This window comes from Sphingomonas colocasiae, assembly GCF_019880585.1.
Lineage (GTDB): Bacteria > Pseudomonadota > Alphaproteobacteria > Sphingomonadales > Sphingomonadaceae > Sphingobium_A > Sphingobium_A colocasiae.
The window spans coordinates 229,267-283,033 of sequence record NZ_JAINVV010000006.1; the positions used below are offsets into that span (position 1 = coordinate 229,267).

59 protein-coding genes and 1 pseudogene (2 of these 60 running past the window's edge) are annotated in these 53,767 nt (G+C 65.6%); 28 read left to right on the top strand and 32 right to left on the bottom strand.

Translation table 11 applies throughout. The features are described 5' to 3' along the window. Positions 1-112 carry the beginning of a hypothetical protein gene (locus K7G82_RS14325; RefSeq protein ID WP_222990580.1) on the bottom strand. The gene continues 467 nt to the left of window position 1, outside the view, so only the first 112 of its 579 coding nucleotides appear in the window; its start codon is at positions 110-112; its stop codon lies beyond the left edge, outside the window. Between the two features lie 14 nt (positions 113-126). Next, positions 127-456 carry a hypothetical protein gene (locus K7G82_RS14330; RefSeq protein WP_222990720.1) on the bottom strand — a complete coding sequence of 110 codons (330 nt, stop codon included), beginning with the start codon at positions 454-456 and terminating at the stop codon, positions 127-129. 196 nt (positions 457-652) lie between these two features. Here K7G82_RS14330 and K7G82_RS14335 point away from each other — a divergent pair, with 196 nt between their 5' ends. The 4 genes from K7G82_RS14335 (at position 653) to K7G82_RS14350 (ending at position 2,608) form a co-directional block, all read left to right on the top strand. Further along, positions 653-937, top strand: coding sequence for a hypothetical protein (locus tag K7G82_RS14335; RefSeq protein ID WP_222990581.1), 285 nt, complete (start codon positions 653-655; stop codon positions 935-937). A gap of 70 nt (positions 938-1,007) precedes the next feature. Next, the gene (locus K7G82_RS14340) at positions 1,008-1,574 is read left to right on the top strand and encodes an ATP-dependent Clp protease proteolytic subunit (protein WP_222990582.1); all 567 of its coding nucleotides are present in this window, start codon (positions 1,008-1,010) and stop codon (positions 1,572-1,574) included. A 60-nt stretch (positions 1,575-1,634) separates the two neighbouring features. Further along, a complete protein-coding gene (locus tag K7G82_RS14345) occupies positions 1,635-1,886 on the top strand; it encodes a DUF6894 family protein (protein WP_222990583.1) in 252 nt (83 codons plus the stop codon). Positions 1,887-1,888: 2 nt separating this feature from the next. Continuing rightward, a complete protein-coding gene (locus tag K7G82_RS14350) occupies positions 1,889-2,608 on the top strand; it encodes a Crp/Fnr family transcriptional regulator (protein WP_222990584.1) in 720 nt (239 codons plus the stop codon). Positions 2,609-2,668: 60 nt separating this feature from the next. Here K7G82_RS14350 and K7G82_RS14355 read toward each other — a convergent pair whose 3' ends face one another. Further along, positions 2,669-2,875, bottom strand: a complete 207-nt coding sequence (locus K7G82_RS14355) for a hypothetical protein (protein WP_222990585.1) — start codon at positions 2,873-2,875, stop codon at positions 2,669-2,671. Between the two features lie 346 nt (positions 2,876-3,221). Here K7G82_RS14355 and K7G82_RS14360 point away from each other — a divergent pair, with 346 nt between their 5' ends. Beyond that, positions 3,222-3,401, top strand: a complete 180-nt coding sequence (locus K7G82_RS14360; RefSeq protein WP_222990586.1) for a hypothetical protein — start codon at positions 3,222-3,224, stop codon at positions 3,399-3,401. A 12-nt stretch (positions 3,402-3,413) separates the two neighbouring features. Continuing rightward, on the top strand, positions 3,414-4,076 hold the full coding sequence (locus tag K7G82_RS14365) for a DUF6766 family protein (protein WP_222990587.1): 663 nt from the start codon (positions 3,414-3,416) through the stop codon (positions 4,074-4,076). A 20-nt stretch (positions 4,077-4,096) separates the two neighbouring features. Here K7G82_RS14365 and K7G82_RS14370 read toward each other — a convergent pair whose 3' ends face one another. After that, positions 4,097-4,507: a DUF3597 domain-containing protein gene (locus K7G82_RS14370; RefSeq protein ID WP_222990588.1), complete on the bottom strand. Its 411-nt coding sequence runs from the start codon at positions 4,505-4,507 to the stop codon at positions 4,097-4,099. Between the two features lie 178 nt (positions 4,508-4,685). On the opposite strand from K7G82_RS14370, the gene K7G82_RS14375 reads away from it, so the two are divergent. From K7G82_RS14375 to K7G82_RS14390, 4 genes are read left to right on the top strand one after another with little or no spacing between them, the layout of a single operon-like run. Continuing rightward, a complete protein-coding gene (locus K7G82_RS14375) occupies positions 4,686-5,252 on the top strand; it encodes a DUF4142 domain-containing protein (RefSeq protein WP_222990589.1) in 567 nt (188 codons plus the stop codon). Further along, a complete protein-coding gene (locus K7G82_RS14380; RefSeq protein ID WP_222990590.1) occupies positions 5,249-5,431 on the top strand; it encodes a hypothetical protein in 183 nt (60 codons plus the stop codon). Before K7G82_RS14375 ends, K7G82_RS14380 begins: the two co-directional genes overlap by 4 nt. 15 nt (positions 5,432-5,446) lie before the next feature. Next, complete coding sequence (locus tag K7G82_RS14385; RefSeq protein WP_222990591.1) at positions 5,447-6,025, top strand: CinA family protein; 579 nt, start codon at positions 5,447-5,449, stop codon at positions 6,023-6,025. A 2-nt stretch (positions 6,026-6,027) separates the two neighbouring features. Further along, positions 6,028-6,540, top strand: coding sequence for a hemerythrin domain-containing protein (locus tag K7G82_RS14390; protein WP_222990592.1), 513 nt, complete (start codon positions 6,028-6,030; stop codon positions 6,538-6,540). A 54-nt stretch (positions 6,541-6,594) separates the two neighbouring features. On the opposite strand, the gene K7G82_RS14395 is transcribed toward K7G82_RS14390, so the two are convergent. Next, a complete protein-coding gene (locus K7G82_RS14395) occupies positions 6,595-6,786 on the bottom strand; it encodes a hypothetical protein (protein ID WP_222990593.1) in 192 nt (63 codons plus the stop codon). Between the two features lie 22 nt (positions 6,787-6,808). Continuing rightward, positions 6,809-7,399, bottom strand: a complete 591-nt coding sequence (locus K7G82_RS14400; RefSeq protein ID WP_222990594.1) for a hemerythrin domain-containing protein — start codon at positions 7,397-7,399, stop codon at positions 6,809-6,811. Between the two features lie 144 nt (positions 7,400-7,543). On the opposite strand from K7G82_RS14400, the gene K7G82_RS14405 reads away from it, so the two are divergent. Next, positions 7,544-8,299, top strand: a complete 756-nt coding sequence (locus tag K7G82_RS14405) for an SDR family oxidoreductase (protein WP_222990595.1) — start codon at positions 7,544-7,546, stop codon at positions 8,297-8,299. Continuing rightward, the gene (locus K7G82_RS14410; protein ID WP_222990596.1) at positions 8,296-9,420 is read left to right on the top strand and encodes a glycoside hydrolase family 130 protein; all 1,125 of its coding nucleotides are present in this window, start codon (positions 8,296-8,298) and stop codon (positions 9,418-9,420) included. Before K7G82_RS14405 ends, K7G82_RS14410 begins: the two co-directional genes overlap by 4 nt. Here K7G82_RS14410 and K7G82_RS14415 read toward each other — a convergent pair. The 6 genes from K7G82_RS14415 to K7G82_RS14440 all read right to left on the bottom strand — a co-directional run bounded on the left by K7G82_RS14415 (position 9,383) and on the right by K7G82_RS14440 (position 14,039). Continuing rightward, complete coding sequence (locus K7G82_RS14415) at positions 9,383-9,631, bottom strand: CsbD family protein (protein WP_222990597.1); 249 nt, start codon at positions 9,629-9,631, stop codon at positions 9,383-9,385. The two genes, K7G82_RS14410 and K7G82_RS14415, sit on opposite strands and share 38 nt — an antisense overlap. Positions 9,632-9,703: 72 nt before the next feature. After that, entirely contained in the window at positions 9,704-10,288 is a 585-nt protein-coding gene (locus K7G82_RS14420) for a 3'-5' exonuclease family protein (RefSeq protein WP_222990714.1), read from the bottom strand. A gap of 241 nt (positions 10,289-10,529) precedes the next feature. Beyond that, positions 10,530-11,090: a CC0125/CC1285 family lipoprotein gene (locus tag K7G82_RS14425; protein WP_222990598.1), complete on the bottom strand. Its 561-nt coding sequence runs from the start codon at positions 11,088-11,090 to the stop codon at positions 10,530-10,532. A gap of 92 nt (positions 11,091-11,182) precedes the next feature. After that, entirely contained in the window at positions 11,183-12,148 is a 966-nt protein-coding gene (locus K7G82_RS14430) for a cation diffusion facilitator family transporter (protein WP_222990715.1), read from the bottom strand. An 86-nt stretch (positions 12,149-12,234) separates the two neighbouring features. Further along, positions 12,235-13,434 (bottom strand): App1 family protein phosphatidate phosphatase, encoded by a 1,200-nt coding sequence (locus tag K7G82_RS14435; protein WP_222990599.1) that lies wholly within the window; start codon positions 13,432-13,434, stop codon positions 12,235-12,237. Further along, a complete protein-coding gene (locus K7G82_RS14440; protein WP_222990600.1) occupies positions 13,431-14,039 on the bottom strand; it encodes a DedA family protein in 609 nt (202 codons plus the stop codon). Before K7G82_RS14440 ends, K7G82_RS14435 begins: the two co-directional genes overlap by 4 nt. Positions 14,040-14,181: 142 nt before the next feature. Here K7G82_RS14440 and K7G82_RS14445 point away from each other — a divergent pair, with 142 nt between their 5' ends. The 4 genes from K7G82_RS14445 to K7G82_RS14460 are packed head-to-tail and all read left to right on the top strand — an operon-like array spanning position 14,182 to position 17,322. Next, positions 14,182-14,613, top strand: a complete 432-nt coding sequence (locus tag K7G82_RS14445) for a DUF2231 domain-containing protein (RefSeq protein ID WP_222990601.1) — start codon at positions 14,182-14,184, stop codon at positions 14,611-14,613. Next, positions 14,613-15,953: a PQQ-dependent sugar dehydrogenase gene (locus K7G82_RS14450; RefSeq protein WP_222990602.1), complete on the top strand. Its 1,341-nt coding sequence runs from the start codon at positions 14,613-14,615 to the stop codon at positions 15,951-15,953. The genes K7G82_RS14445 and K7G82_RS14450 overlap by 1 nt, the downstream gene beginning before the upstream one ends. Further along, a complete protein-coding gene (locus tag K7G82_RS14455; RefSeq protein ID WP_222990603.1) occupies positions 15,950-16,657 on the top strand; it encodes a cytochrome c oxidase assembly protein in 708 nt (235 codons plus the stop codon). Before K7G82_RS14450 ends, K7G82_RS14455 begins: the two co-directional genes overlap by 4 nt. Continuing rightward, a complete protein-coding gene (locus tag K7G82_RS14460) occupies positions 16,654-17,322 on the top strand; it encodes a cytochrome b (RefSeq protein WP_222990604.1) in 669 nt (222 codons plus the stop codon). The genes K7G82_RS14455 and K7G82_RS14460 overlap by 4 nt, the downstream gene beginning before the upstream one ends. Before the next feature lie 13 nt (positions 17,323-17,335). Here the strand turns inward: K7G82_RS14460 and K7G82_RS30310 are convergent. Further along, positions 17,336-18,019 (bottom strand): annotated as a pseudogene (locus tag K7G82_RS30310) (c-type cytochrome); the annotation flags it as partial. 14 nt (positions 18,020-18,033) lie between these two features. Here K7G82_RS30310 and coxB point away from each other — a divergent pair. From coxB to K7G82_RS14485, 5 genes are all read left to right on the top strand, one after another. Continuing rightward, the gene (gene coxB / locus K7G82_RS14465; RefSeq protein WP_222990605.1) at positions 18,034-18,990 is read left to right on the top strand and encodes a cytochrome c oxidase subunit II; all 957 of its coding nucleotides are present in this window, start codon (positions 18,034-18,036) and stop codon (positions 18,988-18,990) included. Next, on the top strand, positions 18,987-21,506 hold the full coding sequence (locus tag K7G82_RS14470; RefSeq protein WP_222990606.1) for a cbb3-type cytochrome c oxidase subunit I: 2,520 nt from the start codon (positions 18,987-18,989) through the stop codon (positions 21,504-21,506). The genes coxB and K7G82_RS14470 overlap by 4 nt, the downstream gene beginning before the upstream one ends. Beyond that, positions 21,503-21,787 carry a hypothetical protein gene (locus K7G82_RS14475; RefSeq protein ID WP_222990607.1) on the top strand — a complete coding sequence of 95 codons (285 nt, stop codon included), beginning with the start codon at positions 21,503-21,505 and terminating at the stop codon, positions 21,785-21,787. Before K7G82_RS14470 ends, K7G82_RS14475 begins: the two co-directional genes overlap by 4 nt. Before the next feature lie 204 nt (positions 21,788-21,991). Beyond that, positions 21,992-22,942, top strand: coding sequence for a PAS domain-containing protein (locus K7G82_RS30035; RefSeq protein WP_222990608.1), 951 nt, complete (start codon positions 21,992-21,994; stop codon positions 22,940-22,942). Next, positions 22,867-24,624: an ATP-binding protein gene (locus tag K7G82_RS14485; protein WP_222990609.1), complete on the top strand. Its 1,758-nt coding sequence runs from the start codon at positions 22,867-22,869 to the stop codon at positions 24,622-24,624. Before K7G82_RS30035 ends, K7G82_RS14485 begins: the two co-directional genes overlap by 76 nt. Before the next feature lie 61 nt (positions 24,625-24,685). Here the strand turns inward: K7G82_RS14485 and K7G82_RS14490 are convergent, their stop codons facing one another. Beyond that, positions 24,686-25,207, bottom strand: coding sequence for a TetR/AcrR family transcriptional regulator (locus K7G82_RS14490; RefSeq protein WP_222990610.1), 522 nt, complete (start codon positions 25,205-25,207; stop codon positions 24,686-24,688). Positions 25,208-25,341: 134 nt separating this feature from the next. On the opposite strand from K7G82_RS14490, the gene K7G82_RS14495 reads away from it, so the two are divergent. From K7G82_RS14495 to K7G82_RS14505, 3 genes are read left to right on the top strand one after another with little or no spacing between them, the layout of a single operon-like run. After that, a complete protein-coding gene (locus K7G82_RS14495; protein WP_222990611.1) occupies positions 25,342-26,601 on the top strand; it encodes a cytochrome P450 in 1,260 nt (419 codons plus the stop codon). A gap of 60 nt (positions 26,602-26,661) precedes the next feature. After that, complete coding sequence (locus K7G82_RS14500) at positions 26,662-29,040, top strand: membrane-bound PQQ-dependent dehydrogenase, glucose/quinate/shikimate family (RefSeq protein ID WP_222990612.1); 2,379 nt, start codon at positions 26,662-26,664, stop codon at positions 29,038-29,040. Beyond that, on the top strand, positions 29,037-30,254 hold the full coding sequence (locus K7G82_RS14505; RefSeq protein WP_222990613.1) for an aminotransferase-like domain-containing protein: 1,218 nt from the start codon (positions 29,037-29,039) through the stop codon (positions 30,252-30,254). Before K7G82_RS14500 ends, K7G82_RS14505 begins: the two co-directional genes overlap by 4 nt. Before the next feature lie 175 nt (positions 30,255-30,429). Here K7G82_RS14505 and K7G82_RS14510 read toward each other — a convergent pair whose 3' ends face one another. From K7G82_RS14510 to K7G82_RS14555, 10 genes are all read right to left on the bottom strand, one after another. Next, positions 30,430-30,786 carry a RidA family protein gene (locus K7G82_RS14510; RefSeq protein ID WP_222990614.1) on the bottom strand — a complete coding sequence of 119 codons (357 nt, stop codon included), beginning with the start codon at positions 30,784-30,786 and terminating at the stop codon, positions 30,430-30,432. Positions 30,787-30,801: 15 nt separating this feature from the next. Continuing rightward, complete coding sequence (locus K7G82_RS14515) at positions 30,802-33,204, bottom strand: TonB-dependent receptor (protein ID WP_222990615.1); 2,403 nt, start codon at positions 33,202-33,204, stop codon at positions 30,802-30,804. A gap of 63 nt (positions 33,205-33,267) precedes the next feature. Further along, positions 33,268-34,029 carry an SDR family NAD(P)-dependent oxidoreductase gene (locus K7G82_RS14520; protein WP_222990616.1) on the bottom strand — a complete coding sequence of 254 codons (762 nt, stop codon included), beginning with the start codon at positions 34,027-34,029 and terminating at the stop codon, positions 33,268-33,270. Next, on the bottom strand, positions 34,026-34,607 hold the full coding sequence (locus tag K7G82_RS14525) for a nuclear transport factor 2 family protein (protein WP_222990617.1): 582 nt from the start codon (positions 34,605-34,607) through the stop codon (positions 34,026-34,028). The genes K7G82_RS14520 and K7G82_RS14525 overlap by 4 nt, the downstream gene beginning before the upstream one ends. A gap of 23 nt (positions 34,608-34,630) precedes the next feature. Further along, on the bottom strand, positions 34,631-35,374 hold the full coding sequence (locus K7G82_RS14530; RefSeq protein ID WP_222990618.1) for an SDR family NAD(P)-dependent oxidoreductase: 744 nt from the start codon (positions 35,372-35,374) through the stop codon (positions 34,631-34,633). A gap of 158 nt (positions 35,375-35,532) precedes the next feature. Beyond that, positions 35,533-36,726 (bottom strand): MFS transporter, encoded by a 1,194-nt coding sequence (locus tag K7G82_RS14535; RefSeq protein WP_222990619.1) that lies wholly within the window; start codon positions 36,724-36,726, stop codon positions 35,533-35,535. Positions 36,727-36,795: 69 nt separating this feature from the next. Further along, positions 36,796-38,025 carry an acyl-CoA dehydrogenase family protein gene (locus K7G82_RS14540; protein ID WP_222990620.1) on the bottom strand — a complete coding sequence of 410 codons (1,230 nt, stop codon included), beginning with the start codon at positions 38,023-38,025 and terminating at the stop codon, positions 36,796-36,798. A 3-nt stretch (positions 38,026-38,028) separates the two neighbouring features. Continuing rightward, complete coding sequence (locus K7G82_RS14545) at positions 38,029-39,075, bottom strand: phosphotransferase (protein ID WP_222990621.1); 1,047 nt, start codon at positions 39,073-39,075, stop codon at positions 38,029-38,031. Further along, positions 39,068-39,991: an SDR family NAD(P)-dependent oxidoreductase gene (locus K7G82_RS14550; RefSeq protein ID WP_222990622.1), complete on the bottom strand. Its 924-nt coding sequence runs from the start codon at positions 39,989-39,991 to the stop codon at positions 39,068-39,070. Before K7G82_RS14550 ends, K7G82_RS14545 begins: the two co-directional genes overlap by 8 nt. A 20-nt stretch (positions 39,992-40,011) precedes the next feature. Further along, the gene (locus K7G82_RS14555; RefSeq protein WP_222990623.1) at positions 40,012-41,763 is read right to left on the bottom strand and encodes an acyl-CoA dehydrogenase family protein; all 1,752 of its coding nucleotides are present in this window, start codon (positions 41,761-41,763) and stop codon (positions 40,012-40,014) included. A gap of 146 nt (positions 41,764-41,909) precedes the next feature. Between K7G82_RS14555 and K7G82_RS14560 the strand changes: the two genes are divergently transcribed. Next, complete coding sequence (locus K7G82_RS14560; RefSeq protein WP_222990624.1) at positions 41,910-42,824, top strand: alpha/beta hydrolase; 915 nt, start codon at positions 41,910-41,912, stop codon at positions 42,822-42,824. Positions 42,825-42,865: 41 nt separating this feature from the next. Here the strand turns inward: K7G82_RS14560 and K7G82_RS14565 are convergent, their stop codons facing one another. Beyond that, positions 42,866-43,822, bottom strand: coding sequence for a LysR family transcriptional regulator (locus tag K7G82_RS14565; RefSeq protein ID WP_222990625.1), 957 nt, complete (start codon positions 43,820-43,822; stop codon positions 42,866-42,868). A 67-nt stretch (positions 43,823-43,889) separates the two neighbouring features. Then, on the bottom strand, positions 43,890-44,192 hold the full coding sequence (locus tag K7G82_RS14570; protein ID WP_222990626.1) for a hypothetical protein: 303 nt from the start codon (positions 44,190-44,192) through the stop codon (positions 43,890-43,892). A gap of 253 nt (positions 44,193-44,445) precedes the next feature. Between K7G82_RS14570 and K7G82_RS14575 the strand changes: the two genes are divergently transcribed. Further along, the gene (locus tag K7G82_RS14575) at positions 44,446-45,033 is read left to right on the top strand and encodes a nitroreductase family protein (RefSeq protein WP_222990627.1); all 588 of its coding nucleotides are present in this window, start codon (positions 44,446-44,448) and stop codon (positions 45,031-45,033) included. Positions 45,034-45,039: 6 nt separating this feature from the next. On the opposite strand, the gene K7G82_RS14580 is transcribed toward K7G82_RS14575, so the two are convergent. Continuing rightward, positions 45,040-45,780 (bottom strand): FadR/GntR family transcriptional regulator, encoded by a 741-nt coding sequence (locus K7G82_RS14580; RefSeq protein ID WP_222990628.1) that lies wholly within the window; start codon positions 45,778-45,780, stop codon positions 45,040-45,042. 160 nt (positions 45,781-45,940) lie between these two features. Here K7G82_RS14580 and K7G82_RS14585 point away from each other — a divergent pair, with 160 nt between their 5' ends. Then, on the top strand, positions 45,941-46,858 hold the full coding sequence (locus K7G82_RS14585; RefSeq protein WP_222990629.1) for a dihydrodipicolinate synthase family protein: 918 nt from the start codon (positions 45,941-45,943) through the stop codon (positions 46,856-46,858). A 97-nt stretch (positions 46,859-46,955) separates the two neighbouring features. Here the strand turns inward: K7G82_RS14585 and K7G82_RS14590 are convergent, their stop codons facing one another. The 5 genes from K7G82_RS14590 to K7G82_RS14610 all read right to left on the bottom strand — a co-directional run bounded on the left by K7G82_RS14590 (position 46,956) and on the right by K7G82_RS14610 (position 52,685). Further along, complete coding sequence (locus K7G82_RS14590) at positions 46,956-47,825, bottom strand: Coq4 family protein (RefSeq protein ID WP_222990630.1); 870 nt, start codon at positions 47,823-47,825, stop codon at positions 46,956-46,958. A gap of 34 nt (positions 47,826-47,859) precedes the next feature. Beyond that, positions 47,860-49,596, bottom strand: a complete 1,737-nt coding sequence (locus K7G82_RS14595) for an N-acyl-D-amino-acid deacylase family protein (protein WP_222990631.1) — start codon at positions 49,594-49,596, stop codon at positions 47,860-47,862. Positions 49,597-49,655: 59 nt separating this feature from the next. Next, entirely contained in the window at positions 49,656-50,798 is a 1,143-nt protein-coding gene (gene ribB / locus K7G82_RS14600; RefSeq protein WP_222990632.1) for a 3,4-dihydroxy-2-butanone-4-phosphate synthase, read from the bottom strand. After that, positions 50,798-52,000 carry an acetyl-CoA C-acyltransferase gene (locus K7G82_RS14605; RefSeq protein ID WP_222990633.1) on the bottom strand — a complete coding sequence of 401 codons (1,203 nt, stop codon included), beginning with the start codon at positions 51,998-52,000 and terminating at the stop codon, positions 50,798-50,800. The genes ribB and K7G82_RS14605 overlap by 1 nt, the downstream gene beginning before the upstream one ends. A 103-nt stretch (positions 52,001-52,103) precedes the next feature. Then, positions 52,104-52,685, bottom strand: coding sequence for an NADPH-dependent FMN reductase (locus K7G82_RS14610; RefSeq protein WP_222990634.1), 582 nt, complete (start codon positions 52,683-52,685; stop codon positions 52,104-52,106). Positions 52,686-52,892: 207 nt separating this feature from the next. On the opposite strand from K7G82_RS14610, the gene K7G82_RS14615 reads away from it, so the two are divergent. Beyond that, positions 52,893-53,767 carry the 5' portion of an LLM class flavin-dependent oxidoreductase gene (locus tag K7G82_RS14615; protein ID WP_222990635.1) on the top strand. It continues 256 nt past the right edge of the window, so 875 of the gene's 1,131 nt are visible here — the first part of the coding sequence; it begins with the start codon at positions 52,893-52,895; its stop codon lies off the right edge, out of view.

Genomic DNA, 53,767 nt, shown 5'->3' on the forward strand with positions numbered 1-53,767 from the left:
CGAACAAATCCGCGTCCGCGCCCCAGGCGGCCAGCGCTGCCTTTTGGCTGGGTGCGGCGACATAGGCATCATGAAATCCGATGGGCGTACGGAAGACTTTCAATTTCACCATATGACCGACCGGCCTCAGCTTGGTATGTCGCGATCCAGCGTATCGCGCGGCCGCATCGCATCACCCGGCGCCTGATGCCTGGTGGAGATATTCTCCTTCGGCGGCTCGCTGTCCCGGGCAGACGGCGGCGATGGTGCGGGATCGGGATCAGGCCGTGGCTGGGCCGCCCCCTCATTGGCCTTGTCGATCCGGTCCTGCTCTTCATAAAGGCGCGCCGTGGCGCGCTCGGTACGCTCCTCCTCGGCGGGGGAACGTCGATTGTTGAGGATCGCCCAGATCAGCACCACGCCCAGAAGAATGGGTCCGCCGATCGTCACGAGACTCCAGATCCAGCCAGTGTCCATCTTGTGTCTCCGTCTGCGTCGAAACAAGACGCGGCGGACGTGCCGGATGTTCCATGCCGTCTGCGATCCGGCGATCATTCACGATGCGCTGCAACTAACCCAAGTTAAATAAAGGATATTTTTGAAGCTGCTGGGAACTTCGAGGCAGGTCTGCCGCTTCTTCGCGCCGCTGGGTGGCACAAGTGAGGAGATCATCATGAGCGACAATCGCAACGATCCCATTATCGGGCGCGACGAGCGCGACCGCGAGGCCGAATTCGGCAATGCCGAGGACAGTCAGCGCAAGGATACGCAAAACACGCGTGAGGATACCGAGCTTGGCGGCAAGCAAGGCAGCCAGTCCGAAGGAGAAGGCGGCGCGACCAATGTAGAGGATGACGGCGAAGGTGCGTTCGGCGACGAGGGCGAAGAGGATGACGACGCGCTCATCCCGAATACTGAAAGCGGAAACAACACCGGCTTCGCGCGCAACGGCGACTGACGGAGACGACTGGCGCCGGAGTGCTCCGGTACATGCGGAGCACTCCGGCGTCTCGACCAGGGGACGTTGCATGACCGAAAAATTGGAGCCATCGGCCTTTCGCGCGCCCGCCATTCTGCTTTCCGGGGCGATCGACGACGCCATGTATGGCCGGTTCAGGGATCAACTCACTGCGGCACCGGCGGAAGGACTGGTCGTCGTCGAGCTTTCCACCCTTGGCGGCGATCCTGAAATCGCGCGCATGATGGGTGAGGACGTCCGCTTCCACAGTGATCTCGAGCCCGAACGCCGGTTCGTCTTCCTGGGCAAGGCGGCGATCTATTCGGCGGGTTCGACCTTCATGGGTTTTTTCACCCGCGAGAATCGTTACCTCACGCGCGGGACGAGGCTGATGATTCACGAGCGGCGGCTGTGCAAGACGCTCTCGCTCGACGGTCCGTTGACCAGCTGCCGTGCACCCGTGCAGGCGGCACTCGCCGAGATCGAAAGTTCGATCGCCATCCAGCGCGAGGGGTTCGAGAATCTCGCGCGCGGTTCGCGCGTCACGATCGACGAAGTCGTCAGGCGCGCCGCGTCCGACTGGTATCTGGAAGCCGCGGAAGCCGAGGCGCTCGGGCTGATCGCAGGCGTGATCTAGCAAGGATCGGAACGATGGCGCCGAGGGCCGCGTTGATCCATCAAAGTCAGAGAGGTGACGATGCCGCGCTTCTTTCTTCATATTCATAATGGCCATGGGCTGGTGCACGATGAGGAAGGCTCCGACGCGCCGGATCAGGCGGGCGCGCGGGTCCTGGCTCTCGACAGTATCCGGTCGATCGTCGCGGAAGAAGCGCGTGAAGGCCTGATCGACCTGACGGGGCGCATCGCTATCGAGGATGAGGACGGTAATCCGCTGAGCGACGTCTGCTTTCCGGACGCCTTCGAGCTGCGAATGCCGGCGAACGGCTGATCATGGTCGAGGCACTTCTCCTCGCCCTCCGCGCGCGTGACGCGATCGATCCGGATGAAGTCGCGATCGTCGCCGGGCTGGTGGATGAAGTCGCGATGGTGCCCGCGAAACGGACGGTGTTGAAGCGCGGCGTCCCGCTGTCGCATTCGATCCTGCTGATCGAGGGCATGATGTGCCGCTACAAGGATATGCGCAACGGCAGCCGCCAGATTTCCGCAATTCATGTTCCCGGCGATTTCCTGGACTTGCACGGCTTCACGCTGAAGCATCTCGACCATGACGTGATGGCCCTGACGGCCGCGAAGGTGGCCTATGTGCCCCACGACCGGTTGACGCGCATGACCGAACAATACCCCCATCTTACCCGGCTGTTCTGGTTTCTCACCAATCTCGACGCCGCGATGCACCGGGAATGGGAAGTTTCTCTCGGCCAGCGCTCCGGCGCGGCGCGAACCGCCCATCTGTTTTGCGAGCTGTATACGCGGCTCGCACTGGTCGGGAAGGCGGAACCCGATGGTTTCGCATTTCCGATCAACCAGACCGAACTCGGCGAATGCCTGGGCATGACCTCCGTCCACACCAATCGCGTATTGCGCGACCTGCGCGAACGCGGTTTGCTTGATTTCCGACGGGGCGTGGCGAAGCTGCTGGATCCCGAGGGCCTGAAACGCGTCGCCGAATTCGATCCCGCCTATCTCTATCTCGACAGCCGCCCGCGTTAAGAATCTCCGATGAACGGATGCCCATCCCCGACGAGCGGGGATGGCAGGGTGTGGATCAAATCAAACCGGGTTCGGCTCACGGGGTTTGGCGCCCTCTTCGACGTCCGCCCTTGGTTTGCGCGCTGCCAGCCTCAACCAGGTTTCGGCTGCCTGGATGTGGATGCGGGCGCGGTTGGGCACGGTCTCGGCTTTCGCCAGCCGTATCGCTTCCCTGGCGCGCTCCAGCAGGACTTCACGGGTTTCTCGGACGGGTGTCGAAACACTCATTCCACCACTCTCCGGAGTTCGCTTGTCTCCGCACGCACGACGAGCTGCTCATATCCGACCGCGATGCACGCATGCGCGCGGCGGGCACAGGCGTCAGCGGCGGCTCCGGCCCGGTCTCGTTCCTCGCGGGCACGTTTCTGAAAATATCTCATGTCGTCTTGCACCATGGTGCGACTCCATTTCCGACGCCCCCCGGCTGCGGTGCGCGCCTATTAGGACGTGCCGCCCCCATGATCATTGATCGACATCAGCATCGCGACGAAAGGCTGCCGCGTCGCGATCATCTCGAGAGTTGTTCCAAGAACCTTGGCCGCGCCCGTGCGTTGGATCGCGCAGGAGGTCGCCCATGAACAGCAAAATTCCCAACGAAGAGATGATCGTCGGCCGCGACGGCGTGGAGATTGATCCACCGGCAAAACCAGAAAGGCCGGGCACTGGCGGGCATCCCCTGCCGGCCGACGGCAAGGCCCGGCACGGATCGATCCCCGAAAGCCTGGAAAAGAAGAAGGGCCATGGCGCCAACTGAAGGGGCACAGCCATGCGACGCATCTGGCGCGACAATGGATTGACGATCGTGCTGCTGGCGATGTTCGCCGTCAGCTTTGTCGGACACTGGCTGGCGGGCTGGCATTTCGAGAATGAGGAACTCGCCCGCCAGGGCGAAGCCGCGATCTCGCTGGGCCGATACACGACCGATCCGCAATTCCTCTCCAGCGTGTTCGAGAACTGGGAAAGCGAATTCCTGCAGATGTCGGCCTATGTCGTGCTGACCGCATTCCTGTTCCAGAAGGGATCGTCGGAGTCCAAGGATCCCGACGCCCCGCCACGCGACGCCGATCTCGCCGCCCAGTCAAGGAAACCCGGCGCACCCGCGATCCTGAAAGCGGGCGCGGCGATGCGCTGGCTCTACGCACATTCGCTCGGCACGGTTTTGCTGGTCCTCTTTCTTCTCTCCTTCGCGCTGCACTGGACCTTCAGCGCACACGAAGCGGCGGCGGAAGCGCTGCGCAACGGTGAGACACCGCTTTCGACGATCAATTATCTCGGCAGCGCGCAGCTCTGGTTCGAATCCTTCCAGAACTGGCAAAGCGAGTTCCTGTCGACCGCGGTCCTCGTCGTGCTCAGCATCTTCCTGCGGCAACGCGAGTCACCCGAATCGAAGCCCGTTGCGGCACCGCACGACAAAACCGGCGGCGATTGACCAGGCCCGTGTTCGAACGATCAGTCGCGCAAGTCGTCAGGCACGACGCCGCCATTTTCGGCGAGCTTGCGCATCACCGCCTTGTGGAGCGCGACATTCTGTTCGGCGCTGCCGTTCGGTCCGGCATGAATGCCAAGCTCGTCGGCGAGGTTCGCGCGGGCCGACAGGCTGGAATCGAGATCGAGCAGCTTCAGCAGATCGACGATCGAGGTCCGCCAGTTCCCGCCCGGCCTCAGGGTCGCCATCTCGGTCAGAACCGCATCGACATCGACCTGCGGCGCGGCCGGGGTGACTGTGGGTTGCGCGGGCGCGACCGGAGGCGCGGACGGGCTCGGCGGCGCCTCGGGAGCCGGCGTCGCGGGCGCGGACGGTGCGCCGGTTGCGGGCTTGTGTCCGAAGATCTTGTTCATGATCGAACCGAAAATGCTCATGGCCGGGCCTTTCACCGCTCAGTTGATACCGTCGGTCAAACGCGGTCCGCCCGCCAAAGGTCCACGCGATCTATCTGTCACGAAACTCGTCGAAACACATCGATAGCGCCGGAACATCGGGGTTCGGGCAGCCGTTGACACGCCCGCAGGCACCGGCCTGTCAAACGGGAGACTGTTCATGATCCGCAGCCCATTCGCGCTGATATCGGTATCCGTCCTGGCCCTTGCTGCCTGCGGCCCCAAGGATGACGCCACAACCGCAAACCTCCAGAACGTGGCTTCGGCCGAGATACCCGGCGCGCAGGGCGCGCCCGCCCTGAGCCCCGGCCAGGATTTCGCGAACAAGGCGGCGGCCAGCGACGCGTTCGAGATCGCGATCTCCAAACTGGCGGCCGACAAGGCGCAATCAGCCGCGATCAAGACCTTCGCGCGCAAGATGATCGACGCGCATACTCAATCCACCGCCAAGCTGAAGACCGCCGCCGCGACGGCGACGCCGCCCATCATTCCCGATCCGGTGCTGACGGCGGACCAGCAGGCAAAGCTGGCCGACCTTCAGTCAAAGTCCGGCGCCGCGTTCGACGCCGCATTCGCGGCCGAACAGGTCTCCGCACATGAGGCCGCGCTCGACGTCCTGCGCGGCTATGCGGCCAATGGCGATGTCGCAACGCTCAAGACCTTCGCGACCGAAACGACGCCCATTGTCACCGCGCATCTCAACATGGCGAAATCGCTCAAGCCATGAGCGGATACGACAGAGCATGGTGGACCGCCCGCGCTTCCGCGTGCCGCCGGACCGCCGCCGAGACCGACAATGCCGCGGTGCGCAGGCGTTTCCTCGTCTTCGCCGAAAGGTATGACGAACTCGCCGCCGGTCACACCACAAGCGGTGAAGCGGCGGCGATGGCTGACGGCGGCGGCTGACGTCCGGATCCCGTGATGACGGCCGAAACCCTGTCCCCAGCGCTGCCCGAAGATGTCGAGCGCTTGGCCCAGACCCTGCTCACGCGCGCCTGTGCGGAGTCGCTGACACTGGCCACGGCGGAAAGCTGTACCGGTGGACTGATCGCATCGATCCTCACCGATGTGGAGGGCATGGGGCACGCGTTCGAGCGCGGCTTCATCGTCTATACCGGCAGGGCGAAGGCCGACATGCTCGCCCTCGACCCCGGCCTCATCGCGCGTTGCGGCGCGGTGAGCGCGGGTGTGGCGATCGCGATGGCACAGGGCGCGCTCGCCGCATCGCACGCCGATATCGCCGTGGCGGTGACCGGTTTTGCCGGTCCGGCGGGACCGGACGACGAGCCCGGCCTTGTCCATTTCGCGAGCGCGCGCCGGGGCCAAGCGGCCACGCATCATGTCGCGCATTTCGGTGATATCGGGCGCGGCGGCGTGCGCGTGGCGGCCACGCGCGTGGCGCTGGAAATGATGCTCGGCGAAATCGATCGCACCGCCCCGGAAGCAGGGAACTTCGGACTTTTGCCCGTGGTTGGAAGCGAGTCCAATCAAGGAGACTGATCATGGCGGACCAGCAATTCACCGATGCCATCGCCCTGCTGAAGGCGGATCACCGCAAGGTGGAGGATCTGTTCGAGCAATTCGAGAATGCGCGCGATTCCAGCCGCAAGCAGGCGATCGCCAACAAGATCTGCACCGAACTCAAGGTGCATATGATGATCGAGGAGGAAATCTTCTATCCGGCCTTCCGGGGGAAGATCGAGGACGACACGCTCGACGAGGCCTATGTCGAGCATGACGGCGCGAAGATGCTGATCAACGACATCATGAACTCGACGGCCGATGCCGATTTCTACGACGCGAAGGTCACCGTGCTGTCGGAGGAGATCAAGCATCACGTCCATGAGGAGGAAATGCCCTCCGAGGGCATGTTCGCACAGTGCCGCAAGACCGATGTCGACCTTGTCGCGCTGCGAGACGAGATGGCAGCGCGCAAACAGGAACTGCTCGATACAGCGGAAAACGGCGGACTGCCGCCCGCGAAACCCAGAACCGTCAGCCTTCAGCCGGCGTGACGCCGACGCGCAGCGCAAGCGCCACCCAACCAAGGCTGACGCTTGCGCCTTCGCTTACGCGCTGCCGCCCGGTGCCTTGTGCGGTTTTGGGCTCGTTCCGGTCGATGGCGTTCCCCCTCCCCCCACGGGATCGTCGTCATAATCCTCACCCGGATTGCCGCCCCCGGCACCGGCGCCACTGCCGTGGACGGTTCCGTCCTTGTCGATATGCGGCCGCTTGCCGCGTTCACTCTCGGTCGCGTCCATGCGCGTCTCCCTCGTCTTCGGGTCAGGCGATCTTGAAGCCTTCCTTGTTCATCGCCAGCGTCACATGCCTGTTGCCGGCCTCGCCAAGGGCGGTGTGGAGCATGGGAAAGAGCTCGTCCTCCTCCTCGCGCACATGCTTTTCCAGATCCACGCGGAACGCGCGCAGCTTGACGATCCAGGCCGGACTGTCCCTGTCGAGCTCGGTCAGCTCGAACAGATATTGCTTCACATAGCCGTGATCGCGGTTGAGTCCGTCGGCCGCCTCGATCTGACCATGCTGGCGCATCGCCGGGTAGACGACATTCTCTTCCTGGAAGGCATGTTTGGCCAGCGCGTGCTTGAGTTGGGTCAGCAGCATGCCGCGCCTGCGAACATGGCTGTCTTCCGTCCGTTCCAGCGCCTCGAAAATGGCGAGCGTGGCGCGATGCTCGGCCTTCAGCCCCTCCATCCAGTCGCCGGCCGCCACCGTCGCGCCCTGCACGATCGCCTTGCGTCCCAGATTGGCCGCCAGCCCTGCCGCGACGCCGATCGCCGCCGCGCCGATGAACGCGCTGGTGCCCTTGGTGTTGCCGCCGCTGCCCGCCGATTTCTTCGCTTTCGCTGTCGTCGCCATGATCTGTCCCTCTTCATGGTTTCGCCCCCGCGCCGTCGGGCAACGCGCGCGCCGCGGCGAAAGTTGCGGGGACCGCGCAAGCGCAACAGCGGGAACCCAGGGCATGCTCGCTGCTTTCTCCAGGCAGACAGAGGAGCTTCGATCATGACATCGGAACGCGACGCTCATACCGAACAGCCATCGCTCGACGGCCGCAACGCCATCGTCACCGGGGGCACCACCGGCATCGGGCGCGCCATTGCGACCCTGCTCGCCAGCAAGGGCGTACGCGTCTTCATCTGTGGGCGGAACGCCGATCATCTGGAGGACGCGCTCGCCCGTATCCGCGAAGTCGGCGATGGCGACGGCATCGCGGTCGATCTGGCGGAGGCGGAAGGTGTGGACCGCTTCTTCGCCGCCGCCGACGCCTGGCTGGGTGGCCTCGACATCGCCATCATAAACGCTGCGGTTCCCGCCGAAGCGCTCGCGGAGACGGACGAGGACGATACCCGCTATCAGATCGAAACCGATTTCACCGCCTATCTGATCGCCACGCAAAAAGCGGCCGAACGCATGCGCGAGGGCAGTGACATCGTGCTCATCGGCTCGATGTCCGCGGTTTCGCGCAAGGGCGGATCGTCGATCTACGTCGCTGCCAAATCGGGGATCCAGGGTTTCGCCAAATCGCTGCGCGAGGAACTGGCGGAGCGCGACATCAAGGTCGGGCTCATCGAACCCGGCTTCACCGGCGCCGATTTCCAATATCCCGATTTCCCGCCCGACAAACAGGTGGAACTGATCAATGAACACAAGATGCTGCGCGCCGAGGATATCGCGGTCGCCGCACATTACATGCTGACCCAGCCGAGGCGGACTGCGGTCTCGCTGATGCACGTCGAGACCCGGCTGGATCATCCATGAGCAGCCATGCCGTCGACCGGCTCGTCCTGATTCCCGACGAGATCGATCTGGCGCGATCGCCGCTCGCCGGCCATCTCGATGCCGAAACCTATGTGCTCGGCGCGTTCAATCCGGCGCTGACGATGCTGCCGAACGGTAATCTGCTGATGATGGTACGGATCGCCGAGGCGCTGCGTACGCCGATCCGCGACGGTCATGTCCATGCGATTCGATGGAACGCGGGCGGCTACCGTCTCGACGCCTGGCCGCTCGAAACCGTCAACACCGCCGATCCGCGCAAGTTCAGCATCCCGGGCGGCGGCTGGGACATCATGGCGCTCACATCGCTGTCATGGCTGCTGCCCGTCGAACTGACGCCGGACGGGCTCGAGGTGGTCGCGATCCATTACGACCGCGCGATCGCACCCGGTCACAGCGTGCAATGTTACGGCGTGGAGGATGCGCGGATCAGCCGTGTCGATGGGCGCTACCTTATGACCACATGTTCCGTCAGCCCCGAGCGCCATTCGACCACGCTTTATACGTCGGACGACGCCGTCGACTGGCAGTTCGAAGGAATCGTGCTCGATCACCAGAACAAGGACATGCTGATCTTCGAAGGACTGATCGACGACCGATACTGGGCGCAGACCCGCCCGCTCGGCGCGCTCTATTTCGCCTATCCGCCGGGCAGCCAATGGCGCGCCGGCCCGTCGATCAACCTGGCGACCTCACCCGATGCCTTGCACTGGAAACCGCATCTTTCACCGGGCATCCGCCCGCATGCAGGCACCGTCGCCACCGCGCGCATGGGCGGCGGCGCGCCCCCGATCCTCACGCCCGATGGCTGGCTGACATTGTGGCACGGGGTCGAGCCGAAAGAGATCGTCGGCATCTATCGCACCTATTGGTCGCTGCTCGACCGCGACGATCCGACGCGTATCCTTCGTACGGATCATCAGCCATTGCTTGAGCCCGCTCCTGCACTCACCGCGCCGATCGAGCATCAGATGTACGTGCGGGATGTCGTCTTCACCACCGGCATAGTCGATGCCGGCGATCATTATGTCGTGGCGTCGGGCGAAGCCGATCTGGCGTGCCGGATCACGCATATTCCGAAAACGGCTTTTCGTTCGGACTGAATGCGAAAGGGGCGCCCGCAGGGGCCCCGGACGGTCGGCGTTTGAGGTCGGCTTCGGCACGCGCGTGCGCCTTTTCGGCATCACCCTTCGCTTCCTGTGCATCGCCTTCGACCACCAGGTCGGGACAATCGGCCGCCTCGCCGATTGCGCGCTTCGCCTTGCCGACGGTTTCGCCAACGACGCCCTTGGCGCGATCCTTGATCTCACCCATGATAAAGCTCCTGAGTGCCTGATTGCACGAAAGGACAATGTCGGCTCAAAGGCCGATGTTCCGAGCCGTTCGTCACGCGTGGAGATTTGCGGGCAGGGTCCGGTCGTGCTGCAGCACGGCTACCTCCTCGGCCGCTGTTCGGACCGCGCGCCAATGGGCGTAGTCGTCTTCCGCATCGGCCAGCGCCCGATGGGCGGGCTGCTTCTCGAAAACGCGAACTGCGCATTGCTCCAGAAGCGCCTCGACGTTTTCCGACAATCGCTCCGCTGAAATGACGGGCCGAAGGATCGCAGAAGCACATTCGCGACGTGCCGCATCGCTACCGCGCAGCCGCAGGCTGTGCCGCGGCAATCCGGCGCCTCGCAACAAGGTGCTCAACCATTTGCCATCCCAGGATGGAGCGCTGGCCAGAAGATCATGGCCGGACAATGTCTCGACCATTCGCGTTGCCACGAGATTGTGATCGGTGCCGTCTCGCATCAGCGCGCTTCTGCTCAGCTTGTGTATCGCCTCGGCATCCTCATCCCAATCCGTCCAGGCCGGTGCGGGACGGATGAGATGCGCCTCGGATCGGCCATCCTCGAACACCCACGCCACTTCGATGGGGTAGCTGCGCTTGCCGAGCGACGAGGCTTCGAAATCTAGAAATACCAGCATCACGCTCCAACATATTGGCTCCCCCCCCGAATAAACGAAGGGCCGCCCCCTGAGGGACGGCCCTTCCATTGTCCTGCCTGTTTGACGGCTCAGGCGAGCCGGCCCTCCAGTGCGGAGGCCATGCTCATGAGCGCCGCCATTCGCGGCATGTGACAATGAGACATTCGACCACCTCCTTTCCGTTGTTGAACAATGACATGCATATGGGTTGCGGCTTCGTGAATTCAATCTGCGAGGGTGGTCAACTCGGTGGCGTCAACCGGGACTGCAGATTGCCGACCACATCGCGCGCCTCGAAGGCACGCGTGTCGCTGCCGGGCTTCCGGCCCCGTCCCATGACGATCTCGGCTGTCGCCTCGTAGCGATCGACCGTGCGGATATCGATCTGCCGATCCCAGAAGGGATCGCCCCAGAAGGGATCCCAGGTGCGCCAGCCGAATCCGCGACCATAATAGCGCCAGCTCGGCTCCCAATATCCCCAGGGCCCCGAGGAGAACGGTCGGTCGACATAGGTCCGGCTGCGCCGCTCGGTGTCGCGGTCGGCCATCACGAACCAGTCATAGCCGCGATCGAGCGTGAGTTCCGCCGCGCGGTAGAGCAGATAAGTCTCGACCGTCTCGCGCGAGGTCATGCTGTTGCCGGCGAAGCTGACCCGGTACCGATTGGCCTCGATACGCTGGTCGCTATAGCCGCCGCTGGTCCGTGAGCCGCGTTCGAGCGGCTGATAGGGAGTCGGCGTCGCGCAACCGGACAGGAGCGCGACGGTTCCGAGCGCGGTCAGCAATGAGCGAATATTGGTCATGCGGGTTCTCCATGAATCAGGCGTCGCCCCGCCCACGAACCCATGCCGGCGCACTGAAATCCTTGCTGCTTTGGCGAATGCGCACCTGATGCTCAAAGTTCCGTTCGAACAGGAGCATCCTGTCCGGCGGCAACAGGCGGACGTGCCTGAAGAACCGCGTCGGCGCGTTTTTCAGGACGGATATAGACCGAACTGATCTGGGGCATCCTGCTCTTGAGATCCGCCTCGATCGCCTCGATCAGCGTCTCCCCATCGCCCATAGTCACGCTATCCTCGAAATCCGCGCTGATCGCGACGAACACGGCGTTCGGGGCGGTGTGAATGGTTCGAACGTGATTGACCGCGCTGATCCCGGGACGCCGTTCCACACTATGCCAGATCGTGGCGACAAGCGCCTGATCGGCACTTTCACCGATCAACAGCCCTTTCGCCTCGCGTGCCAGTAATATCGCGACGCTCGCCAGTATCGCGCCGATCGCGATCGATGCGACTCCGTCCAGCCGCGCATCGCCGGTCGCATGGCTCATCCAGACCCCTGCGGCGGCCAGGATCAGCCCCAGAAGCGCGGCGCTGTCCTCGAAAAGCACGATGAAGCCGGCCGGATCCTTGGAGCGGCGGACGGCCCTCCACCAGCCCGTATCTCCGCGTCCGGCATTGAATTCGCGGACGGCGATCGTCCAGGACGCCCCCTCCAGCAGGAAAGCGACGGCAAGCACGATATAGTTGATCATGGGATCCCGAAGCGGTTCGGGTTCGATGATATGTGTCCAGCCTTCATAGATCGATACGCCGGCTCCCACCGAGAAGATCAGGATCGCGACGACGAAGGCCCAGAAATAAAGCTCCCGGCCATAGCCGAAAGGATGCTCGGCATCGGCCGGTCGCCGGGCCTTCGCCTGACCATAGAGCAGCAGCAACTGGTTGCCGCTGTCGACGAGCGAATGCACGCCTTCGGACAACATCGACGATGATCCGCTGATTGCCGCGGCGACGAACTTGGCGATGGCGATACCGAGATTTGCGGTCAGCGCGCCGTAGAGGACGATGTTGGACTTGATATGAGCGACAACATCCCGCCCATCGGCGGCAGCCGGACCCGGTTGATCAGATGCCTGCCGCACCACGGCGATCCCTGTCCTGCCGATCACGCATCGGATGATGATGCGGGGATTTCGCCCGCCGCCTTGGCCGCCTCTGCCGGCCTGGCGAGGCCGAGCTTTTCCAGGATATCGACGGCATCGGCGAAACCGCTCGCGCAATAGGTCGCGACGCCGGCGCGCGCGATCTCGGCAAGCGCCTCCGCCTTCGGGCCTTGCGCGCAGTCGCCGGCGACGTCGCGGATGAACACGGCGGCGACCCGCTGCCCGAACCGTCGCACGGCGCGCGCGTAGATATCGACATCCATCTGGCCATTGTCACCCATCAGCAGGAAACGATGATCGGGATAAAAGGCCAGGATCGTTTCGATCGAGGCCAGCTTGTGCGTGTCATGCCCGGTCTTGATGAACTTGGTCGGATCGATGCCGATATCCTTCAGGAACATCGGACCGTGCGGAATCCGGTTGAGCTCCATGAACTCCGTCAGGAAGCCGTAGAGATTCCACGGACTCGATGAAACATAGAAGAATGGCCGGGTCGGCGCGGCGTGATTGCCCGCGATCACGCCATAAAGGCTGGCCGCTCCAGGCACGGCCAGCCTGTCTCCGGGGCGCTCGGCGAAGACGCGTCGCCAGTTCTTGAGGAAGTTGGTCGGGCCGGTCTCGATCACGGTGTCGTCGATGTCCGAGATAATGCCCCAGCGGTCATCGACACCCGGTGCGAGGATCGGAACCGCCACCGATGCCGCCTGCATCTCGCGTCGCGGCGTCGAAAGCGTGGCAGCCTCCCACCTTGTGGCCGAGGGCAAGGGACGGTCGACGGGGAGGGCGAAATGGAAATATCCCTCCTCGTCGCTGACGGCATCGTGCTGCACGCCACCGAACGCGCAGCGCACATCCACGCCCGCGACCTCGTGGCTGTTGTAGATCGCCATCATGGCGCGCGCCTTCGACCAGGTCGAACGGCCGGTCTTCAACGGCTCGGCATATCGGACGATACGCCCGCTCACCCGCATCTCCGCGCCGTTGCGATAACCCGCATAAGCGAGCATTCGAACACGCTCGCCATGCGCGTCTCCGGCAAGGAAATTCTGGAGCCGGTCGATATCCGCCTCGAGTTCGAGCGCGGTCGCATGGAGGAATTGTCGGAATCGATCCGCGACTGTCATTCCTGCTGAAACCGGAGCAGCACCATCGGGTTCCCCGGCGATCCGCGTCGCACCGGGAAAGGTGGATCGCTCGGTCATGTGCGTTCGCGCGCGCCCGGAAATGTCGCGACGCGATAAAGATACCAAAGCAGGATCACCGCCATGATCGCGCTGCTGGCCGGTCCCAGATAGCGCTCGACCTCTTCATAGCGGCTGCCAAGCGCACAGCCTGCCAGGCCGAGGGCGCTCGTCCAGGCACCTGCGCCGGCCAGGGTCAGCAGCATGAAACGCGGCAGCCCCATGCCGAAGATACCCGCCGGGATCGAAATCAAGGTTCGGATGCCGGGAACCAGATGGCCAACCGGCACCGCCCAGCGGCTGTGCGCCGCGAACCAGTGGTCGAGCGCGTCGATATCCTTGGGCGACAGCGTGATCCAGCGGCCATGACGGCCCGCCCAGCGCTTCAGCCGCTTCTCGCCGAGCCAGCGCGCGACGCCGTACCAGAAGAGCGCGCCGGACAGCGTTCCAGCCGTGCCCGCGACCAACACACCCGCCAGGCTCAACTCTCCGCCGCTCGCGGTGAAGCCGGCCATCGGCATGATCACTTCGGATGGAAGCGGTGGGAACAGGTTCTCGAGGAACATCAGCAATGCGATGCCGAGATACCCCATATCCTCGATCAGGCCGGTGATCCATTCGGTCATGCGCGCGCTCGCCTCCTCAGGTCGATGGCGCATCAACGCGCAAGGCGGGCAACAGGTTCTGCGTCGCCCATGAAACCATTGGCTGATCTCGGGGATTGTTTCGCGATGGCGCCGGCCCTTCGCCGCGCTACGGGAGATGGCAATGATCACCGAGATGCAATCGAGAATCGGTCCGCATCCGCTTCATGCGATATTGCTGGCCTTTCCTGTCGCGTTGTTCCCGGCCGGGCTCGCAACCGACATCACCTATCTCAACACCGCGGAAATCCAGTGGACGAACTTCTCCAGCTGGCTGAACGCGGGTGCGCTGCTGTTCGGCGGCCCGGTCCTGCTCTGGGCGCTGATCAACAGCGTGCGGCTGCGGCGCTCGCCCCTCCACTCCCGCGCGCTCGTCTATCTCGTGGCCGTCGCAGCGATGTGGATCCTGGGGCTGATCAATGCCTTCAAGCATAGCGGGGACGGATGGAGTTCGGTTGGCACGGGCGGACTGATCCTGTCGCTGCTGTCGGCGCTCCTCGCGCTCGCCGCCGGATGGATCGCCTTTTCGACGCGCGGCGTCGGGAGGAACGCTTGATGACCATCCGTCCCACCCTGTCGATTGCGCTTCTGCTCACACTCGCCGCGTGTGGCGGCAGCGGCCCGGCGCTCGACCAGACCGGCCCCGATCCGCGCCTGCCGGAACGCGACCAGACGCTCGTCCCGCCGATGAAGATCGCGCGCCAGACACCTTGGAACGGCGCGACCCCGACCGTTCCCAAGGGGTTTGCGATCACCGCGCTGGCGACCGACCTGAAGATTCCACGCCAGATGCTCGTCCTGCCCAATGGCGACGTTCTGGTCGCCGAAGGATCGGGCGGCAATGCACCCAAGCTGCGCCCCAAGGACGTGATCGCGGGCTATATCAAGAGCCTGGGCAAGACGAGCGTGAAGGGCGGCAATCGCATCACGCTGCTGCGCGACGCCGATGGCGACGGACGCGCCGAGACGAAGACTGTATTCATCGACAAGCTCGATGCGCCCTATGGCCTGGCGCTGGTCGACGGCACGCTCTACGTCGCCAATCAGGACGCTTTGCTCGCCTTCCCCTATGCCGATGGCCAGACCAGCATCACCGCGCCCGGCCGCGAAGTCACAAAATTGCCGTCGCGCGTCAACCATCACTGGACCAAGGCGCTGACCACCAGTGCCGACGGCACGAAACTCTATGTCGGCATCGGATCGAACAGCAATGTCGGCGAACGCGGCATGGCGATCGAGGAGGATCGCGCGGTCATCTGGGAGATCGACCGGGCGACCGGCGCGCGCAGCGTCTATGCATCGGGCATCCGCAATCCCACCGCGCTGGCGATCGACCCCTGGCAGGGCGCGGTCTGGGCAGTGGTGAACGAGCGCGACGAACTGGGGCCGCAGCTCGTGCCGGATTATCTGACAGCGGTGCGGCCGGGCGGATTCTATGGCTGGCCATACAGCTATTGGGGTCACAACGTCGATCCACGCGTACATCCCCAGAAGCCCGACATGGTCGCACGCGCGTTGACGCCCGATTATGCACTGGGATCGCATGTCGCCGCCCTCGGACTCAGCTTCATGCCGCAGGGCAATTTCCCGGGCTTCGGCGACGGCGCTTTCGTCGGACAGCATGGCAGCTGGAACCGGCAGGACCTGGCGGGATACAAGGTGGTGTGGGTGCCCTTCGCCGGCGGCCGGCCGTCAGGCAAGCCTGCCGATTTCGTGACCGGCTTTATCGAGGGCGGCAAGGCGCGCGGTCGCCCGGTCGGCGTGACATTCGATTCCCGTAGCCGCGCGCTGCTGATCGCCGACGACCTGTCCAACACCGTCTGGCGGGTCGTGCCGCTCGGACAGGCCGCGCCGCCGACGCCGGCGGCGACACCTGCTCCATCGGGAGCATCATGAGCTGGACGCCCTATTGCGGCGGCGCCCCCGATCCCGAAGGGTGGCTGACGCAATGGAACGGCGATCCGGTGCTGATCTCGGCGATGCTGCTGGCCGCCCTGCTCGGCTGGCGGCGTGAACCGGACCGTCCGGCCTTCGCGGCCGGATGGATGCTGCTCGCCTTGCTGTTCGTCTCGCCGCTCTGCGCGCTGACCAGCGCATTGTTCTCAGCCCGCGTCGCGCATCACGTCGTCATGGTCGGCGTGGCGGCGCCGCTGCTGGTCCGCGCATTCGATCTGCGGGCCGGCGCGCTCATTCCGGCGACCGCGGTTTCGATCCTGATCTTCTACGGTTGGCACTGGCCCGCAGTTTATGCGGCGGCGCTGTCCGACGACGCCGTCTTCTGGATATTGCAGATCGCGCTGCTCGCAAGCGCGACCTGGTTCTGGGCCGCGATCCACACCGCCGGCGCACCGGCCGCGGTCGCGACCCTGCTCGTGACGATGGTGGCGATGGGCCTGCTCGGCGCACTGCTGACTTTCGCCGGAAACGCGCTGTATGCGCCGCACTTGCTGACCACCTACGCCTGGGGGCTGGATCCGATCGAGGACCAGCAGCTCGCCGGCCTGATCATGTGGGCTCCGGCTGCGGGGCTCTATCTCGCGGCGGCGCTCGGCATCGCCTGGCGTACGCTCGCGCCCCGATCGGAAGAAGCGGCCGCATGATCAAGGTGATCCGCGCATGGGCACTGCGCCACACCGCCGAGCGGCGCTATTCGCCGGTCGGTCAGGGGTTCCACTGGACGATGGCCGCGCTGATCAGTTTCCAGCTCTATTGGGGCTGGTCGATGAGCCGGATGCCGGTAGGGAACGACAAGCTCGACGCCTATCGCGTCCATGCCGAGCTCGGCCTGCTGATGTTCGTACTGGCGGCTTTGCGCGCGATCTGGCGGCTGATCGTCCCCGGTCCGATCAACGATGCGGACCGGCTGGGCTGGCAGACATGGGCGGCGCATATCACCCATGTCCTTTTCTATATCTGCTTCTTCGGCCTGCCCTTGAGCGGCTGGGCGATGTGGTCGGCGCTGGGCGATGGATCGCCGCTCAGCATCGCGGGCCTCATCCCCTGGCCGCAAATGCCCTTCCATTCACTCGCCAAATCGCTGCAATGGCTGGTCCTCGACTGGTCGGAGGCCATCCATGTCGCGCTGATCCTGTTGCTGGTCGTCATGATCCCGATCCACGTCGGTGCGGCGCTGAAGCATCATTTCTGGGATCGCCACGATGTGCTGCTGGGGATGCTGCCCGAACTGCCCGAGGACGAAGCCCGGGAAGGCCCGCCGCGTAGCGCGATACCGCGCGGATCTCGGCCGCGGACAGCCGGCGGCTGATCTCGCGCATCTCGCCGAGCGGATCATTGTGCCGACGCCCCGTCCGCCAGGCGTCGAGCTGTCCGGCCAGGTAGGCGGCGGGCTGACGTCCGAGCGGCGGATTGCCCGGACCGACACCTTCCCCGGCAACGCCATGACACTGTGCACAGGGCCGAAGCCCGCGCGAGGGATCGCCCCGCAGATAAAGCGCGGCGCCTTCCGGGTTCTCCGAGTCCTCCATCTCCGTCCCCTTGAAATCCAGCCCGGCATAATAGGCCGAGACGCGCGCCCGCGCCTCGCCATCCAGCCGCCGCACGATCGCGCGCATCAGGGCATGGTCGCGCCGGCCGTTCGCATAATCGTCGAGCTGGCGGTGGAGATAGCCAGGATCGAGCCCCGCGAGCCGCGGGGTCGCGCCGCCATCACCCTCGCCGCTCAGGCCATGGCACCGCATGCAGGCCGCGGCCGGGCCGGCATCGCCGCCACCGAACGCGATCACCTCGCCGGAGGCGGAAAACAGGTCTTCCTCAGGTGCCTGCGGTGCACAGGCCATGACAGCCATGGCGGCAAGCAAAGGAAAAACCAGGGTGCGCAGCATCGCATCACGGAACCGTTCGCGCTCCGCACCGGTTCCCCCTGCGTAACGATTACCGAAAGGGTGGCATTGAGGCGTGGGGCAATCTTGACGGGGCTGATGGCGCGCGAAAGAGCCCCCCATATGCGCGCCGTTCGATGAACGCCGACCGCCTTGCCCGCGCGCTGTCCGGCTGGCCGCCGCCGGTACTCGATCCCGCAGGTCCGTATTCCGAACCGGTGACGCGGCTCGCCTGGGCGCTACTGCTCGGCGGGTTCGGGGTGCTCGCGGTCGTGATCGCCGCACTTGCGATCGCCATCTGGGGCGGCCCGGCGCTCAAACGCCGGCTGGGCGGCGATCGCGCGATCTGGATCGGCGGTTTCGCCTTTCCTGTGATCGTTCTGACCGCCCTGCTGATCTGGGGACTGACATTGACCAGCCGGCTTTCGGCAACCGATCCGATCGCGGGCGAAATGCGCGTGCAGGTGACGGGCGAGATGTGGTGGTGGCGCGTCGCCTATCTCGATGAGAGCGGGCGCGAACGCATCCGCGACGCCAACGAACTGCATATCCCGGTCGGTCGGCCCGTAATGATCGAGCTGGCATCGGCGGATGTCGTCCACAGCTTCTGGATCCCGCGCCTCGGCGGCAAGATGGATATGATCCCCGGCCGCACCAACCGGTTGCGCATCCAGGCCGATGCGCCGGGCGTTTATGCCGGCCAATGCGCCGAATATTGCGGCGGCCCGCATGCGCTGATGGGCTTTGTGGTGATCGCGCATACGCCCGCGGATTTCGTGCGCTGGCAAGCTGGACGAACCGCGCCCGCTCGTCCGCCGGAAAGCGCCGGCCGGCGGTTGTTCGAGCAACGCGGCTGCGCCGCATGCCATACGGTCGGCGGCACCGCCGCCAACGGCCTTGCCGGGCCCGATCTCAGCCATATCGCGTCACGTCGTTCGCTGGGCGCGGGCATCCTGCCTAATGACCGCCCAACGCTCAGCCGCTGGATCGCCGACAGCCAGGCGTTGAAGCCCGGCAATCGCATGCCCGCCTATCGACAGCTACCCGCCGACGAACTTCGCGCAATCACCGATTATATGGGCAGCCTGAAGTGAAGTCGGAAACCGGCTTCGACCACGCGCTCTACGATCGCTTCCCCACGAAGGAGGCGCGTCCGAACGGCGAGGTGGAGGAACTGGAGCGGATCTGGTGCGCGCCCAGGGGCTGGCAATATCTGACCGTCGTCAACAACAATTATGTCGGCGTCTATTATCTCGGCACCGCATTCCTGTTCTTCCTGCTGGCGGGCGCGCTTGCGCTGCTGATGCGCGTCCAGCTCGCCGCGCCCTTGCTCGAGATACTGCCGCAGGGCACGTACAACCAGGTCTTCACCATGCACGGCACGGTGATGATGTTCCTGTTCGCGGTGCCGGCCGTCGAGGCCGCCGGCGTGCTGCTGCTGCCGCAGATGCTTGCCGCGCGCGACCTGCCTTTCCCCCGCCTCTCCGCCTATGCCTTCTGGGCCTATGCCGTGGGCGGGCTCTGCTTCTTCGCCTCGCTCTTTATCGGGCTGGCCCCGGACGGGGGGTGGTTCATGTATCCGCCGCTGACGTCCAAGGCCTATTCGCCCGGGATCAACACCGATTTCTGGCTGCTTGGCATCGGTTTCATCGAGATTTCCGCTATCGCCGGCGCCATCGAGATCATCGTCGGCGTGCTGCGCACGCGCGCGCCGAACATGAGCCTCGACCGGATGCCGATCTTCGCCTGGGCGATGCTGGTGTTCGCGGGGATGATCATCATCGCATTTCCCAGCGTGATCCTCGCCACATTGCTGCTCGAGATCGAGCGTGCATTCAATTGGCCCTTCTTCGACGCGACGCGCGGCGGAGACCCGGTGTTGTGGCAGCATCTCTTCTGGTTCTTCGGTCACCCGGAGGTCTACATCATCTTCCTGCCCGCGGCCGGGATGCTCTCGATGATCGTCGCATCCGTCTCGCGCGCCGAGCTGGTCGGCTATCGCCTGATCGTGCTCGCCATGCTGGCGACGGGCTTCATCAGCTTCGGCGTCTGGGCGCATCACATGTTCGCGATCGGCATGCCCCCGATGTCGAACGGCTTCTTTTCCGCCGCGTCGATGGCGGTGAGCGTGCCCGCCGGCATCCAGGTCTTCTCGTGGATCGCGACGATCGCGGTCGGCCGGCGCAGTTTCTCCACGCCCGCGCTGTTCGTGATCGGTTCATTGCTGGTGTTCGTGACCGGCGGCCTCACCGGCGTGATGGTCGCGATGGTGCCTTTCGACTGGCAGGCGCATGACAGCTATTTCATCGTCGCCCATCTCCATTACGTGCTGATCGGCGGCATGGTCTTCCCGCTTTTCGCCGCCTTTTATTACTGGATCCCCATGGTCTCGAAGCGGGCACTGTCCGAGCGGCTCGGCCGCTGGATCTTCGCGCTGATGTTCATCGGCATGAACATCGCCTTCATGCCGATGCACCTGGCCGGGCTGATGGGCATGCCGCGCCGGGTCTATACCTATCTTCCCGATCGCGGCTGGGATCTGCCGAACCTGATCTCCACTTTCGGTGCCTTCGTGCTTGCGGCCGGCGTGCTGCTGTTCGTGATCGACCTGATCCGCAATTTCCGACCCGCCCCGGCAGAGGGCAATGCCGGCAACGTCTATGGCGGTGGAACGCTCGAATGGCTGCCGAGCGCGCTCTATTCGACGCGCTCGATCCCCGTCATCCACAGCCGCGAGCCGCTCTGGGACCAGCCGGGCATTTGCGACGATGTCGCGGCAGGCCGCTATTTCCTGCCGCGATCCGCGACCGGCAAGCGCGAGACGATCGTGACCAGCCCGTTGCTGGCCGAGCCGCAATATCTGCAGATCATGCCGGGGCCATCCGTCTGGCCGTTCGCGGCCGCCATATTCACCGCCGGATTCTTCCTGGCGCTCACCGTACAGGCCTATGTCTTCGGCGTCGCCAGCGGCGTATTCGCCACGCTCGCCACCTTGCGCTGGCTTTGGGAGACCGATCGGCCGGTTAAGGAGAAGAGCGTCGATATCGGCGCAGGCATCCGCGTGCCCACCTATGTCACAGGACCGAGCAGCCATGGCTGGTGGGCGATGATCGTGCTGATCGTGGTGATGGGCATGATCTTCCTGATGGCGATTTTCTCGTTGCTCTACCTGATGGGCAATCAGCGCGACTATTGGGTGGAACCGCCCGATGTCGCCGATGGCGTGGCGGTTTACGCGCTCCACGTCACCGCCATTGCCTCCGCGATGCTCTCGCGACCGGTGCTCGGGCGATCCGCAGCGGGGGCGGCACTGCTACTGGGTGCGGCAGTGGTGTCCACCGGCTGGGCGAGCTGGACCGACTGGGGCGGCTGGCGCGCGATCCTGGCGCCGCAGGACAGCGGGCAGGCCGCGACGGTCCACGCACTGCTGGCGCTCCACGCCGCCCTTGTCGCGATCGGGCTTTTGATGGCGGGCTTTGTCGGTGCCAAGGCGGCGGCGGGCGCGCTTGCCCGGCCGCGCAGCAACACCGTCGACCTCGCCGCGCTCTTCATCAGCTATGCGGCATTACAAGGGTTTGCCGGCAGCCTGATCGCACGGCTGGCTGGATGAAGGGCGGCTGGTTCCTGCTGCTCGGCGGCCTCATCATATGGGCCGCGCATTTTCTGGCGCTTTACGTGATCGGTGAGGCGCTGGGTTTAATCGGACCGGCCCGACTGGCGATCGTCGCTCTCACCCTGATCGCGCTGGCCGCCAATATCCTCATTGTCCGGTCGGCCCTGCGCATCACACTCGATACCGATTTCGATCGCTGGCGGCGATCGACCATCTTGACGCAGGCGTTCCTGTCCGCGGTCGCAATCGTCTGGCAGTCATTGCCGGCTCTCTTGTGAAGCCATTGACGGCCGATTGCGTCGGGCCCTGACGCCGGTTGGGGCCACGCGCTTATAAAATAGGCGATTTTCGAATTTCCTCGGGACTTTTTGCGGTCATGGAACGTTTGCGCGGATTACACGCGCAAAACGGGGGAGGCCGCACTGTCGGATATCGCATTGGAGCCGGTCGAACGACCGGATTTCCTCGACACACCCGGGGAGATGGCAGGGCGGATCGCGACATTCGACTGGGGCATGACCGGTCTTGGCGCGCCCATGGCCTGGCCGCAAAGCCTCAAGACGATCACGAGCTTTCTGCTGCGTTCGCCGATCCCGATCGTCCTGCTCTGGGGCGAGGACGGCATCATGATCTACAACGACGCCTATTCGATATTCGCCGGAACCCGACACCCCCGGTTGCTCGGCAGCAGGGTGCGCGAGGGGTGGCCCGAAGTCGCCGATTTCAACGACAATGTCATGAAGGTCGGTCTTGCTGGCGGGACGCTTTCCTATCGCGACCAGGAACTGACGCTCGACCGTCACGGCAAGCCCGCTCGGGCGTGGATGAACCTCGATTATTCACCCGTCATCGATGAAAGCGGCAAGCCCGGCGGCGTGATCGCGATTGTCGTCGATACGACCGACCGGGTGCTTGCGGAACGCAGCCGTGAAGCGAGTGCCAGACGCCAGCGCCAGCAATTCGAGCAGGCCCCCGGCTTCATCATCGTGATGGAAGGCCCGGCTCATGTCGTCGAGTTCGTCAACGACGCGCATCGCGAAGTATTCGGGAGCCACGACTGGGTCGGCAAATCGATCCGCCACGCCTTTCCCAGCATCGAGGGCCAGGGATTCTTCGAGCAGCTCGACACAGTCTACGCATCCGGTCAGCAGGCGGAGTTCACCGCGTCGCCGGTCACCTACAGCCGCACCCCCGGCGAACCGCCCGAGACACGCTATCTCACCTTCATCTATGCGCCGATCTTCGACGATGATGGCGCGGTGTCCGGCATCTTCTGCGACGGCTTCGACGTTACCGAACAGCAGCGCGCGGTCGCGGCCTTCGAGAGCAGACCCGCCGGCTCGAGACGCTCAACCGGATGGGCGAAGCGGTCGGCACCGGGCTCGAAACCCAGCGCATCGTGCAGCTGGTCACCGATGCGGGCGTCGAGCTGAGCGGAGCCCAGTTCGGCGCATTTTTCTACAATGTGATCGACGCCAGCGGCGAGAGCTACATGCTCTTCACCATTTCGGGCGTCGATCGTTCCGAATTCGAGAAATTCCCGATGCCGCGCAACACCGCGGTGTTTGCGCCGACCTTCGGCGGTGAAGGCGTCGTGCGCTCCGACGATATCACCCAGGATCCCCGCTACGGCCACAACACGCCGCGAAAGGGCATGCCGGAGGGGCATCTTCCGGTCAGATCCTATCTCGCCGTCCCCGTGATCTCGCGTTCGGGAGAGGTGATCGGCGGGCTGTTCTTCGGCCATACAGAGCCCGCCCGGTTCAACGCGCGGCATGAAGATCTGCTCGTCGGTATCGCCGGGCAGGCGGCGATCGCGCTCGACAATGCCCGGCTGTTCGAGGCCGCCCAGCGAGAAATAGGGGACCGCGAACAGGCCGAAGCGGCACTGCGCGAACTCAACCAGTCGCTCGAGGAGCGCGTGTCCCAGGCGATCAGCGAGCGCGAGGACGCGCAGGAGGCGCTGCGCCAGGCGCAGAAAATGGAATCGATCGGCCAGCTGACCGGCGGCATCGCGCACGATTTCAACAATCTCCTGACCATCATCCTGGGCAATATCGATGCGGCGCGCCGGCATGTCGGCGAGAGCGGCGAGGCACGGATCAAGCGGGCGCTCACAAATGCCCAGACGGGCGCGGAACGCGCGGCGACGCTCACCCAGAGGCTGCTCGCCTTCTCCCGCCGCCAGCCGCTCAAACCCAGTCCGATCGAACCCAATCGACTTGTGGGTGGAATGTCCGACCTGCTTCACCGCACACTCGGCGAAACGGTCGAACTCGAGACCGTGCTTGCAGCCGGGGTCTGGCGGGTCGAGGCCGACCCCAACCAGCTTGAAAGCGCTATCCTCAACCTGGCAGTGAACGCGCGCGACGCCATGCCGGGTGGGGGCAAGGTCACCATCGAGACCTCCAATGCGCATCTCGATGCCGATTATGCGGCTCGCAACGCCGGGTCGGTCCCCGGCCAATATGTCGCCTTTTGCGTGTCGGACACCGGCACCGGCATGGATGAGGCGACGCTCGAGCGCGTGTTCGAGCCTTTCTTCACCACCAAGGAAGTCGGTCGCGGGACCGGCCTGGGCCTGTCGATGGTCTATGGTTTCGTCAAACAGTCGGGCGGACATATCAAGATCTATTCCGAACCCGGCCATGGCACGACAGTGCGCATCTATCTGCCGCGCTACCTCGGCATCATCGAACCCGAACATGAGCAGGCCGGAGCAGAAGCCCCCGAAGGATCACCCGACGAAACGGTGCTGGTGTGCGAGGACGATGACGATGTCCGGGCGTATACCGTCGAGGTCCTGCGCGAACTCGGCTACCGCGTGCTCGAAGCGCATGACGGCGCGTCGGCGCTTCGGCTGCTCGAACGGCAGGAGGGCAAGGTCGACCTGCTGTTCACCGACGTCGTGCTTCCCGGCGGGATGACGGGCGCGGTTGTGGCTGCGGAAGCCGTCAAGATACGGCCCGGGCTGAAGGTGCTGTTCACGACCGGCTATGCGCGCAACGCCATCGTCCATCACGGACGCCTCGATCCCGGCGTCGAACTGATCACCAAGCCGTTCTCTCTCACCGATCTGGCGGCGCGAATTCGCGACATGCTTGATCACGGATAAATGCGTTGGAACGATCGACGATGCCGTTGTCATCAGGGAATCCCCTTCATCCGCCGGCCTTTCAGGCGAGGAGGACCGCCCGAACGATCTGACGATATCGGCTCTGCTCCCCCGGGTCCGGCATTCGGCGGGCGAGATGGCCGAGAAGCGTCAGGGCGGCCTCCACGTGAACCTTCGCCTGCTGCAGCGTCAGTTCCGGCCGCGCCCGGCAAAGCTGGGTGGCCCAGCGCAGCACCAGTCCCCGCCGGATCTCCTCGAGTCGCGCCTGATCGGTCTCGTCCATTTCATGGATCGTTCCCTGGAGCAGGCCGATGACTGTCCCCTCCCGCAGCGCATGATCGGCCATCAGATCGGCCATGGCCGCCACCGCGTCGCCGTCTTCAATCGACGCCATCATGGTCTTCAGCGCTTCGTTCGCGTCGGCCACCGCCGCCTCCAGCAGAGCGACGAGCAATTCGGTCTTGCGCTTGAAATAACGGTAGATGCCCGGTCCGCTGATGCCCGACGCCATGGCGATCGCATCGATGCTCGCCGCGGCATAGCCGCGTTCCCGGAACATCTGGGCGGCGGCTGACAGGATCATCGCCCGCCGCGCCTCAGGCGCCAGCCGCGTCCTTCGCCTGCCCGTATCCGAATCCGTCTCAGCGTCCACCAGAGCCCTCTAGCATCGCATGCCGAAAAACGCTAGTGAACGATCGTTAATTAGGAGACGATCCCATGACCGCGCCCCTCGCCCGCCCGCTGGCAGACCCCGCATGTTTCGATCCGGACCGGTTCGCCAGCCACGGCTACCCGCATGATATCTGGACGAAGATGCGCGCCGACCGGCCGGTGGCCTGGCATGACGACGGGGTGCGCGAGCCGTTCTGGGCGATCACCCGCTATGCGGAGATCACCGCGATCGGGAAGGACAGCGACAATTTCATCAGCAGCCCCGGCGTCACGATCCTGCGCAAGGATCAGATGGTTGCGGACAACACCCCGCGGGTACCGCTGATGCTGACGATGGACCCGCCCGAGCATCACAAGAACCGGATGATCCTGCGCGAACGCTTCAAGCCCAGCGTGATGCGCGCGCTGGAGGAACATATCATCGCACGCTGCGGCGAGATCGCCGACGATGTCGCCGCAGCGCGCGTCGCGGCGGCACAGGGCGACGACGTGATCGACTTTGTCGACGCGATCGCGATGCGCCTGCCGCTCGACGTCATCCTGGAACTGCTCGGCGTTCCCACCGACGATCGCGACCAGATGTATCTGTGGAGCAATGCGGTGATCGGCAGCGAGGATCCCGAATATGGCAGCGTGGACCTGCCGCGCGAGGCGATCGTCGCCGCGCAGCAGGCGATGTTCGGCTATTTCGCGCGCTTCATCGCGGAGCGGCGCAAGGCGCCGCGCGAGGATCTGGTGAGCCTGCTGGTCGAGGCGCGGATCGATGGCACGCCGCTCAACGACATGGAGATACTCGGCTTCTGCTTCCTGCTCGCGATCGCCGGCAACGAGACGACACGCAACGCGACCAGCGGCGCGATGCTGGCGCTGATCGAGCATCCCGAAGCGCGGCGCACATTGACGCAGGATCCGTCGATCATGACGCCCGCGGTCGAGGAACTGCTGCGCTGGGTGACCCCGATCGTCTATATGGCGCGCACCGCGACGCGCGACATCGAGATCGGCGGCCAGACCGTCCTGGCGGGCGAGAAGGTCGTGCTGTTCTATCCTTCCGCCAATCGCGACGAGACCGTCTTCGAAAACCCCTTCTCGCTCGATTTCGCGCGGCGCCCGAACCGTCACCTGACCTTCGGCTTCGGCCGGCATAGCTGCCTCGGCAACGATCTCGCCCGCATCGAGTTGCGCGCGGTGCTCAACGAGATCCTGACGAGATTCCCGGGAATCGAACTCGCCGGACCGGTCAGCCGGCTCCGCTCCAACTTCGTCGGCGGCATCAAGCACATGCCGATCCGCCTGGAGCCCTGAGGGCTCGACAAACCCCTCCGCATCCTATTACATTAAAGATTACAAGGATAGGAGGGGCTCATGCGGCGGATCGTCGCATATCTGGCGTGCGCGCTCGCGGGATTGCTGCTTGCGGGTATCGGCGCGGTGCTGGGCTGGTGGGGCGTGCGCCTCGCCGCGCTCGGCGGTTCGCCCTATTATGCGGTGGCGGGACCGGCGCTGCTGATCGCCGGCATCGCAGTCCTGTTGCGGCGACGCTGGGGCTATTGGCTCTATCTCACGACAACCCTAGCGACACTGATCTGGGCGGTATGGGAAGTCGGCCTCGACCGCTGGGGGCTGATGGCCCGCCTGCTCGCCCCTACCCTGCTGTTGATCATACTGACATTGCTCGCACCTTTGCTCAGGCCGGCACGCTTCGAGAAGTGCCGGATCGGCAGCCGCGCGCTGTTGGGCTTCGCGCTCGTCCAGCTCGTCATCCTAGGCGGTGCATGGTTCGCCGTCCGCGACCTGCCCCCGTCGGCCAGGGGCGATGCGGCCGAGGTCGCGGGCGTCACCGACGGCATCTGGCCCAGCTATGGCGGCGACTGGAAAGGCGATCATTTCAGCCCGCTGGGTCAGATCACGCCGGCCAATGCGGCGCGGATGGAACATGCCTGGACCTATCGGGTCGGCGGGCTCGACGATCTCGGCACCAACAGCCGCTTCACCGCCACGCCGCTCGCGGTCGACGACACGCTTTATCTCTGCGATCCGCGCAACATCATCGTCGCGCTCGATGCGACGACCGGCAAACAGCGCTGGCGGCACGATCCGAAGGTCGTCGCGTCCAAGGCGTTTTCGGTGGTGTGCCGCGGTGTCGCGCATCATCGCTCTCCGGATGCGGGCCGGTGCGCCTCGCGCATCCTCGAAGCGACGCTCGACGCGCGGCTGATCGCGGTCGACGCGCGCGATGGAACGCCCTGCCCCGGCTTCGGCGAAGCGGGTGCCGTCGATCTGCGCCAGGGCGTGCAGCCTCGCTTCGACGGCTATTATTACGTCACCTCGCCGCCGACGATCATCGGCGACCTCGCGGTGCTCGGCGGCTATGTCATCGACAATCAGCGAGTCGATGCGCCGCACAGCGTGATCCGCGCCTATGACGTGCGCAGCGGCGCGCTGCGCTGGGTGTGGGATGCCGGCGCCCCGCCGGGCAAGCCGCCCGCGCAACCGGGCGAGATGTTCTCCGCGGGCAATCCCAATGCCTGGACGGCGTTCAGCGCGGACCCGGCGCTCGGGCTGGTCTATGTGCCGACGGGCAACAGTTCGCCCGACTTCTTCGGCGGCCTGCGAACGCCCGCCGCCGAGCGCTACGGCACTTCGATCGTCGCGCTCGACGCGGCGAGCGGTACGGTGCGCTGGTCGTTCCAGACCGTCCATCACGATCTGTGGGATTACGACATGCCGGCACAGCCAGCGCTGGTCGATCTCGGCGGCGGCGGCGCCGCGGTGCCGGCGCTGGTGGCGACCGGCAAGACCGGCGAGGTCTTCCTGCTCGATCGCCGCGACGGGCGCCCGATCGCGCCGGTCGAGGAACGCACCGTACCGCGCTCCACCACGCCCGGCGAACGCAGCGCGCCGACCCAGCCCTATTCGGTCGGCATGCCCAGCTTCGCGCCGCCCCTCATCGAGGAGCGCGCGCTCTGGGGGGCGACACCGATCGACATGCTGTTGTGCCGGCTGCGCTTCCGCGAGCTTCATTATGAAGGCGCCTATACACCGCCATCGGTGAAGCCCTGGCTGCTCTCGCCCGGCACCTTCGGCACGATCAACTGGGGCGGCGTTGCGATCGACCGGATGCGCGGGCTAATGATCGTCAACAGCTCGTCCATGCCGTTCGTCGGCCAGCTCGTCCCGCGCGCCGAAGCCGATGCCGAGGGCGCCGCGCCTTTCGACCCGGAGTCGAAACGGCCGATGCGTCCGGCAAAAGGCCAGCCCATGCCGCCCATGGCGATGCAGGGCACGCCGTTCGGACTGCGGCTGATGCCGTTCCTGTCGCCGATCGGCTTCCCCTGCGCCGCGCCGCCCTGGGGCGAGATCGCCGCGATCGACCTGAACAGTCGCAAACTCACCTGGCGCCGCCCCTTCGGCACCACCAGGGGGCTGGACCCGTTCGGCCTGGCGCTGCCCACCGGCATCTTCAATCTTGGCGGGGCCGTGACCACCGCAGGCGGCGTCACCTTCATCGGCGCCGCGACAGACGGCTATCTCCGCGCGATCGAAACCGCCACCGGCCGGGAATTGTGGCGCGCGCTGCTACCCGCCGGCGGGCAGGCGACGCCGATCAGCTATTCCGCGCGCGACGGCCGCCAGATGGTCGCGATCGTCGCCGGCGGCCACGGATCGCTCAGAACCCCGCGCGGCGATTATGTCGTCGCCTATTCGCTTCCCCGCAACCAGATCAGAAGGACGACGCCGTGACCGATTGGAACAGCCTGTACGCATCGCGCATGGACGGCGTCGTCGCATCCGACATACGTGAGCGGATGAAGCTGCTCGCGGCGCGCGAGATCATCCATCTCGGCGGTGGCCTGCCCGATCCCGAGATCTTCCCCTATGACGCGCTGTCGGCTGCCTCGCAGGCGATCTGGGCCGACCGGGCGCTGGCGCGCACCGCGCTGCAATATGCGCCGAGCGAAGGCCATGGCCCGCTGCGCACCTGGATCGCGGAGTATCTGACGCGCACCGGATCGCCATGCGGCGTCGACAACATCCTCATCACCAACGGGTCGCAGCAGGGCCTGGATTTCATCGCCAAGCTGCTATTGTCGCCGGGCGACACAGCGATGGTCGAGATCCCCAGCTTCATCGGCGCGCTACGTGCCTTCGACGCCTATCAGCCCCGCTATCTCGGCCTGCCGGAAGATGCGGACGACTGGCGGGCGGAGACGCTTTCCGGCGCCAAATTCTGCTATGTCGGCCCCGATTTCCGTAACCCGACCGGCACCACCATGACGCTGGACGAGCGCAACGCGCTGCTCGACCTTGCGGATACGACCGGCATGGCGCTGGTCGAGGACGGTTGCTACGAGCAGCTCCGCTACGATGGCGCGCCGATCCCCTCGCTCCTGTCGCTCGCCATCGCGCGCCACGGTGATATCGAGAAGATCCCCGTCCTCCAGACCGGCACTTTCTCGAAGACCATCGCGCCATCCTTGCGGGTGGGCTGGATCGCCGGACCGGCCGACGCGATCCGCAAACTCGTCCTGATCAAGCAGGCCAGCGATCTCGCGACAAGCGCACTCAACCAGATGCTGCTGCTCGAGGTGGTGAAGACGCACCTCGATGCGTCCATCGCCGAAGCCTGCACCGTCTACCGCGCACGCCGGGATTCCATGCTGAAGGCGCTGGCGGACAATATGCCCGAAGCCGTGCGCTGGACGATGCCGGAAGGGGGACTGTACGTCTGGGTCGAACTGCCAGACCATATGGACGCGACCGTGTTCGCGCAGCGCGCATTGGCCGAACATTCGGTATCGATCATCTCGGGCGCGGCCTTCTACCCGGCCGGCGCAAGCAACGTCGCGGTCAGGCGCAACACCTTCCGCCTGAGCTTCTCGATGATCGGCGCGGATCCCGCGCGGACGGGCGTGGAGAGACTGGGCGTTCTGGTGCGGGAGATGGCGGTGGTATAACCGTCATTGCGCGCCCTTCGGCTGCCCTCCAGGGCGGGTACTCAGGATGAACTTCGATCCTGCGGATCGAAGCGCGGCAATCCAGGGGCGCATCAACCGCCGGATTGGCCGGCCTGTGGCCGCCTCCGGCCCGCCGCTATGCTTCTCGCAACGACGAAAACAGAGACGAGGATCCTCAATCCACCGCCGCGGTCACCGCGATCTCCAGCGCGTAGAGCGGCGAGGCCAACCCGACCTGCAGCGTGGTGCGGGTCGGTGCGCAGCCGGGAACGATCCACGGGTCCCAGGCCGTATTGAGTTCGGGCAAAACCGCCATGTCTGGCAGATATATCGTCGCGGTCAGCAGGCGCGACCGGTCGCTCCCCGCCTCGATCAGCAACGCGTCGATGCGTTCGAGCACCTCGCGCACCTGGTCGGCGACGGCGCCGCCGCGATGATCGATCGCGACCTGGCCCGAGAGATAGGCGACGCCGCCGTGCACGACGGCGCCACTCATCCGGGGATTGGCCGCCAGACGTTTGATTTCAGCCATTCCCGATAGTCTCCCTTAAAACGAGTAGCGCAGCGATGCGCCGTACATGCGCGGCTCGTTATAGATGCGCTGGTTGATGCCGAGGCTGGAATTGATCAGCGACGCGCCGCCGATCTTGTACGTCGTGTTGGCCAGGTTGGTGACGAAAACCGCCAGGTCGAACCGGCTGCCCCCGACCTTGCTCCAGTCGACATGCAGGTCGATCGTGTCGGTCGCCGACTGGCGGCTCTCGCCGTCATAGACGTTCGCGCCGCTCGGCAGGGTGATGAACGGCACCAGGCCCAGGATCACCGAGCTCTTGTGTGCCCAGTTGGCCGACAGCTCGACCTGTCCGATCGTGTCGGGCAACGGCAGGGTGTAGCGCGCATTGACGTTCAGCTTGTGCTTCGGCGTGAACGGGAAGATGCGGCCGCCCTGCTCCGTCGGCGCGTTGGTGACCGGATCGCGTCGCGAATAGTCGAGGAACGCACCGTATTTCGCCTTTGTATAGGCATAGGCGACCATGACGTTGAACGCGCTGCTCGGCGCGATCGTCACCTCGGCCTCCATGCCCTTGATCTTGGCCGACGCGGCATTGACCAGCGCGCTGACATTCGCGGTGCCGACGCCGAAGGTCTGGTTGAGCTGCGCGTCGTCGAGCCATTGATGATAGGCCGCCACATTGGTGCGGACGCGCCAGTCGCCCAGCCGGAAGTCCGACTTGAGCCCGACTTCGACGTCGCGGATCGTCTCGGGCTGGTACGAGAAAAGCGAGATGGCGTTGGGGATCGGCGGATTGGCCAGCAGCACTGGCGCGGCGAGCGGATTGGTGCCGCCCGCGCGATAGCTCTGCCGATGCGCGACATAGATCATCGTGTCGTCGGAGACCTTGTAGTCGAGCCCGATCGTATAGGCGTCGCTGCTCGCCTTCGCCTCGAACGACGCGCGGCAGGGATCGGCCTGAGCGGGATTGGCGATCACGGTCCCGGTCTGCCCCGTCACGCAGCGGCCGCTGGTCACCTGGTACAGCGTCAGCGCGCGCTTGTCCTGGGTCCAGCGATAGCCGGCCGATGCGGTGAGCCCTTCGAGCCCGCCGCCGAACGCATAGCTGACATTGCCGAACACCGCGCGCGAGGTATCGTCGATATACTGGTTCGCGTCGGTCACCGACCCGAAGACCGAGGTCTGGTGCGAATAGTTGGCGGCGGGCGTATCGAGATCGGCGGCGAAGAAACCGACGATGTATTTCAGCCGGTCGTCCAATGCCTGGCCCTGGAACTGCACCTCGTCGGAGATCTGGCGGATATTGAGGCCCCAGGGCTGGTCGGCGTCGCGGGCGTTGCACGACGCGGCGGTCGCGCAGGTATCGAAGTGTAGGATGGTCAGCGCCGAGCCGTCATAGTCGAAGCGGTTGAGCTGCTTGAACCGGCGATAGCCGAAGATGTTCTTGAAGGTCAGCCCGTCGGCGATCTCGATCGTGGTGATGTTCGAGATGCCGAACGACCGTTTCCGGTCGATACCGTCGACATTGCTGTAGGTGACGCGCGGGCCCGCCGCATTCTGCTGCGCCAGCGCCGCCTGTACGGTCCCGGCGAACAATGTCGGGATCAGCGCGGACGGATTGACCGCCGCCAGGATGTTCGAGCTGCCATTGGTCGTCGAGCGGAAGATGTCCGCGACCAGGATGTTCGAGACGCCGTCGACCGGTTCCCAGAGCAGCGAGGTCCGGCCGCTGAAGAAGCTGCGATCGTCCTGATATTTGCGCGTGGTGGCGTTGTAGGTGAAGCCGTCGCGCTTCAGCGCCTTTGCGGAGAAACGGACGCTCAGCGTGCCCGTGATCGGGATGTTGATCGCGCCCTCGATCCCGCGATTGTCATGATTGCCATATTCGACGCTGAGATAGCCGTTGAAATCGCTGCTCGGGCGGCGCGGCTCGAACAGCACGGCGCCACCCGTCGAGTTGCGCCCGAACAACGTGCCCTGCGGTCCTTTAAGCACCTGCACATTCTGCAGGTCGTAATAATAGCCGGGCCCGCCGCCATCGCCGATCGGCAGCGGCACCTGCGCAAAATAGGCGGGCACCGTCACCTGCTGGCCGGAGATCGAGGCGCCCGATCCGGACTGGCCGCGAATGACGTAATTCTCTTCGTCTCGGCTGCTCTGCGCGGACGTCAGCGCCGGCACGATCTTGGACAGGTCGACGGCATTGTTGATCCGCTGGGTTTCCAGCGTATCGCCGGAAAATGCCTGAACGGCGATCGGAATGTCCTGAAGCGCTTCTTCGCGGCGCCGCGCGGTGACGACGATGTCGGCGATCCCCTGATCGCTCGTCGCCCCGGCATCCTGGGCGGGTTGGCCGGCCTGCCCCTCAGCAAGGGCCGGATTCGAGAACACGCACGCCGCGGCAACGCCGCAAAGCAGATAATGCAGCTTCCTCATCGATGTCTCCCTCTCCATTGTCGCGCATTGTTCTTGTTGGTCGGGCCGCGCGTTGCCCCCGGATCATTCGTTCAGTCGTGGTGCGATCAGCCCTCCGTCGATCGGCACGGCGGCCCCGGAAATGTACGAGGCGTCGTCGGACAGCAGGAAGGCGATCGCCTTGCCGAACTCGTCGAGCCGGCCGACCCGGTCGAAATGCGACAGTTTGTCGAGATAGGCCTGGCGCTCGGGCGTGCGGCTGGGATGCGGCGGATTGCCGAGCACCACCGCGTTGACGTTCACGCCGTGGCGCGCGACTTCCTTGGAAACCGAACTGACCAGCGCATGCAGCGCCAGCTTGCCCGACGCGTAGGCCGCGCCGGACTCCTGCCCCAGCACCGCGGAGATCGAACTGACGCAGACCACCTTGCCATAGCCGCGCTGGACCATGCCGGGCAGCAATGCGTGGAGCAGCATTGCCTGGGTGAAGAAGTTCATCTCGAAGATCGCGCGGAAATGCGCGAAATCCGATTTGGCGAACTCGGCCCAGGGCGTCATCGGCGGCCCGCCGCCGGCATTGTTGGCGAGCAGGTCGACCTTGCCATGCGCTTCACTGGCTTCGGCAACGAAAGCCTGGATGAATGCCGGGTCCATCACACTGCCGAGATGGGTGGTAACGTTGACGCCATGCCCGCGCAACGCCGCCGCGCTTTCCTCCAGCCGCGCTTCATCGACATCGTTGAGCGCGAGCGCGCAACCGCCCTTGGCCAGTTCGGCGGCGGTCGCCGCACCGATCCCCCGCCCGGCGCCGGTGACCAGCGCCACCCGTCCGGCGAAGCGGCTCATGCGGCGGCCTTTGCGCGCGGGTCGGAGAACATCGGATTGGCTGCGTTGTTGGTCCAGATCTGGTGGCGGGTGAAACGCCAGTCTCCGGTCGCCCGGCTGAAGGTGAACAGATAGGTCCCTTCGTGCAGGCCATGATGCCATGCGCCATCTTCCTGGCCGACCAGCGCCATCTGATAATGGCACAGCGCCCAGGCGGACTGGTCGTCGTCGGAGATGCGGACGACCTGGGTTCCGATCAGGTGGCGGATCTCCAGCCCGACGATCTTCGACAGGTCGCGCGGCGGAGCGACGACGCCTTCGCGCCGGGGCAGCGCCGGTTTGGCGTGAAGGCCGATCAGATTGGTGCGCCCCTTGACGGTCTCGTCCAGCGTGCCGGTCATCACCCGTTCGATATTCTCGTCGTAGAGCCGTTCGAGAATGTCCCAGCCGCGGCTGTCGCACGCGAACGCATATTCGTGGATCATCTCCTGGATGCGCATCTTGTCCGACAGGAACTGGAGCTTCTCGTCGACGGTCGTGCGCGGGCGCTCGATCGCCGGCGTCAGTTCGCGCCAGCAGCTATAGGCGTCGTAAAGCACTCGTCTCTCCTCATGATCGGGGTTCAGATGGGTCCGCCGCGGCCTCCCGCGACGTTGATCAGTTCGCCGTTGATGAAGCCGGCATCCTCGCTGCACAGAAAGGCCGCGGTCGATGCGATCTCCTCCGGCTTGCCCAGCCGGCCGACCAGCGACAGTTTCGACATGAAGGCGATCTCCTGTTCGGAGCGGTTGCGCTTCATCAGCGGCGTCAGGATCGGGCCGGGCGCGATGCAGTTGGCGCGGATACTCTCAGCCGCATGATCGATCGCCAGCGAACGGGTCAGCGCGATCACGCCCCCTTTCGCGGCGACATAGGCGGGATTGCGCCCCATGCCCGTGACGCCCGCGCCCGACGCGACATTGACGATCGATCCGCCGCCCGCCGCCGCGATCGCGGGGATGGCCGCACGGCACATCAGGAAGGTGGAGGTGAGGTTGAGGCGGACCCAGAAGTCCCATTCCTCTTCGTCGAATTCGACGACAGTCTTGCCGGGCCGGCTACCGCCCACGACGTTGATCAGGAAGTGGAGGCCGCCGAAGCGCTCCTGCGCCAGCGCCACCGCGCGCGCGGCATCCGCGGCACTCGTCGCGTCGGACACCAGCGTCTCGATCCCACCGGAAACATCCTGCACGGTTTCGGCGAGCCCGGCCTCGTCGAGATCGGTCGCAACCACCTTCGCGCCGCGCTCGGCGAACAGCCTTGCGGTCGCCTGGCCGATGCCCGCGCCGGCGCCCGTGATGAGCGCGACCTTGCCCGATAGCTGCATGCGATCTCCCTCGTCGGGAGCGCGACGCCGGACGCACGAAATCGACGTGGCGAACGCGCCGCGCAGCTTTCGGCAGACCGGGAATCAGGCCCCTCATCCCTCGCGACTCTCTGGCCGCTAATATCTCTATCTCTTATATGATAGATAAGAAAAGGCAATCACCTTCTTTGGCGACGCGCCCACATGACGAACGCCGCGACGACCAATGCACCGGCCGCGAAGAGGAAGGCATTGTGGATGCCGACGACCGCGCGCAGCGGCGTCATCAGCAGCGGATTCACGAAGTCGGCGATGTAGAGCACCGTGAATTCCAGGCCCACCGCGCGCGCGCGCAGCTCGGCGGGAACGCGATTGAGCAGGATGCCGCTGATATGCGGCGGGATCATGCCCCCGCCCCCGCCCGACAGCGCCGCGCCGACCGCGAGCATCCAGATCTCGGTTGAGAAACCGATGATCGCCAGGCCCGAGGCCATCATGACGGTGAGCAGGATCTGCACCCCGCGCTCGCCGAGCCAGGCATAGAAACGGCCATAGCATCCGCCGAAGACGCCGCCGGCCAGCACGCCTGTCGCGATCACCACCGACCGGATCAGCGGGCTGTCCACCCCGTCCTCGGCCAGCAGGAAGGAAAGCTGGATGGATGTCATGAAATAGCCGACGAACAGGAACATCGCGAGCGCGTAGATCGGCCACAGGCCGACAAGCGGCGCGAGCGACACGCGCTCCCCTCCCTGCTTCGCGGTGCGCGCCACACCCTTAGGCAAGCCGCCCACCACAAGGAACAGGATGAAGAAGGCGAAGAGGTAGAGCAGGAACGGCGCACGCCATCCGCCCGTTTCGGCAAGCAGCCCCGAAAGCAATAGACCACTGACCGCGAACACCCCGGCGACCGCGCTTTGATAGCCGAGCAGCTTGGCGCGGGCGACGCCCTCGAACCAGGAGCCGACGACGACGCCGATCGCCGTGCCGATCTGCGCGACGAAGAAGCCCAGCATGAAGCGCGACGCCAGCAAAAGACCCAGGCTTTCGATGAAATAGCCACTGACGCCCATGATGCCATAGCTGAGCAGCGCACCGATCAGCACCGGCCGCGGGCCCCAGCGTTCGACCGAGAAGCCGCCGGCGATGCCGCCGAATATGACGCCGATCGCGGGCATGGTCAGAATCATCTGCGCGGCGAAGGCCCCGCCGGTCGCGCCGCCGAAATGCTCGGCCATCGAGGGAAGGACAGGGCCGAGCGCCGCGAACATGAGCGCCATCAGCGGCGCGCCCCCGACCAGCACCGCGCGCGACGCGCCGCCGCGCCACCCCGTGGGAATGCCGACAAAGGCCGGCTGCATGCGCGCGTCCATAAACTCTCCCTCTTTCTTATATATCTTTGATATTATCTCTCCGCCGTCGAGATGAAAGCGCTAAATGGTTCAGGCTGCGCGGGCACGGCGATATTCGAGCCGGGCGATGGCGCGGTTGTGGACCTCGTCGGGACCATCGGCGAGGCGGAGGGTCCGCGCCAGCGCATAGGCGGCGGCGAGCGGAAAATCGTCGCACACCCCCGCCCCGCCATGCGCCTGGATTGCGTCGTCGATCACCTTCAGCGCCAGCCGCGGCCCCGCCACCTTGATCATCGCGATCTCGAGCTGGGCCACCTTGTTGCCGACCTTGTCCATCATGTCCGCCGCCTTCAGGCACAGCAGGCGCGTCATCTCGATCTCGGTCCGCGCCTCGGCGACGCGCTGTTCCCAGATCGAATGATCCGCGATCCTCTTGCCGAACGCCTCGCGGGTCAGCAGCCGCGCGAGCATCGCATCGAGCGCCATCTCCGCCAGCCCGATCGCACGCATGCAGTGATGGATCCGTCCCGGCCCAAGCCGGCCCTGCGCGACCTCGAAGCCGCGCCCCTCGCCCAGCACGATGCTGGCGACGGGCACGCGAGCGTTCTCGAACACGACCTCGCAATGACCATGCGGCGCGTCGTCGAATCCGAAGACCGGCAACGACCGGCCGATGGTCACGCCCGGCGTGTCGACCGGCACCAGGATCTGGCTGTGCCGCGCATGGCGCTCGGCATCGGGATCGCTCACCCCCAGCACGATCATCAGCTTGCAGCGCGGATCGCCGGCGCCCGAGATCCACCATTTGCGGCCGTTGATCACATAGTCGTCGCCCTGCCGCTCGATCCGCGTCGCGATATTGGTCGCGTCCGAACTGGCGACGCCGGGCTCGGTCATCGCGAAGGCGGAGCGGATCTCCCCGGCCATCAGCGGCGCAAGCCAGCGCGCCTTCTGTTCCGGCGTCCCATAGCGATGGAGCACCTCCATATTGCCGGTGTCGGGCGCGGAGCAGTTGAATATCTCGGACGCCCAGGGGATCCGGCCCATCTCTTCCGCGCAGGGCGCATATTCGAGGTTGGTCAGCCCCGCGCCGCGATAATCGTCGGCATCATGCGCCGAAGGCGGCAGGAACAGGTTCCACAGCCCCTCGGCGCGCGCCTGTTGCTTGAGTTCCTCGATCACCGGCAGCACGCGCCAGCGCGTCTGTCCTTCGGCGAGTTCGGCATGATAGCGCGCCTGCGCGGGCACGACATGAGCAGCCATGAATGCGCGGATACGATCACGCCAATATGTCTGCCGCTCCGAATAGGTGAAATCCATCGATCAGCCCCCCGTTCGCGTTTGCGTCAGTGCGAGCGCCGCGATCCGGTCGAGCTGCTCCACGGCCGCCGCTGCCTGGGACGAGGAGGCGGTGCCCCGGATCAGGCGCCCCTTGATGCCGTGGATGATCGCCGCAAGCCGGAACAGGCTGAACGCCAGATGGAAATCGAGCCGCTCGATCCCGTCGCGTCCGGTGCGCCGGCAATAGGCCGCGACATAATCGTCCTCGCTCGGGATATTGAGCGCCGGCAGGTCCAGCCCCGCCAGCCCCGTCGAGAAGCCCGGCGGCATGCGATAGACCATCAGATGATAGGCGAAGTCCGCCAGAGGATGGCCGAGCGTCGAAAGCTCCCAATCGAGCACCGCGACGACGCGCGGTTCGGTCGGGTGGAACAGCATATTGTCGCAGCGGAAATCGCCATGGACGATGCTGGTCTCTTCCCCTGGCGGGATGTTGGCGGGCAGCCATTCGATCAGCGCGTCCATCGCGGGCACGCGCCCCGCATCCTCATCCTCCAGATACTGGCGCGACCAGCGGCCGACCTGGCGTTCGAAATAATTGCCGGGCCGGCCGAAATCGCCGAGCCCGATCGACGCGGGATCGATCGAATGAAGTCGCGCGATCGTCGCGTTCATCGCGTCGAAACAGGCGGGCCGTTCCTCTCGCGCCACTTCGGGAAAGGCGGTGTTCCAGAAGGTCCGCCCCTCGACCAGCTCCATCACGTAAAAGGCGGTGCCGATCACCGCATCGTCCAGGCACAGCCCATAGGGGCGCGGCACAGGAAAGCCTGTGCCGTGCAATGCGGAGATCACGCGGAACTCGCGATCGACCGCGTGCGCGCCCTTCAGCAATATGCCCGGCGGCTTGCGACGCAGCACATAGTCGCGGGCCGGCGTGCGCAGCCGATAGGTCGGGTTGGACTGGCCACCGGAGAATTGCTCGACGGAAAGCGGGCCGCCGAAATCAGCGACATTCGCCTCCATCCAGCGCAGCAGCCCGGCTTCGTCGAAACGGTGCGCGTCGCGGACCGGGGCGAGCGCGTCAGCCATTGGCGGCGGCGGCCATCAGCCCGGGAACGCGCGACAGTTCGTAGAGCGACTGTTCCAGACCCGTCGGCGGCACCATTTCCCCGCCGCGATCGACGATCCGGTCCAGCCCGGCAAGAACGCGCTCGGGCGCATCCTCCCCGTCGCCGACATGGATGCCGCGCGTCAGCGTGACGTGCGCCGCCTCGACGCTGCCGGCCCCCGCGCACAGGATCACGCCGCTGGGCGCATCGTCGCAGACCAGGGCAAGCATCGCGGGCGACACCGACGCGGGATCGAGCGCCGCCAGTTGCGCCTCGTCCATGATATCCTCGGTCATGCGCGTCGCGGCGGAGGGGGCGAGGCAATTGACGCGGATGTCGTATTTGCGCCCTTCCTGCGAAAGCGTCTTCATCAGTCCGACCAGCCCCATCTTGGCCGCGCCATATTGGGCCTGCCCGAAATTGCCGTAGAGCCCGGAGGAGGAGGTGGTCATCATGATCCGGCCGCGATTCTGCGCCGTCATGATCCCCCAGACCGCCTTGGTGCAGTTTACCGATCCCATCAGATGCACCTCGATCACGGTGCGGAAATCGAAGAGGTCCTGCTTGGCGAAGGTGCGGTCGCGCAGGATGCCGGCATTGTTGACCAGGATGTCGACGCTGCCCCAGGCCGTCATCGCCTGATCGACCATCGCCTGCACCTGATCGACATCGGTCACGCTCGCGCCGTTGGCGATCGCCTCTCCGCCCGCGCGGCGGATATCCTCGACCACCGCCTCGGCCATCGTGCCGTCGCCACCGCTGCCGTCGCGCGCGCCGCCCAGATCGTTGACCAGCACCTTCGCGCCGCGCTTGCCCAGCAGCAGCGCATGGGCGCGGCCCAGCCCCCCGCCGGCACCGGTCACGATCGCCACGCGACCGCTCAGATCGATCGGCATCCTTCAAATCCTCCCAATATCTACAGGAAATCGGCCGGCACGGCGGCCACCAGATCGCTGCGGGCCTCGACGGGCCGAAGCCAGGCGTCGATCCGCGGCATTTCGCGTTCGAAGAAATAGCGGCAGGCCCAGAGCTTGCCGCCCCGGAACGGTTCGTCCGGCGCGTCCACGCACAGCAGCGCGCGATCGAGCCATAACCAGCCGGCGACACCATGGCCGAAGGCGCGCAGCAATGCGGTCGCGTTCGCCGCCATGACCGCCGGGTCGACGCCCTTCAGCCCCCCGGCCGCCGCCGCGATACGCTGCCACCAGGCGTCGAGATCCGCGGCGAGAGACGCCAGTTGCGGTTGACCGGCGGCGCCGGCGACGGTGAGCGCGATCCGGTCGCGCAGCAGGCCGAGCGCCGCGCCGTCGCGCAGCTTGCGGCCGACGAGATCGAGCGCCTGGATGCCCGTCGTGCCTTCATGGATCGGGTTCAGGCGATTGTCGCGCCAGAGCTGCTCGACATCGAAATCGCGCGTGTAGCCATAACCGCCATGCACCTGGATCGCGATATCATCCGCCGCCAGGCCATATTCGGACGCCCATGTCTTCGCGATCGGGGTCAGCAGCCCCAGCAACGCCTCGGCATCCGGATCATGTTCCGCTTCGTCCACCAGCTTCGCGCAGTAGAGCACGAGCGCCAGCGCGCCTTCCCCATAGCATTTGGCGGCAAGCAGCATGTCGCGCACATCGGGATGGCCGATGATCGGCTGCGACGGCCCCGCCCCCGCGCCGGGCGGGCGGCCCTGGGTGCGATCCCGCGCATAGGCGAGGGCATGGCGATAGCCGCGATAGCCCAACGCCGCCGCGCCGAGCGCGACGCCGATCCGCGCCTCGTTCATCATCTTGAACATCTGGGGCAGCCCCTGTCCCGGCGCGCCGACGATCCAGCCGATCGCTCCGTCGCGCTCGCCGAAATTGAGCAGGCAATTGGTCGTGCCGCGATAGCCCATCTTGTGATTGAGCCCGGCAACCGCGATGTCGTTGCGATCGCCCGCGGGCAGGATCTTGGGCACGACGAACAGCGACAGGCCGCGCGTGCCCGCCCCGATAGTTCCGTCCGCGCCGACGACCTTGGCCAGCACCAGGTGCACGATATTCTCGGCCAGATCGTGATCTCCGCCGGAGATCCACATCTTGTTGCCGCTCAGCCGGTACCGGTCGCCCAGCGCATCCGCGCCGTCGGCCACCGCGCGCGTCGAGACATCCGCCAGGTTCGATCCGGCCTGCGGCTCGGACAGGCACATGGTGCCGAACCAGCGGCCGGCGATCTGCGGCAGCGCGAACTGTTCGATCTGCGCTTCGTTGGCAAAGGCCAGCAACAGCCGCGCATTGGCGGTGGTGAGCATGGGATAGGCCGCGGTCGCGACATTGGCGGCCAGGAACTGCGCGAAGGACGCGTTGGCGAGCAGGCCGGGCAATCCCATGCCGCCGCGCTCGACGGGAAAGCTGGCCGAGAACAGCCCCAGTTCGGCATAGGCGCGCAATGCGGCGCCGATCTCGGGCAGCGCATGGACGGCACCCCCATGAAGCGAGGGTTCGATCCGGTCGGCATCCTTGTAATGCGTCAGGAAACTGTCGGCCGCCAGGCGCGCCGAAAGGTCGAGGATCGCGTCCGCGCTCTCGCGATCGACCATGTCGGGGCTGTGGCGCGCGATCACCCGGTCGAGACCGAGCCAGTCCCACAACAGGAAATCCAGTTCCTCACGCGCGATCAGAACGTCACTCATCCCACTCCATATCCCTTTATGGCCATGTCCAATACGGCCGCTAAGGCAATGGCGTCGAATGTCGAAGGCGGATCGAAGGAATCGCAATTGGGCAATTGCGATCCTGCCCGTCCGCTGAGAGCATTGCAGGGGAAACAGGAGGGATGATGGGACCGCTCGACCCGGAAATGCAGGCGATCCTCGACCGCCGCAACGCGCTGAACCTGCCCGGCTTCTCCAGTGGCTCGCCAGCGGATGCGAGGCGCGCCTTTGCGGAAGGGCAGGCGGCACTGCCCAAGGGGCGCGGCGCGGCGGTATCGGCCATGCGTGACGCCGTGATCGACGGCCCCAACGGCCCGATCGGTGTGCGCCATTACATCGCCGGCGAACGCGCGCATGGGCGCATCCTCTATCTTCATGGCGGCGGCTGGGTGTTCGGTACGCTCGACGGTTTCGATCCGGTCTGCCGGCAACTGGCGCACGAGAGCGGCGCGGAGGTGGTGAGCGTCGATTATCGGCTGGCGCCCGAACATCCCTTTCCCCAGCCGCTCGACGATGCCTGGGCGGCGCTGGAGGCCTGTGCGGGCGACGGGCCGATCGCGGTGATGGGCGACAGCGCGGGCGGCAACCTCGCCGCCGCGCTAGCTCTCCGCGCACGCGATCGCGGCGGGCCGAGGATCGACCTGCAGGTGCTGCTCTATCCGGTGCTTTCGCCGGATTTCGGGCGCGCTTCCTACGAACGCTTCGGCAAAGGGGATTATCTGATCTCCACCGCCGACATGCAGTGGTTCTGGGATCATCATGTGCCGCACGCCAGCCGTGGCCACCCGGAGGCCGCGCCGCTCGCCGCCGCCGATCTCGGCGGTCTGCCGGACACGATCATCGTGCTGGCGGGCTGCGATCCGCTGCATGACGAGGGCCTTGCCTATGCCGACGCGCTGGCGGCGGCCGGCGTGCCGGTCACGCTGCACGACCGTCCCGGCATGGCGCACGGCTTCTTCACGCTCGTCGATCTGCTGTCGACCGCCAATGCGGACGTGGCGCGGGTCGGGCGGGCGATCGCGGAGCGGTTCGGCGGGTGAGCCACGGTCATTCCGGCGGAAGCCGGAATGACCGTGGCTGGCTAAGCCTCCTCCGCCAGCCGCTGCTGCACCAGTTCGATGAAGCGGGCGATCAGCGGCGATGCGCTGCCCTTGGGCCACAACATGCTGAGCGGCAGCGGCAGATCCAGGTCGACCAGCTCGCGCAGCACGATATTGGCCGGCGTCCGGTCCGCCCGCGCCGCGGTGATGATGCCCAGGCCGATCCCGGCCGCCGCCAGCTCATAAGCGATATCGACCGCGGCGACCTCGACCGCGATATTGGGCGAGACGCCGCGCGCATCGAACGCCGCGATCATCCGGTCGAACAGGCGCGGCGACATGTGGCGCGCCGGCCAGAGCAAGGGCTCGGATGCGATGTCGCTCAACCGGACCGACGGCAGCGCGGCGAGCGGGTGATCGGCGGGCAGCGCCAGCATGAATCTGTCCTGCCCGACATGGAGCCTGTCGAACTGATCGACATCGGTGGCCTCGTCGATGACGAAGGCGACGTCGATCTCGTCGGCGAGCAACCGGCTGCGCTGTGCGTCCGAGGTCAGCGGAAAGGCACGAAGCTCGACCGCCGGATAGAGAGCGCGGAATTCGCGCAGCACGGCGGGCAGCACGGGACGGCGCAGCATCGCTTCGGAAAAGGCGACACGCAGCGTGCCGAGGTCGCCGTCGGCGATCCGGCGGACATTGCGGCGCGCTTCCTCGATCGACAGCAGGATCCGGCGAACGTCCTTGGCAAGCGTCTGGCCCGCGGGCGTGATCGCGACGCCCCGCGCCTGGCGCTCGAACAGCTCGACATCGCCCAGCTCGCGCTCGAGATCGGCGATCCGGCGGGAAAGCGCGGATTGCGCGATGTTGAGCCGTTCCGCGGCGCGATGCAGATTCTGCTCCTCGGCGACCGCCAGGAAGAATGGAAAATGCTTGGCGATCCGCAGGGTCCGCAGCGTCGCGACCTCGCGCGGGACATTTGGCGTCAGGGATTTGGACATGTCCGGCTTTATGCTCCGGTCGGCCGTTGCTGGCCAGTTCGGAGTTGCCCGCGCCGCGCCGGGCGCATCAGCCAAGCGCAACACGAACCACGGCCTTTCCGCAGATGTCGCGTGCGCGCATCACCACTTCCACATCGGCGCGATTGCTGCCGTCGAGATGCCGCGCCATCACGCGGCCGGCGACATGGTCGGGCGCGAAACCGTCATCGGGCGTCTGCATCGACACCAGGGAGGCGGCCGGAGAGCCCGACCATTTGCGTACCATTTCGCAAACCCGCTCGCCCATCGAAATGTCCGGATTGACCGGACCGTCGAGCTCGACCGACTGGCCGAGCCGCACATCCGCGAAACGAAGCGGGATAGCATTCATGATCGTCCCTCCATGTTGCGGCCGGCAATCACGCCGCCGGCCTGCGATCGATCGGGCGACTCGAAGAACCGCCCGTGACATCCACGAAATCGGTGGGTCTCTTCCGATCTCATTTCTATCTATCTTTTATAGGATAGATGATTCGCCACTGCCCGTCAAACTGGAGATCGACGCATTGCCAAACGAGCGCTGGTGAGGCATCCGGCTCTTTACTATCAAAGATAGACATTCAGAGGCGATGAGGAGAGCCCGCTTGACCGTCACCACGAACAGCCCGGCCGCCCCTTCGACGACCGACCGGCTTGCGCTGCGTCGCTCGCCCCAGCCCGATGCGCTGGTCGCACCCGGCCCTGACGCGCAGGAGATCGATCGCCTGGTGGAGATCGCGCTGCGCGTTCCCGATCATGGCCGTCTCAGCCCCTGGCGGCTGATCCTGATCGCCGGCGACGCCAAGGAGAAATGGGTCGGCCGCCTGATGGAACTCGCGGATGCGCGCGAGGATGCCGCCAAAGTGCGCGTCTCCACGCGCAAGCTCAGTTCGGCGCCGCTCGTGGTGGTCGTGGTCTCGGCGGCGACGCCGGGCCACAAGGTGCCGGAATGGGAACAATGGCTGTCCGCGGGCGCAGTCTGCATGAACGTGCTGAACGGCGCGCATGCGATGGGTTACGGCGCGAACTGGCTGACAGGCTGGCACGCCTATGACGGCCAGGCGACCGCGCTGCTCGATCTTGCCGATGGCGAGAAGGTGGCGGGCGTCATCCTGGTCGGCAGCGTCGCCGAGGAAGCGGCCCCGCGGCCCCGCGCCGCGGCCGCAGACGTCGCCCGCTGGCTTACCCTCTGAACCCGGTCAGGCGCGCAGCGTGTCCGCCTTGACCGTCACGTCGGTGCTGAAACCGTGACGACGCTCGCCGCCGCCGCCCGAATAATGCTCGCGCAACGCGCGCTCGGCGCTGAGCGAATCGCCTTCCTCGATGGCGCGATAGATGCGCTCATGCTCGTGGGCGAGCGACAGGCGCACCGCCCGGTCGGAGAAGGTGCCATGCACCGACTTGTTGAGCGCGAGCAGGTCGACCTGCGCCGACCAGAGCTTTTCCAACGCGCCGACGACAAGGCTCATCGTCTCGTTGCCGCAATGGTTGACCAGTTCGGTGTGGAAGGCGCGGGCCAGGCCGATGAACGTGCTGGGATCGTCGACCGCCGCCATGCAGGCGTCGATATTCTCGCGCAGCTTGGGCAGCACGGTGGTCGCGCGGTCGGGGCGCGACGCCGCTTCCGCCGCGCAGGCAGGCTCGAGCAGCCGCATGCCGTTGAGCAAATCGGCGAGCGAGACGTTTCGCGCTTCCAGCACCAGGCCCAGCATATAGGCCGCGGTGCCCGAATGGGGCACGTGAACCACCGCGCCGCCGACATTGCCGCGGATGACGGTGATCAGGCCCTCGGTCTCGAGAATCCGGAACGCTTCACGGATGCAAGGCGGGCTGACGCCGAATTCGGCGAGCAGCTCTTCCTGTTTGGGCAGGAGATCGCCGTCGGACAGCGCGCCGGACAGGATGCGCGAACGCAGGCTGGACGCAACGATTTCAGCCACTCGCGGCTGCCGCAAACGACGCTTGGTCGTGCCTGTCGTCAAAACCGGGCTCCCCATCGGCCGATCATCCTGATCGCCGCACTTGTGAATTCCTTCGGATCACACCGAATTTCCAGATCGACAGCAATAAGCGCACACTGAATCTTTGCAAGGAGAGACCATGGCCAGCGATGCCGCACGCTATCAGTGCTTCACCATCAGCATCACGCCCTTCGCGGCCGATGGCGCGATCGACGAGCAGGCCCTGCGCCGTCACCTGCGCAAGCTCGGCGATGCGGGCATCGGCGTGTATGTGGGCGGCGGCGGCAGCGGTGAGGGCTATACCCTGTCCCAGGCTGAAACCGGCCGGCTGCTCGCGATCGCGGTCGACGAGCTCAAGGGCCGCGTGCCGATCCGCGCCATGGGCGTCGAGCCTCGCACCGCACGCGAAATGATCGCGTTTCTGGAACAGGCCAAGGCCGCCGGCGTGGACGCGGCGCAAGTCTATTCGCTCGATGTCGGCCATGGCCACGCCCCCACCCCGCGCGAACTGGACGCCTATTTCGGCGAAGTGCTGTCGAGCACGGATATTCCGTCGGTCCTCTCCACCCATCAATCGGTGGGCTATGTCATTCCAGCCCAGGTCATCATCGAACTGTTCGATCGCCATCCACAGCTGATCGGGCTCAACGTCAGCCACCAGGATCCCAATTATCTGCGGACCCTGGCCGATGCGCTGGGCGACCGGATCGACATCTGCGTCGGCGGGCCGCACCAGGCGCCGATGGCGCTGGCATTCGGCGCGCACGGGTTCCTGTCATCCGAAGGCAACATCGCGCCGCGGCTGTGCATGGGCGTGATCGAGGCCGCCAGGGCCGGCGACAATGCCGCCTTTCTCGAACGCTGGGGCAAGCTGATGCGGCTGTTCATGGCGCTTTACGGCAATGGCGGCATTCGCGTGACCAAGGCGCTGCTCGAACATTTCGGGCTGGCCGGCGGTTATCCCCGCGCCCCGCGCCTGCCCGCCGAGCCCGACGCGCTCGCCAAGGCGCTGGCGGTCGTCGAGGAAATAGGACTGTCCGGGACCGAAGGCTGGTGAACGAAAAACGGCGGGAGAAGCCCTCCCGCCGTTTCCGTGACGAACCATTCGCAAACCAAGCAACGTGACCCCGGCAAAGACCGGATGACGACAGTCCCTACTCCGCAGCCACTGCCTGCGGCTCGTCGGGCATCGGATCGAAGCTCGGCGCACGCTCGTCCCAGAAATCCGACTCGCGTGACGTGTCGATCGTCCGCGCGCCGCGCACGCCGAACTTGCGGCGCGCCTCCTCGAGCGGAAGATCGAGCCATTCCTCATAGCGGGGGATGAAAAGCGCATCGGACTCCTCGCCGACCTTCATCGCATAATGCGCCAGATCCCACATCCGCGTGAACAGCTCGGGATAATGGAGCGGTCCGCGCATGAACATCGGGATGGTCAGCAAGGTATTCTGCACGTTGAGCAGCCCGGCGAGCTCCGCGTTGAAATGGCGGAACAGGTTTCCGTATTTCAGGAAGGCGGGCATGATCTCACCGATCCCGTCGAACCCGCCGCCGCTCAATATATGCATGATGTCGTGGATCTGGACGCCGCGCAGGAAGAAATATTCGAAGCTTGAGCGCGGCTGGAAGGTCGGGATGATGTCGACCTGCATCCCCGCGCCGACAAGCTGCTTGTACCAGATGCCGCCGACCGATCCCTCCGGACAGGATTTCATGTCCTCGCGCGTCAGCTTGGCGAGCCAGCGCTCGTCCAGCCAGCGGTCGAATTCGGGCCAGCCGCTGCGCGCCTCGTCGAACAGAACCTCGATCCGCTCGTGATCCTGCACCTCGCGGACCGCATCGATCAGCGCCGGGATGCCATAGGTGGTCGGATAGTCGCGCCCGTTGCGCTTGAGGCACTGGGTCGTCACCCATTCGCGGATGCGATAGTCGTTCATGTACTTGGACGAGCTGATGAGCACGCTGCTCGTCGTCTCGACCTTTTGCCGTCCGCGCTGCAGATATGGCAGATCGTCCTCGTTCATCGCTTTTCCCTCTCCGTTACCTCTCGCGGGCGGTTCAGGCCGCCGCCGATGCGACCTTGCGGATGACCGGGCCGATGAACTCGCCCGGCAGCGCGCCGGTGAAGTCGCCATTCTCGAACGTCGGCACGCCGTTGACGAGCGTCAGGCGCATCGGCGCGGGATCGCGCGTGAAGCGCCAGGTGAAGCCGCCCTTGCCGTCGGGCACGTCGAAGACGCGCTTGAGCGGGCGGGCTTCGATCTCGTCGAGCTTGAACACCGCGATGTCGGCGCGATAGCCGGTCTTGAGCACGCCGCGATCGCCGAAGTTGAAATGCTCGGCCTGCTTGCCGGTCTGGACGTGGATCGCCTCCTCAAGCGTCAGGTCGTTGTTCTTCATATAGGTGGTGAGCAGCAGCATGTTCTCGCCGCCGCCGCACAGCATCTGGCCGTGGGCGCCCGCGTCGGAGATGTTGGCGACGGTCTGGCTGTCCTTCAGCATCTCGACGGTCTGTTCATAGGCCATCGGATGCGGCACGCGATTGACGATCGAGTTCACCCCATTGGCGAGCACCCAGTCCGCCAGCGCGTCCGACGGATGGACGCCGCGCTGTTCGGCCAGATCCTTGAGGCTGAGCCCGAGCGGGCCGGCGCCGGTGTCGGAATCCATCAGCAGCATCATGTGCGGATTGGCGACCAGCGATTGCTTGAACGCCTTGTTGTCCCAGCTGTCGCGTGCACGGGCGCGGAAATCGGGATCCTCGAGCAATGCGACCTTCTCTTCGGCCGTCTTGGCCTGGACGACCTCGTGCCAGACATATTCATTGGCCTGGGCGAAGGACGAGCTGCTGAAGAAATTGAGCGCCGTCGTCGGCGGGACATGCGCGAAGCTCGGCCAGAAGTCGAAACCCTCCTTCTTCTGCCGTGCGGTGATCTCCCACATCTTCTCGCGGATCGAATCCTGGAAGCGCAGCAACCCGCCCGCGCCCGCCATCTGGACGCGCACGCCGCGATCGCGGCAGAGATTGCCCAGCCGTTCCATCTGTTCGGGCGCCTTCAGCTTGAAGAAGGTGTCGAGGATCACCTGAAGCTGGCTGCCCGGGCGGCTGGCGAGAACGCCGATCAGCGCCGACCATTCGGCATCGTCGGCGACCAGGCTGGGCACCGGACGATCCTTGCTGTCATGATCCATCAGGTTGGACGACATGCCGAGCGCGCCGGCATCGATCGCATCCTCCAGCAGCGCGCACATCTGCCGGATTTCGTCCTGCGTGGCGACGCGGGTCCAGGCATCCATGCCCATCACCGCCAGACGCATCGCGATATGCCCGGCATAGCCCGCGATGTTGGTCGAGACGCGGCACTTCTCGCTCATCGACGCCCAATATTCGGACCAGCTGCTCCAGTCCCAGGGCAGCGTGTCGAGGAACGGCTTTTCGGGGACTTCCTCGAAGAAGGAGAAGATCTTGACCATCTCCATGCGGACTTCGGGGTCGGAATGAACCGGCGCCGCAGTGAAGCCGCAATTGCCGATCACGATCGTTGTCACGCCATAACCGGGCAGCGGATCGAGGCTCGGCTGCCACCACATCACCGCGTCCATATGGGTATGCGGCTCGATGAAGCCGGGAGAGACAATGCAGCCCTCGGCATCGACGACGCGTTCTCCGCCTGTAGGCGCGAGCCCGGCACCGATCTCGGCGATCACGCCGTCGGCGACGCGAATGTCCGCAGTAAAGGACGGCGCGCCGGTGCCATCGACCACCGTTCCGTTGCGAATGAGAATATCGGCCATGGGCGCTCTCCTGTTCTTGATTCCCGTTAAACGAACATATTGTATATAAGATTGCAAGATTAGTCGGCGTCGAGCAGTGGCCTTTGTCCGACGATCTCGATGCCGTAGCCGTCCAGGCCGACATAATTGGTGTCGCTGTTGCTCAGCAGGGTGATCCGGTGGATGCCGAGATCGGTGAGGATCTGGGCGCCGATGCCATATTCGCGCAGCGCGACACGGCGACCGTCGCTCTCCTCGCGGCCGTCCTGCCGCGCGCGGATGATGCAGGCGACCAGGTCGGGCGCGGGCGAGCTGAGCACCACAAGAACGCCCGACCCCACCTCGGCGATCTCCATCATCGCGCGATCGAGCATGCCCGAGCGGCCATTCTCCTCGGCGAACAGGTCGGCGAGCGGCGAATGGACGTGCATGCGCACCAGCACCGGCTGGGTAGGGTCGACCGCCCCCTTCACCAGCGCGACGACTTCGCCGCCGGTGACGGTGTTGCGATAGCTGATGATCTTCCAGTCTGCGCCCCAGCGGCTTTCGAACTGCATCTCCGCACGGCGCTGCACCAGATGGTCGTGGCGGCGGCGATAGGCGATCAGATCGCGGATCGTGCCGATCTTCAGCCCGTGACGCTGCGCGAACGGGATGAGATCGTCGAGACGCGCCATCGTGCCGTCGTCGTTCAATATTTCGCAGATCACGCCGGAAGGATTGAGCCCGGCCAGGCGGGAGACGTCGACCGCGGCTTCGGTATGGCCGGCGCGGACCAGCACGCCGCCTTCTCGCGCAACCAGCGGAAAGACATGGCCCGGCGTCACGATCTCCGAAGCACTATTGGCCGCATCGATCGCGACGGCGATCGTGCGTGCGCGATCGGCGGCGGAAATGCCGGTGGTCACGCCCTCGCGCGCCTCGATCGAAACGGTGAAGGCGGTCTCGAACTGGGTGCCGTTGTTGCGGCTCATCAGATCGAGGCCGAGCTGATCGACGCGCTGCTTCGAAAGCGCCAAGCAGACGAGCCCGCGGCCGTGCTTCGCCATGAAATTGATCGCCGACGGCGTCGCCATCTGGGCGGGAATGATCAGATCGCCCTCATTCTCGCGATCCTCGTCGTCGACCAGGATGAACATCCGGCCATTGCGCGCCTCGTCGATGATCTGCTCGGGCGAGGCGATGAAGGGATGCGGCAGCGGAATGGGCGCGCGCGATGCCATCACAGCACCTCGAACAGCCCGGCCGCGCCCATGCCGCCGCCGACGCACATGGTGATCACGACATGACGGACACCGCGGCGCTTGCCCTCGATCAGCGCGTGGCCGACCATGCGCGCGCCTGACATGCCGAAGGGATGCCCGATGGCGATCGCCCCGCCGTTCACGTTCAGCCGCTCATCCGGAATGCCGAGACGATCGCGACAGGGAATGACCTGTGCGGCAAAGGCCTCATTCAATTCCCACAGGCCGATATCGTCGACGCTCAAGCCATGCTGCGCGAGCAGTTTCGGCACCGCGTAAATCGGGCCGATACCCATCTCCTCCGGCGGGCAGCCGGCGATCGCCATGCCGCGATAGGCGCCGAGCGGCTCAAGCCCCTCTCGCGCGGCGACGCTGGCCTCGACCAGCAGGCAGGCGGCGGCGCCGTCCGAAAGCTGGCTGGCGTTGCCGGCGGTGACGAAACGCCCCGGCCCGGTGAGAGCACCCCCGCCCCAGACCGGTTTCAGCGAAGAAAGCCCTTCGATCGTCGTCTCGGCGCGCGGCCCTTCGTCGCGGTCGAGCGTCACGACGCGCTCGCTGACGGTTCCGGTTGCCTTGTCGGTCACCAGCATCGTCGTCGTCAGCGGTGCCAGTTCCGCATCGTAGCGGCCGGCGGCATAGGCGGCGGCGGTGCGCCGCTGGCTCTGCAGCGAATAGGCGTCCTGCGCGTCGCGGCTGACGCCATAGCGGTCGGCGACGAGCTCGGCGGTTTCGAGCATCGCGATATACATATGCGGGCTGTGCGCCGTCACCGCGGCGGACTGCGCCCGATAGCCGTTCTTGTGCGAATTCTGCGTCAGGCTGATGGATTCGACGCCGCCGCCGATCGCGACGTCCAGCCCGTCATGGACGATCTGCTTGGCGGCGGTCGCGATCGCCATCAGTCCCGAGGCGCATTGACGATCGACGGACATGCCCGCCGCACTCGCCGGCAGCCCGGCCGCGGCGGCGGTCAGCCGACCGATATTATAGCCTTGGGTGCCCTGCTGCGCGGCGCAGCCGATCACGACATCCTCGACACGCGCCGGATCGATGCCCGCGCGCCGCACCGCTTCGGCAGCGACATGGCCGGAGAGAAGGGGCGCCTCCGCATCATTATAGGCACCGCGATAGGCCTTGCCGATCGAGGTACGGGCAGTGGAGACGATCAGGGCTTCGCGCATTGGGGTCCTCTCGGCGGCGGACGGGCCGCGATCCCGCCCGTCTATCGGCCGCCCCCCGCCCCCTCTATTGCCATTGAGCGATCAGCCCCTTCGCCACCCGGCATCAGGCCGCCAGGCCGGACCGGCGCCAGCGCGCGAAGTCGGTCACCTGCCGCCCGACGATCGCAAGCTGTTCGGCGACCTTGGGATCCAGACAGTCGCCATTCGCATCGAACAGCGGCGCCGACGCGCTGACCGCGGCGCCGAAGGGCGTCGGCCAGGCCCGCAGCGCATGGGCGATCGACCGCATCGCGACCAGGGTCGTCCCGCATGCCTGCCAGCCATAGGCCGTCACGATCGCGCCGAACGCCCGCCCGTCCAGATAGGGTCGCTCGTCGCGCGACAGATCCTCCAGCAGGTCGAGGATATTCTTGATCGGACCGGACAGGCTGCCGTGATAGCCGGGCGAGCCGACGATGATCCCGTCGCACCGCCGCACCGCCTCGACAAAGCGAAGCTCGGCATCGGTACGCTCGGTCCGGTCGGGCACATAGAGCGGCAGGGCGGCGATGAACGGCCCGTCGAACAGCTCCACTTCCGCGCCCTGCGCCTCGGCCGCCGCCAGCGCGTGGCGCACCACGCGCTCGCTGCTCGATCCGGCGCGCGCCGTGCCGCCGATGACCAATATCCTGATCGCGCTGCTCATGTCTGACTCCAAGGCTCCGTTGTTGCCGGGCCTAGGAGCGCACGCGCCGGAGGGTCGAGTGCCCAAGCCCGATGGCAGCGATCTCAATCCGGCAATCGCCGCGTCCAGCGATGCTCAGACGCTAACGGTCGCGCCGCCAAACGGCATTTGAAAGCGGGGGGCGTGGCGTGGAGGGTCGGGGGGAGAACAGAATTCGAGAGAGTGACGATGCGATTTTCCCTTATTTTCGAAGCGCAGACCGAAGATGCCTCGCCTCGCGGCGAGCGTCAGGTGTTCGACGAACTGGTCGAACAGGCGCTGCTGGCCGAGCAGCTGGGCTTCGACGTGGTCTGGAGCGTGGAGCACACGTCGCTCACCCATTATGCGCATATGAGCGCGCCCGAGACATTCCTCGCCTATATCGCGGGCAAGACGTCGCGGATCGGCATCGGCCATGGCGTCGTCTGCCTGATGCCGGCGATGAACCACCCCATCAAGGTGGCCGAGCGCATCGCGACGCTCGACCTGCTGTCCAAGGGCCGGGTCCATTTCGGTATCGGCAAGGGCGGCAGCCAGCAGGAGGCGGGCGCCTATGGCTACGACCTGAAGGAACTTCAGCCGCTGATCGACGAGGCGATGTACCTGATCCCCAGGATGTTCGTTCAGGACGAAGTGGAGCATAACGGGCCGCATCTGAGCGTGCCGCCCCGCCCCATCCATCCCAAGCCCTATCAGGATCCGCATCCGCCGATGTACCTGGCCTGCACCAATCCGGACACGCTGGTGCGCGCCGGCCAGCGCGGTCTGGGCGCGCTCGTCCTGGGCTTTGGCGGCCCCGATGAGGTGGCCAAGAAGAACCAGCTCTATCGCGACGCCTGGGCCGGGCGCGATCCGGCCGATCAGGTCGGCTATCGCCCGATCCAGCATCTCGCCGCACTCTGCCCCACCATCGTGCTCGACGATGCGGCGCAGGCCCGCAAGATCGGCATTCGCGGACAGCGCTATTTTTACGAGTCGCTCAATTACTGGTATGGCGGCGGCCCCAAGCCCGAGCCCGAGAAATGGGGCGAGGAGCTGCTGGTCGAGGGCACCGACACCATCAT

What these genes read in the sequence shown, in the direction of transcription:
- K7G82_RS14520 (WP_222990616.1), bottom strand. Translation starts at nt 34,029, where the DNA reads ATGAGCCGCTTCGCCGGACGGGTGGCGCTGGTCACCGGCGCCGGGCGG.
- K7G82_RS14545 (WP_222990621.1), bottom strand. Translation starts at nt 39,075, where the DNA reads ATGGCTGACGCGCTCGCCCCGGTCCGCGACGCGCACCGTTTCGACGAA.
- K7G82_RS14340 (WP_222990582.1), top strand. Translation starts at nt 1,008, where the DNA reads ATGACCGAAAAATTGGAGCCATCGGCCTTTCGCGCGCCCGCCATTCTG.
- K7G82_RS14385 (WP_222990591.1), top strand. Translation starts at nt 5,447, where the DNA reads ATGACGGCCGAAACCCTGTCCCCAGCGCTGCCCGAAGATGTCGAGCGC.
- K7G82_RS14405 (WP_222990595.1), top strand. Translation starts at nt 7,544, where the DNA reads ATGACATCGGAACGCGACGCTCATACCGAACAGCCATCGCTCGACGGC.
- K7G82_RS14360 (WP_222990586.1), top strand. Translation starts at nt 3,222, where the DNA reads ATGAACAGCAAAATTCCCAACGAAGAGATGATCGTCGGCCGCGACGGC.
- K7G82_RS14395 (WP_222990593.1), bottom strand. Translation starts at nt 6,786, where the DNA reads ATGGACGCGACCGAGAGTGAACGCGGCAAGCGGCCGCATATCGACAAG.
- K7G82_RS14355 (WP_222990585.1), bottom strand. Translation starts at nt 2,875, where the DNA reads ATGAGTGTTTCGACACCCGTCCGAGAAACCCGTGAAGTCCTGCTGGAG.
- K7G82_RS14410 (WP_222990596.1), top strand. Translation starts at nt 8,296, where the DNA reads ATGAGCAGCCATGCCGTCGACCGGCTCGTCCTGATTCCCGACGAGATC.
- K7G82_RS14515 (WP_222990615.1), bottom strand. Translation starts at nt 33,204, where the DNA reads ATGAGGAAGCTGCATTATCTGCTTTGCGGCGTTGCCGCGGCGTGCGTG.
- K7G82_RS14450 (WP_222990602.1), top strand. Translation starts at nt 14,613, where the DNA reads ATGACCATCCGTCCCACCCTGTCGATTGCGCTTCTGCTCACACTCGCC.
- K7G82_RS14335 (WP_222990581.1), top strand. Translation starts at nt 653, where the DNA reads ATGAGCGACAATCGCAACGATCCCATTATCGGGCGCGACGAGCGCGAC.
- K7G82_RS14435 (WP_222990599.1), bottom strand. Translation starts at nt 13,434, where the DNA reads ATGACCGAGCGATCCACCTTTCCCGGTGCGACGCGGATCGCCGGGGAA.
- K7G82_RS14350 (WP_222990584.1), top strand. Translation starts at nt 1,889, where the DNA reads ATGGTCGAGGCACTTCTCCTCGCCCTCCGCGCGCGTGACGCGATCGAT.
- K7G82_RS14425 (WP_222990598.1), bottom strand. Translation starts at nt 11,090, where the DNA reads ATGACCAATATTCGCTCATTGCTGACCGCGCTCGGAACCGTCGCGCTC.
- K7G82_RS14485 (WP_222990609.1), top strand. Translation starts at nt 22,867, where the DNA reads ATGGGCGAAGCGGTCGGCACCGGGCTCGAAACCCAGCGCATCGTGCAG.
- K7G82_RS14445 (WP_222990601.1), top strand. Translation starts at nt 14,182, where the DNA reads ATGATCACCGAGATGCAATCGAGAATCGGTCCGCATCCGCTTCATGCG.
- K7G82_RS14595 (WP_222990631.1), bottom strand. Translation starts at nt 49,596, where the DNA reads ATGGCCGATATTCTCATTCGCAACGGAACGGTGGTCGATGGCACCGGC.
- K7G82_RS14510 (WP_222990614.1), bottom strand. Translation starts at nt 30,786, where the DNA reads ATGGCTGAAATCAAACGTCTGGCGGCCAATCCCCGGATGAGTGGCGCC.
- K7G82_RS14560 (WP_222990624.1), top strand. Translation starts at nt 41,910, where the DNA reads ATGGGACCGCTCGACCCGGAAATGCAGGCGATCCTCGACCGCCGCAAC.
- K7G82_RS14540 (WP_222990620.1), bottom strand. Translation starts at nt 38,025, where the DNA reads ATGGATTTCACCTATTCGGAGCGGCAGACATATTGGCGTGATCGTATC.
- K7G82_RS14555 (WP_222990623.1), bottom strand. Translation starts at nt 41,763, where the DNA reads ATGAGTGACGTTCTGATCGCGCGTGAGGAACTGGATTTCCTGTTGTGG.
- K7G82_RS14375 (WP_222990589.1), top strand. Translation starts at nt 4,686, where the DNA reads ATGATCCGCAGCCCATTCGCGCTGATATCGGTATCCGTCCTGGCCCTT.
- K7G82_RS14365 (WP_222990587.1), top strand. Translation starts at nt 3,414, where the DNA reads ATGCGACGCATCTGGCGCGACAATGGATTGACGATCGTGCTGCTGGCG.
- K7G82_RS14535 (WP_222990619.1), bottom strand. Translation starts at nt 36,726, where the DNA reads ATGGACGCGCGCATGCAGCCGGCCTTTGTCGGCATTCCCACGGGGTGG.
- K7G82_RS14455 (WP_222990603.1), top strand. Translation starts at nt 15,950, where the DNA reads ATGAGCTGGACGCCCTATTGCGGCGGCGCCCCCGATCCCGAAGGGTGG.
- K7G82_RS14400 (WP_222990594.1), bottom strand. Translation starts at nt 7,399, where the DNA reads ATGGCGACGACAGCGAAAGCGAAGAAATCGGCGGGCAGCGGCGGCAAC.
- K7G82_RS14475 (WP_222990607.1), top strand. Translation starts at nt 21,503, where the DNA reads ATGAAGGGCGGCTGGTTCCTGCTGCTCGGCGGCCTCATCATATGGGCC.
- K7G82_RS14610 (WP_222990634.1), bottom strand. Translation starts at nt 52,685, where the DNA reads ATGAGCAGCGCGATCAGGATATTGGTCATCGGCGGCACGGCGCGCGCC.
- K7G82_RS14380 (WP_222990590.1), top strand. Translation starts at nt 5,249, where the DNA reads ATGAGCGGATACGACAGAGCATGGTGGACCGCCCGCGCTTCCGCGTGC.
- K7G82_RS14390 (WP_222990592.1), top strand. Translation starts at nt 6,028, where the DNA reads ATGGCGGACCAGCAATTCACCGATGCCATCGCCCTGCTGAAGGCGGAT.
- K7G82_RS14420 (WP_222990714.1), bottom strand. Translation starts at nt 10,288, where the DNA reads ATGCTGGTATTTCTAGATTTCGAAGCCTCGTCGCTCGGCAAGCGCAGC.
- K7G82_RS14440 (WP_222990600.1), bottom strand. Translation starts at nt 14,039, where the DNA reads ATGACCGAATGGATCACCGGCCTGATCGAGGATATGGGGTATCTCGGC.
- K7G82_RS14460 (WP_222990604.1), top strand. Translation starts at nt 16,654, where the DNA reads ATGATCAAGGTGATCCGCGCATGGGCACTGCGCCACACCGCCGAGCGG.
- K7G82_RS14345 (WP_222990583.1), top strand. Translation starts at nt 1,635, where the DNA reads ATGCCGCGCTTCTTTCTTCATATTCATAATGGCCATGGGCTGGTGCAC.
- ribB (WP_222990632.1), bottom strand. Translation starts at nt 50,798, where the DNA reads ATGGCATCGCGCGCGCCCATTCCGCTGCCGCATCCCTTCATCGCCTCG.
- K7G82_RS14585 (WP_222990629.1), top strand. Translation starts at nt 45,941, where the DNA reads ATGGCCAGCGATGCCGCACGCTATCAGTGCTTCACCATCAGCATCACG.
- K7G82_RS14495 (WP_222990611.1), top strand. Translation starts at nt 25,342, where the DNA reads ATGACCGCGCCCCTCGCCCGCCCGCTGGCAGACCCCGCATGTTTCGAT.
- K7G82_RS14565 (WP_222990625.1), bottom strand. Translation starts at nt 43,822, where the DNA reads ATGTCCAAATCCCTGACGCCAAATGTCCCGCGCGAGGTCGCGACGCTG.
- K7G82_RS14330 (WP_222990720.1), bottom strand. Translation starts at nt 456, where the DNA reads ATGGACACTGGCTGGATCTGGAGTCTCGTGACGATCGGCGGACCCATT.
- coxB (WP_222990605.1), top strand. Translation starts at nt 18,034, where the DNA reads ATGAACGCCGACCGCCTTGCCCGCGCGCTGTCCGGCTGGCCGCCGCCG.
- K7G82_RS30035 (WP_222990608.1), top strand. Translation starts at nt 21,992, where the DNA reads ATGGCAGGGCGGATCGCGACATTCGACTGGGGCATGACCGGTCTTGGC.
- K7G82_RS14500 (WP_222990612.1), top strand. Translation starts at nt 26,662, where the DNA reads ATGCGGCGGATCGTCGCATATCTGGCGTGCGCGCTCGCGGGATTGCTG.
- K7G82_RS14490 (WP_222990610.1), bottom strand. Translation starts at nt 25,207, where the DNA reads ATGATCCTGTCAGCCGCCGCCCAGATGTTCCGGGAACGCGGCTATGCC.
- K7G82_RS14550 (WP_222990622.1), bottom strand. Translation starts at nt 39,991, where the DNA reads ATGCCGATCGATCTGAGCGGTCGCGTGGCGATCGTGACCGGTGCCGGC.
- K7G82_RS14530 (WP_222990618.1), bottom strand. Translation starts at nt 35,374, where the DNA reads ATGCAGCTATCGGGCAAGGTCGCGCTCATCACGGGCGCCGGCGCGGGC.
- K7G82_RS14415 (WP_222990597.1), bottom strand. Translation starts at nt 9,631, where the DNA reads ATGGGTGAGATCAAGGATCGCGCCAAGGGCGTCGTTGGCGAAACCGTC.
- K7G82_RS14605 (WP_222990633.1), bottom strand. Translation starts at nt 52,000, where the DNA reads ATGCGCGAAGCCCTGATCGTCTCCACTGCCCGTACCTCGATCGGCAAG.
- K7G82_RS14370 (WP_222990588.1), bottom strand. Translation starts at nt 4,507, where the DNA reads ATGAGCATTTTCGGTTCGATCATGAACAAGATCTTCGGACACAAGCCC.
- K7G82_RS14570 (WP_222990626.1), bottom strand. Translation starts at nt 44,192, where the DNA reads ATGAATGCTATCCCGCTTCGTTTCGCGGATGTGCGGCTCGGCCAGTCG.
- K7G82_RS14590 (WP_222990630.1), bottom strand. Translation starts at nt 47,825, where the DNA reads ATGAACGAGGACGATCTGCCATATCTGCAGCGCGGACGGCAAAAGGTC.